The sequence below is a fragment of the Pseudomonas kairouanensis genome (assembly GCF_004682055.1).
Lineage (GTDB): Bacteria > Pseudomonadota > Gammaproteobacteria > Pseudomonadales > Pseudomonadaceae > Aquipseudomonas > Aquipseudomonas kairouanensis.
Map to the genome: position 1 here is coordinate 1 of NZ_QUZU01000010.1, position 57,488 is coordinate 57,488.

Sequence of the window (57,488 nt, forward strand, 5' to 3'; positions counted from 1 at the left end):
TAGGCGTGGCGCTTGTCGGCGATACCAACCTTGGCCAGCAGGGCTTCGGCCACTTCGATGGCTTCGGCCTTGCTCTGGCCGAGCACGCGGCGCGGGGCCTCGATGATGTTGTCGAGGATGCTCATGTGCGGCCACAGGTTAAAGTTTTGAAACACAAAACCGATTTCGCTGCGCAAGCGGTTGATCTGCTTGCCGTCGGCGGCCATCAGCTCACCGTTCTTGGCGGCCTTGAGCTTGAGTTCTTCGCCGGCTACCAGGATCTGGCCCTGGTGCGGGTTTTCCAGCAGGTTGATGCAGCGCAGGAACGTGGACTTGCCGGAACCGGAGGAACCCAGGATCGAGATCACATCGCCGTCGCGAGCGGTCAGCGAGATACCTTTGAGTACCTCCAGATCACCATAGCGTTTATGCAAGTTGCGGATTTCAAGCGCGGGCGCGGCCTCGGCCATGGGGGGTCCTCGTTGTGTTCGTTGCGTTCGTCGCTGTTGGGCCGCCTTCCTGGCGAGGCGCCAAGCTAGCATAGCGTTTATATGGCAGCCAACAGCGCGGCGGGCGGTAAGCGGGCGGTGTGCGGCAGGGTGTCGCATCGGCACAGCAGCGTGTCGCGCCATCAACAACCGAACAACCGTTTAAACCCGAAAAACCGCAGGCTTCGCGTAAAAAAGGGCGCGATGGTGCCAGCTTTGGCCGGGGGTTGGAAGGGTCAATCGGGCAAACGGTGCGTATCAGCCCTTTTATGGAGCGTCACGTACTTTTTGTGTGTGTTTTTGGTGCGCTTTTTGGTTTGCAAGTGAGTCGCACGGTAACGCTATAGCGGAATTTCAGTGTTCTCAATGAGTTGCGAGGGGTGTTGAATTGTCCTACAGCCCGCGTCAATTACGGGCTTGTAACAATTTGGCGCAAATATTGCGTAAAAAATAAAGAACGCCCTGTTGGTTTCTTTTCACGAGAGAGAACGCAGACCGGGCGAACCGTTTTCGCAATTCCTCGCAAAGGTGTGTCAATGAGTAGTACGCAAAGCTCCAATGACCTCGAACAGGGGCTCAAACCGCGTCACGTCACCATGCTCTCGATTGCCGGCGTTATTGGTGCCGGTTTATTTGTTGGCTCCGGCCACGCGATTGCTGCCGCCGGGCCGGCCGTACTGCTGGCCTACGCCGCTGCGGGCACGCTGGTGGTACTGGTGATGCGCATGTTGGCCGAAATGGCCGTGGCGTCGCCGGATACCGGTTCATTTTCCACCTACGCCGACCGTGCGATCGGTCACTGGGCGGGTTTCACCATCGGGTGGTTGTACTGGTGGTTCTGGGTCTTGGTAATCCCTTTGGAGGCCAACGCCGCGGCGACCATCCTGCACGCCTGGTTCCCTGACATTGCGATCTGGGCGTTTACCCTGGTGATCACGCTGTTGCTGACCGCGACCAACCTGTTCAGCGTGAAGAACTACGGCGAGTTCGAGTTCTGGTTTGCGTTGATCAAGGTTGTGGCGATCGTAGGCTTCGTGATCCTCGGCCTGGCCGCGATTTTCGGCTTCCTGCCCACCAGCCAGGTCAGCGGTGTGTCCCACCTGTTCGACACTCAAGGCTTTATGCCCAACGGCATGGGCGCGGTGCTGGCGGCGATCCTGACCACCATGTTCTCGTTCATGGGCACCGAGATCGTCACCATCGCTGCCGCTGAATCGAAGAACCCAGGCCAGCAAATCACCAAGGCCACCAACTCGGTGATCTGGCGGATTGGCTTGTTCTACCTGCTGTCGATCTTCATCGTGGTGTCGCTGGTGCCATGGAACGATCCAACCCTGGCCGCGGTAGGTTCCTACCAGACCGTGCTGGAACGCATGGGCATCCCGAATGCCAAGCTGATCGTCGACCTGGTGGTATTGGTTGCCGTGACCAGCTGCCTGAACTCGGCGCTGTACACCGCCTCGCGTATGCTGTTTTCCCTGGGCCGTCGCGGTGATGCACCGGCCGTGGCCAAGCGCACCAACAAGAGCGGCACGCCTTACTGGGCGGTGATGCTGTCTACCGGCGCGGCGTTCCTGGCGGTATTCGCCAACTATGTGGCTCCGGCCGCAGTGTTTGAATTCCTGTTGGCCAGCTCTGGCGCCATTGCGTTGCTGGTGTACCTGGTGATCGCGGTGTCGCAACTGCGCATGCGCCAGAAACGCACGGCGGCAGGCGAGAAGATCGTCTTCAAGATGTGGCTGTTCCCAGGCCTGACCTACGCGGTGATGGTGTTTATCGTCGGTACGCTGACCATCATGCTGTTCCAGGAAGCGCACCGCGTGGAGATCATCGCGACGGGCGTGCTGAGCTTGCTGGTGGTGGCGGCGGGGCTGCTTGTATCGAGCCGCCGCAAGGCGCAAAAAATGGGCGCCGTAGTAACTAGCTGACGGAATGCGTTCAAAAATGTGGGAGGGGGCTTGCCCCCGATGGCGGTGTATCAGGACCAGATGGGCTGGCTGGCATACTGCAATCGGGGGCAAGCCCCCTCCCACATTTGGTCTGGTGGTCAGTCTGGGGAATTGGCCAGTGCTTGGGACGCTGCAACGTAATCAGCCTGAAACTGCGGCGATTCGATCCACGCCAGCGCCTCGGCTTCATCGTCGGTATCGGTGGCCCACTGGTGGTACTCGATCAACACCGCAAAGATAAAGTTGGTGGCCTCCTCTTCACCTTCCTGCTCCAGTACCAACGCCAACAGCGGGTGTGCCAGGAACACGGCGCATAGCGCCTGCTGACTGGTCTCGCCGGCAGTGCGCATCTCGATAAACAGGTCGATCAAATCCACCGACTCAAGGTCGATACGGCTGTCATCGCCGGCAAATGCATCCGGCTTGGTAGCAACGGCGCGTTGGGTACGGTTCTGCTTGGCCTTGGTCTTTGCCCGTTGGGCGCGTTTTTGCTGCTTGTTTGGCGAGGCCATGGGTGTGACGTCCTAGGGTTCAGAGTGGGCTATTGAAGCGCAGGTTGGGGGAAATCCCAAGGGTGTCTGGCATTAATTGGCCGGAGGGTGCGCTCACGGTGGTCAACATAGCTCAGTAACTTGCTGTAACCCTCGACCTTGCGACAGTAGATGCATACGCTTGCTGCTTTACGACCAGCGAGAGCGTTTCGATGACCCGCGACACCCTCGAACACAACCAGATCCCCCTCTACTTCGTCGCCGTCCTCCTGGCCGCTACCTTCGGTTTGTTCGCACCTTCTTTGGCGCACGGCCTCAATGTCCTGATCACCCCCGCCATCGCCGTGCTGATGTATGCGATGTTCCTGCAAATCCCGTTTCTTGAGTTGCGCAGTAGCCTGGCTAACAGGCGCTTCTTGTCAGCACTGTTGTTGGCCAACTTCATTCTGGTGCCCGTGCTGGTGTGGGCGTTGACTCGTGGCCTGGTAGAGCGCCCGGCGTTGCTGGTGGGGGCGTTGTTGGTGTTGCTGACGCCGTGTATCGATTACGTGGTGGTGTTTACCCATATCGGTAAAGGCGACTCGCGGTCGATGCTGGCGGCGACGCCGGTGCTGTTGCTGTTGCAGTTGGCGCTGCTGCCGGTGTACCTGGGGTTGATGTTGGGCGCGCAGTCTGAGGTGGTGGTGCAGGCGGGGCCGTTTGTCGAGGCGTTCTTGCTGTTGATCGTGGTGCCGATGGTGCTGGCGGTCCTGACCACTGCACTGGCGAAGCGCTCAAATGTGGTCAGTGCCTGGAATGCTGCCTGGGCCTGGCTTCCGGTACCGGCCATGGCGCTGGTGTTGTGGGTGGTGATCGCTTCGCAGATCACGTCGGTGGTGCGCGATATCGACCTGCTGTTGCCGGTGATCCCGGTGTATGTGGGCTTCCTGCTGCTGGCGCCGCTGTTGGGGATGCTGGCCTCGCGGTTGTTCTCGCTGCCGGCGATGGCGGCGCGGGCGGTGACGTTCAGTGCATCGACGCGTAACTCGTTGGTTGTGTTGCCCTTGGCGCTGGCCCTGCCCGAGGATGTGCGCGGGTTGGCGGCGACGGTGGTGATCCTGCAAACCTTGATCGAGTTGGTGGGTGAATTGGTCTACATCCGCCTGATCCCAGCGTTGGTGTGGCCCGCGCGTCGGTAAGTGTGTGTCTGTTCAGGCGCTATTCAGCAGGGGGGTCGGCACCATAGGTCGGCGCCCTTCACCTGACAGGTCAACCGATGGATCACCGCAACCGTTTTCGCCTTGAGTCCCTAGGGATTTTCCTGTTCGCCTTGCTGTTGTTCACCCTGGGTATCTGGGATCAGCAGCCACAAGGCTTTGACGGACGCTGGGCGTTGTTCCTGCAGGAAATGTTTCGCCATGGCGCGAGTCTTTTCCCGACAACTTACGGCCAGCCTTACGCGGACTACCCTGGCACCGCCACTTTCTTAAGTTACGTATTCGCCCGGCTGTTTGGCGCGCCCAATCATTTGGCCAATGTGCTGCCCACCGCCTTGGCGTCCGCCGGGGTGGTTGCGCTGATCTATCGCTTGCTGGTGCCGTCCAGTCGCCAGTGGGCGTTACTCACGGTGTTGTTGACCCTGCTCACCACCCAGTTGCTCGAAAAGTCTCGCTCGGTATGCCTGGATCAGATGGTGGCGTTGCTTTGCGTAGGCAGCTTCTACCTGCTGCACAGTGGTGGGCGCTGGAGGCGGTTGGCGGTGTTCCCAGTGTTCATCCTGGGTTTTGCGATACGCGGGCCGCTGGGGTTGATCGAGGTCTGCGGCGTGGTGTGCGTGTATTGGGCGCTCGGTAAGCCCGGTGAGCGGGTCAAGCAGGTGTTGCTCCACGGTATCGTCGGTTTGATATTGCTGGCGGCCTGCTGGTGGCTGCTGGTGAAGCTGGCGCGCATCAGCGGTGGTGACGCGTTCGCTGACGAAGTGTTCAAGATGCAAGTCGGTGGGCGCCTGGATGAAACGGGCGAGCCGTTCTATTTCTACTTTCAATTAAGCCTGTACCGCTATTTTCCGGTGGTGCCGTTGGCATTGGCGGCGATGATCGCCCTGCGTCATCGGTGGTCTGAGCGGTATGCGGGTGATATGCAAACGGTGGCGCGGCTGGGCGCTTGCGGCCTGATGATTCTGCTCGGGTTGTCGATACCGCATTTCAAGCGCGCTTATTACATTCTGCCGATGGTGCCGATGTTTGCTGCTGTGGCCGCCTATGGGCTGCTCCAGGCGCAAGGCTGGCTCGCTGGTGTGCGTCGATGCTACGAAGGGCTTGTCGTGGCGCTGCCGGCGTTGTGCGTGGTTGTAGTGCTTGTGTGCCGGCAGGGGTGGCAAAAGCACGGTGACTGGCCGGATGTTTCGCTGCCACTTTTGATTGGCGTGTTGCTGGTGCTGCAAATGGCGGCTTTGATTGCCTGGCGACGTGCGGGGCGGTTGGTGTGGCTCAGCCTGATCGCATTGATCGTGCAGTGGTTGTTGCTGGTAACGGTGGTGGAACCAGCCAAGGACCTGCAATTCGATACTCGAACCTTTGTCGCTCAGGTCGAGGCGCTGCGTGCCACGCAGCCTGGGCCATTGGTGTTCATCGATCTGGGGCGAGACACCTGGGCGGTGCGCTACATGATGAACCTGGATCACGACGAGCAGCCGGTATTTGTTGGCAGTGACCAGCTTGGGCGATTGAGTACGCTGCCGCGTCCGGCATGGGTGATTGTGGCGCGCAAGGAGGCGGCACTGTTGCGCGCAACACCGCTGGAGAGTCAGGTACCGGATTTTGAGGGGCGGTTGAATGACAATCCGTTGATGGTGTTTTTGCTCAGATGAAAAACTGCAGTCTAGGGTTGATCCAGTTGCTCTGGGATGAAGCCCTCGTCGCGCAGAGATTTGATTACGCCTCTGATCAAGTAGTTGTTTGAGAAGCCAATGGTGTACTGCCGTGCGCCTGGGTTGATAGGGAGCAGCATGCCTTGATCCACCAGTTTTTTTATCTGGTAGGTTCTTTGTGGGGCGGACAGCATTGGAAGGGCGTCGGCGATATCGCCAGCTTTGACGACTTTCAGTTGAATGGCCGTGATAAGGATTTTTTCCTCCAGCGGCGTGATCCATTCGCGATCTTTTGCCAGTGCAACCGTTGGGGCAAGGATGTGTTTGGTCAGATACCCGAAATCGGTCAGTCTGCTGACCTTCTCCAGTTCATCCCTGATGCCTGCGAGGACATAGGTGCACCAGGCTTCAAGGCCTTCTTTGGTGCCCGTGTCTGCGGTGGACAGCATCTCGTAATATTTTTCTCGATCAATACAGAACACAGCGGTGGGGTTGAGTACTCGGCCGCCTGTGCTGACATTGAAGCCGTATTTCATCAATAGTGCATACGTAAGAAGGCGTACGACACGGCCGTTGCCGTTGCCAAAGGGGTGAATCCAGCCAAATCGGTGATGAGCCAGGGCAACCTTCATCAAATCGTATTTGGGGGCATCCGGCTTATTGACGAAGGTGACCAGTTCTTGCATGTATCCCGGCACCATCACGGGATCCGGGGGGAGGTGGTCTGACTGGGCTATGCGTACACCTGCTTCTCGGTAGGCGCCGGGCGTCCGATCACCTTCGCGCTGAAGCCCTTGAACGGTTATTGCGTGAATTTCGCGAATGGCAAATTCGGTAAGGTCTGAGCCTGGCTGGATAATGCCTTCAACGTAGTCCATGGCCTTTTCGATGTTCGCGATCTCTCGTAGCTGATCGGAACCCTCGGCTGTCCCGTCAACTTTGCTTTCGATGTAATCGGCCAGCGTGGTGTGATTGCCCTCAATGCGGGCGGAGCCTAGGCTTTCCAGTGTGTGGAACAGGTCTTTGAGTTGGAAAAACACGGCGGGCGGTGTGTCGCCACCCAATTGCAGGCGCCTCAGATGTTCCAGTTCGCCCAGTACGTCAACCAGGCCTGAGTCGAACGAGGGGTTCAAAAGCTCCAGATCGTGGTGAAGAAACTCGGCCATATTGGGGAATATCTCAAGATTGGTTTTTGATTATCTCAAAAAATTGCGCTCAAGCGCCCGTAAAATGGGCGTTGAGGACCTGATTGGGCCCAACACTATCTCAAAATTGAATGTCAGATAAGTGAAAAGCATCTGAAATTTAACTGCATCCGGTCTTAATGCCCTTCCTGACCTTGAGGCGGGTGTAGTGGTTGCCATCAGCGTGATGTTCATGGGCTGGTGCCTTATAGGCCAAGCGGTAGCTTTAGTTGCTCCCTAAGGTGGATGACTTGTTGGTGCATGCCTGGTTTGTCATAGCGCCAGTGGGCGAGGCGACGACCGCTGTTGCTGGCCTCCCTCTTGCGAGCTTCCAATGATTGGCACGTGTGGTCATACCGCGCTTTGCGGAATGCCATGATCAGATCGTACTTAAGCTCTACTACTCGATCAGTATTGCGAAACAGCGCCAGCAGAAAAAACGCCTGGTCCTCGTTCAGTAGGGCGAAGCGCACACTGCCGCGTTCATATCGACCGGCGGGCCTTGCCTCTGTTTCAAATGCGAGCAAGCCGAACTCTTTGAATTTTTCGGAGTGGCGTTCAATCAGTGTCAGTGAGCTCTTGTGTTGATTGCCCAGCAGGTTGACCAGTTGCCGGCTGTCAACCCGCAACTCGCTACCAATCTGGGTCAGCATAATTATGTTCATGCTGCCACCTCTGCCAGCGGGTTTCCGCTTAGGTAGCAGAGCGCAATGCCTTGGTGAGTTCGCCCATGAGATTGTTCATCTGCGGGACCGGTCTGCTCTGGTATGCGAGTGGTGTGGGCTTGAATTGCCATCGTCTGTGCCTCATGTGGCGTTGTTGGTAGTCGACGATGGCAATGCTAGAAGGGGCTTTATCCACAGAAAATTAGGTGGCTATTTTTAAACTAGTTATAAGTTTTGTGGCGAGATTAATTTTTAGAGTTTGGAGGACGACCGGGACGACTCGCCCCATCGGGGATTCCGGTCATTTGCTTCAGCCACTTCACAACAGTAGAAGTTAGCTCGGGCATTGCACCTGCATGCTCGGGCTCATTGGCAATCATGTGAATTTTTATAAAGTCAGCCATATCGCCGATACGGTAATCCTTGAAGTCTGGCGATGCCCATAGCTGTGCTGCCATTTCATGCACCGCCAGAATCGCGCGCTCTTTAGCTGGTTGACGGCGTGGCCCCTCGGTTTTTTCGCTAGAAACCTCTAACCTTTCTTGTAACTTTTGGATTTCTAATCTTTGGGACTGGATGGTTCGCTCTTTCGCGGAAAGCTCCATCATGCTCAGCCTATCTCTAGATTCTAGGACGGTTACTTCGGCATTTTTGGCGAGTGCGATAGTCTCAGCTTTTTCAGCTCGAGCTAATGCTACTTGCAGCTCAATGGTGAGCTTGCTGGCTGACTCATTCGCCTTTCTCTGATCATTCTGATGCGTGAGCCATTTTCGAAGCCTTTTGTAGCCATCTGCGCTCATCGGTGCAGGTTGATCAATCCAGCTAGCGGCTCGATCCGAATTGACCGCCTGGACGACTGAGAGTATTTGGTTTGCTGCTGGCTCTGTTAGGGCAGAGCTGATGGCAACTGACTCCAGTACGACTGAGAGCTGGCGAGATATCCAGCGCCTCTCGACAAGAACTCGGCTGGATTCGACTGCGCCGTTTGCGGTATGAAGTAGCGCTGGGACGTGCTTGCCCGTTGCTGCCATTAGGTATTCGCCAATGTCCTGATATGTGAGGGCAATATCAGGGTTTGGTTTACCGTTCTTGATCACGCAAATAGTGGCCTGGTTGAACTGAGATCCGGTATCTACTGCCCCTAGCAGTAAGTGAGCAAGCCCCTCTAGCAGTGCTGGGCGGTCTGCTTTGATTGAAGTGCAGACGGCTTCAAGCGATATATATTCCTTAGAAGAAAGCATTTCGTGCCTCTGCCATCCCGCATCACTAGTGGATAAAATCCCAGTCCTTGGATGTTAGCAGCAAACTACAATCAGTCCCAAGTCCACCCAGCCATTTGATTACTCACTAAGCTTTGAGCTTTATGCTCAGTACCTTGGCCCTATTGTGCTGGATGTCATTTGAGTCGGTCAGGGTCATTTCCAGGCATAAGTCGTTGGCGTTGGTCGGTCGATATAGCTTTCCTTCGATTGGTCTCTGAGAGTGGCGCGCAGAGTCCTTAAAGGGTGTGCCGGGCGGGCGTATTGCCGACCTGGGGTGAGCAGACTTCTAGGCTGAGCTGGGTCTGCTCAGGAATCTATTCGTATGCAAGGAGTCGGTGGGAAACCACAGAAAGCAAAAAACCCGCACTAGGCGGGTTTCTTGTGTGTTTCAGATGGTGCTGGCACCACCTAAAACTAATGAGTGGTGCCCAGAGACGGAATCGAACCGCCGACACGGGGATTTTCAATCCCCTGCTCTACCGACTGAGCTATCTGGGCAACGGGGCGCATTAAACGGGTTTTTCAGGGGGTCGTCAAGCAAGTTTTCAAAAAATATTTAATTATTACCGTCGCTTACGAGCAGACCCCGGTTTTTGATCAATTATTGAGCAGGTGGCACGTAGCCGTCGGCCTTGGCGTAATCCTCGCCGGAAAAGAACTTGTCCATCTCGCCCGCCAGGTATTTACGATCTTCGGCGTTCATCATGTTCAGACGTTTTTCATTGATCAGCAGGGTTTGGTGTTTCAGCCAGTCGGCCCAGGCTTTGGCAGAGACGTGGTCGTAGATGTCCTGGCCCTTGGCACCTGGGTAGGGAGGGCGCTCCAGGGCTGGCAATTCTTCTTTGTACTTGCGGCACATTACGGTGCGGGTCATGACGACACTCCTGCGTTCAATACATCGGCCGCGCGCTTCAGCAGTTTCTTGACCGGGGCGGCAAGGCCCAGGCGCGGCGGGGTGGCGAGGTTATACCAGAGCCAGTCGGCCTCGGCCACGTGATGGGCCGATTCCTCGACCTGGACCAGCCAGGGTTCGATGGCCAGTTGGAAATGGCTGAAGGTGTGGACCAGCCCTGGCAGTTCCTGTTGCTTGCCCAGTTCCAGTGAGTGCTGGTGGGCGAGGTGTTCCAGGTCTTGCAGGTCGTCCAGTTCCGGCAAGCTCCACAGGCCGCCCCACAAGCCCGTGGAGGGGCGACGGTAAAGCAGGATCGCGCCCTCGGCATTGGCGAGCATCGGCATCAGTGTGCGTTTCTGGGGGATGGTCTTGCGCGGCTTGGGGATCGGATAGCGCGTTTCCAGGCCGAGCATGTGGGCTTCGCAGCCTTTTTCCAGCGGGCACAGCAAGCAACTGGGCTTGCTGCGGGTGCAGAGGGTGGCGCCCATGTCCATCATTGCCTGGGTGTAGGCGTTGACGCGATCGTGGGGCGTGAAGCGCTCTGCGGTGGCCCACAGCTGTTTGGCCACCTTCGGCTCGCCTGGGTAGCCCTCCTGGGCGGTAAAGCGCGCCAGCACGCGCTTGACGTTGCCATCAAGGATCGGTGCGCGCAGGCCCATGCTCAGGCTGGCGATGGCGCCGGCGGTGGACAGGCCGATGCCAGGCAGGTCCGTGAGTTTCTCCACATCCTTGGGAAACTCGCCGCCGTATTCAGCCACGACAATCTTTGCGGTCTTCTGCAGGTTGCGCGCCCGAGTGTAATAACCCAGGCCGGTCCACAAGTGCAGCACTTCATCTTCAGGCGCCGCGGCCAGGGCTTCGACCGTCGGCAGCGAGGCCATGAACCGGTCGAAGTAATTGAGCACGGTGCTCACCTGGGTCTGTTGCAGCATGATCTCCGAAACCCACACCCGATAAGGCGTGATGCCCTGTTGCCAAGGCAAGTCATGGCGGCCGTGGCGGTCGTACCAGTCCAGCACCGCCGTTGAAAACTGCTCGTTTCTCATCGTTTGAACAGGCCTTTCAAAGCGTCTTTGAGCTGTGGGTTGACCTTGTCGAGCTTCTCTTCCAGCTTCTCGCTGAGCTTGTTGCCAGCGGCCTTGATGGCCACCTGGCTCAAACCGTCCTTGTCCAGGCGGCAAGCCTTGGCGCCCAGTTCCAGCGGGCCACGGCAGCGCAACGGCACTTCGATGTTCTGGAAGTTGGAGCCCACCTGGCAGGCCGGGTCCGGTACGTCGCGCTGGTCGCCTTCGACAATGATGCCCACGCGGTAGTCCATGCCCAGTACGCGCAGGTCGACGTCACCGTTGCCATTGACCGTCAGGCCGGGGATGCGCACTTTCAGGTCGGGGTTGCTGGCGACGCCATTGCGGAACGTCAGGTTGCCCTTCAGTTCCTGGAACGGCGTGTCCTTGCCCTGCGGCGTAGTGCTCAGGGTCTTGCGGTTGAGCAAGGCGATACCGGTGCACAGCTGTTGCTCAAGGTTGGCGTTGAGCAGCACGCCGTTGTTGATCACAAAGCTGGCGGTGCCGTTGAGGCTGTCGATCAGGGCCTTCTGGCTGTTGCCTCGGCCGCTGAGGTTGCTGTCGAGGGTGACCTGGCCTTTGATCGGCGGCGTTTGCCCCTGGGCTTGCAGGATGCGTTCGACCGGCACTTGCTTGATCTGGCTTTGCAGCGCGAGCACTGGAATGTCCTGGCGTACATCAAGGCTGCCGTTGGCCTGGAAGGTGCCGTTGTAGAGGCCGCCGCTGAGGGTGTCGAGCTTGAGCTGCCCATCGACGCCCGAGGCTTTCAGCGCGGCGTTCTGGATTGGCAGTTTGCTCAAGGTCAGTTGGCCGAAGGACAGGTCGGCGTTGACGTCCAGCGTGCGCAGGCGCGCCACTGGGAGCAGCTTGTCGGTGCTCCAGGCGCCCTTGGTGGGCGCATCCGGCAGTGGGGTGGTGCCCCCGGCGGCCATGGCCCCGGCTTCGCTGCTTTGCACTTCGGCCTGGCGTGCGGCCGCTGCGCCCTTGGCGGATTCGGACTTGGCCGGCAGGTAGTTGTCGGCGTTGAAGGTGTCGCCCTTGAGCTGGACGCGCAGGGACTGCTTGGCGAAATCATCCACGGCCAGGCGACCGGTGAAGGTGCTGCCGTCAAGTTTCAGGTTCAGGTCTTCCAGAGCCAGGCTGGTGGGTGTGCCGGTCAGGCGGCTGACCAGTTCGACCTTGCTCAGGCTGCCCTCGGCCATCGGTGGCAGTGGGTGGCCGACGCTGTCGAGGAACTTGGCCAGGTCAAACTGGGCGATGGACAGGGCGCCGCTCAATTGCGGGGTCTTGTCCAGGTTGTTGAGCTTCAGTTCGCCCAGGGCGCGCAGTTGGTTGGCCGAGAGCTTCAGGTTGGTCCATTCGGCGATGTTCGCCGCCTGGTCCAGCAGCAACTGGCCTTGGGTTGAGAACGTAACGGTCTTGCCTTGCAGCGGCTCGCCCGTGGCCTCGCCGGAGATCTTCATGTCTTCGAACTGGTAGCGCTTGAGCGCGCGCTGGATGCGCAGGTTGCCGTTGAGCTCGGTCTTGATGCGCATCACCGGCTGGTTGCTGCCGAAGAAAGCAGTGAGTTTCACCGGAATGCTGGCGCCTTCGTGCACGGCGCCCGCGCTCAGCTGGATGCTCTCGGCGCTGAACTGTTTGCCGGTCTGCTCGTCGTTGTATTCAACACGGGCGTTGTTGACGGTCAGGCTGTCGATATCCAGGCGGATGGGCTTGGACGGTTTTTCAGGCTCCTCGGCGGGCGTCTCAACCGGTGCGGGCGTGCCAGCCGTGGTCTGGCTGACGTTCTTGCCGATGTCTTCCCAGTTGCCGTGGCCTTGCTTGTCGCGGTTCAGGCGCAGGTTCAGGCCTTCGACGCGTACGTCGCTCATTTGCACTTCACGACGCAGCAGCGGCAGCACGCGTACCGACAAGCCGAGCATCTGCAGGTCGGCGAACGGTTGGGTCGGGTTGGTCAGGGTCGCCACGCTGGCTTCGTGCAGTTCAAGGCCCAGCCAGGGGAACAGGCTCCAGCCGATATCGCCATTGAGCGTCAGCTCGATGTGGGCCTTGTCGCGGGCAATCTGGCGAATCTCGTCTTTATAGTCGTTGGGATCGAAGAGATGGGTCAGGGCAAAGCCCAGAGCCACAATGATCAGCAACAGCCCGAGAAGTACCAGACCCAGGATTTTGCCGAACGCTTTCATGGGCGAGTCCTTGTATGTCGATTTAAAAATGGGGTCGCAGAGTATAACGCCCGTCACCGTACGTCAGTTCGCAGATCGTTACATTGTATCCCGGCCCCGCAAAACGGGAATTTGGCGTCAGAAAAAGCAGATATCCGCAAAAAGGTGATATCAGTTTGATTTTTCTGTCATCCACAGGTGCTAATCTGCGCGGGTTCGTCTGCCTTCTGCGACATAGCGTCGCGCTTAAATGGAGCTTTACTCAAGACAACGGCCAACGCTCTGCGTGCAAGGCCGAGGGAGAGAGCGCCTGACGGACACATACTAACAACTGGGGGAAACACCAATGAGCACTAGCACTGCGGCAGCTTCAACTGCCGCACAGCCTGCGTTCCTGTCCAAGGAGCGCATCATCGCCAAGCCCGGCTTCAACCGCTGGCTGGTTCCACCGGCCGCCCTGGCCATCCACCTGTGCATCGGCATGGCCTACGGTTTCTCGGTGTTCTGGCTGCCGCTGTCCAAGGCACTGGGGATCACCAAGCCGGTGGCCTGTGCGCCGGATATGAGCTTTATCGCGCAAGTCTTCTCGTCCCAATGCGACTGGCCCATCTCCATGCTGGGCTGGATCTACACCCTGTTCTTCATTTTCCTGGGCTGTTCGGCAGCGATCTGGGGCGGCTGGCTGGAACATGCCGGGCCACGCAAGGCTGGCGTTGTTTCGGCGCTGTGCTGGTGTGGCGGCCTGTTGATCTCGGCGCTGGGTATCTATACCCACCAGATCTGGCTGATGTGGATCGGCTCCGGGGTCATTGGCGGTATCGGCCTGGGCCTGGGCTATATCTCGCCGGTGTCCACGCTGATCAAGTGGTTCCCGGACAAGCGCGGCATGGCCACGGGCATGGCGATCATGGGCTTTGGCGGCGGCGCGATGGTGGGTGCTCCGTTGGCAGCTGCCTTGATGGGCCACTTCGCAACGCCTGACAGCGTTGGTGTATGGCAGAGCTTCCTGGTAATGGCTGCGATCTACTTCGTGTTCATGATCGGCGGCGCACTGTCCTACCGCGTCCCGCCAACCGGCTGGAAGCCTGAGGGCTGGACCGCGCCGGCAAAAAAAGCCAGCAATTCGATGATCACCCACCGTCACGTGCATGTGAACGTGGCGTGGAAAACCCCGCAATTTCGCCTGGTGTGGCTGGTGCTGTGCCTGAACGTATCCGCCGGTATCGGCATCCTCGGCATGGCTTCGCCCCTGCTGCAGGAAGTGTTCGGCGGCAAGCTGCTGGGCGTGGATGTGCCGTTTGGTCAGCTGGATGCGGGTCAACTGGCCTCTATCGCGGCGATCGCGGCGGGCTTCACTGGTTTGTTGAGCCTGTTCAACATCGGCGGCCGGTTCTTCTGGGCGTCGTTCTCTGACTACCTGGGCCGTAAAAACACCTACTTCGTGTTTTTCGCCTTGGGCTTTGCCCTGTATGCGCTGATCCCGAATCTGGGTCACCTGGGTAACGTGGCGCTGTTCGTGGCGGCGTTCTGCATCATCCTGTCGATGTACGGCGGTGGTTTTGCCACCGTGCCTGCTTACCTGGCCGACCTGTTCGGTACGCAGATGGTCGGTGCGATCCATGGTCGCCTGCTGACTGCCTGGGCGGCGGCGGGTGTGCTGGGTCCGGTGCTGGTGAACTACCTGCGTGAGTATCAGCTGAGCATCGGCGTGGAACGCGCTGCGGCTTACGACATCACGTTGTATATCCTCGCGGGCCTCTTGGTGCTGGGCTTTATCTGCAACATGCTGGTCCGCCCGGTGGCCGACAAGTACTTCATGACCGACGCCGAACTGGCTGCCGAACAGGCGCTGGGTCATGACAAGGGCGCAGACGCCACCACTTCCCTGGAGTGGAAAGCGGCTAGCGGTACTGTGCCATTGGCCATTGCGGCCTGGTTGGTGGTGGGTATTCCGTTGGCGTGGGGTGTGTGGGTGACCCTGCAGAAGACGGCGGTACTGTTCCACTAAGTTGAATGCAGGCAGGTGCACCATCCTGGAGCACCTGCTTGTATGCACATGTCTATCCCCGACACTCCATCAGTCTTATCCCCTCCGATGTTTCTGTTTGGCGCCCGCGCCCCTATAATGGCTGCCTTTTTCGCCCAATGATTTTGCGGAGCTGGTGATGGCCGAACGTAAGGCGTCCGTCGAGCGCGACACTCTGGAAACCCAGATCAAAGCCTCGATCAACCTGGATGGCACCGGAAAGGCCCGATTTGATATCGGTGTACCTTTTCTTGAGCACATGCTGGACCAGATCGCCCGTCACGGGCTGATCGACCTGGATATCGTCAGCAAAGGCGACCTGCATATCGACGACCACCATACGGTGGAAGACGTCGGTATCACCCTCGGCCAGGCCTTTGCCAAGGCCATCGGCGACAAAAAAGGCATCCGCCGTTACGGCCACGCCTATGTCCCGCTGGACGAAGCGTTGTCGCGTGTGGTCATCGACTTCTCCGGCCGCCCAGGCCTGCAGATGCATGTGCCCTACACCCGTGCCACCGTGGGCGGCTTCGACGTTGACCTGTTCCAGGAATTCTTCCAGGGTTTCGTCAACCACGCACTGGTCAGCCTGCACATCGACAACCTGCGCGGCACCAACACCCACCACCAGATCGAAACCGTGTTCAAGGCTTTCGGCCGCGCCCTGCGCATGGCCGTGGAGCTCGATGACCGCATGGCCGGGCAAATGCCCTCGACCAAGGGCGTTCTGTAATGCAGACGGTCGCGGTTATCGATTACGGCATGGGTAACCTGCACTCGGTGGCCAAGGCCCTCGAACACGTAGGTGCCGGCAAGGTGCTGATCACCAGCGATGCCAAGGTGATTCGCGAAGCTGACCGAGTGGTATTCCCCGGTGTTGGCGCGATTCGCGATTGCATGGCCGAAATCCGTCGCCTGGGCTTTGACAGCCTGGTGCGCGAAGTCAGCCAGGACCGTCCGTTCCTCGGCATCTGCGTGGGCATGCAAGCCTTGCTCGATCGCAGTGAAGAGAACGACGGCGTCGACTGCATCGGCCTGTTCCCAGGCCAGGTGAAGTTCTTCGGCAAGGACCTGCATGAAGACGGCGCCCACCTGAAAGTGCCGCACATGGGTTGGAACCAAGTCAGCCAGACGGTGGATCACCCGCTGTGGCACGACATTCCAGACCTGGCGCGTTTCTACTTTGTGCACAGCTACTACATCGCCGCCGGTAACCCGCGCCAGGTGGTGGGTGGCGGGCACTATGGCGTCGATTTCGCCGCCGCGCTGGCCGAAGGTTCGCGCTTTGCCGTGCAGTTCCACCCGGAGAAGAGCCATACCCATGGCCTGCAATTGCTGCAGAACTTCGCCGCCTGGGATGGGCGCTGGTAAATGGCCAAGAAGCCGAAGTTGCCGCTCTTGAACCTCACTCCCGAGCAGGAGAGTGAGGCGACCCTCAAGATCAAGCGGTTCATGGAAGATCGCTTCGAGCTCAAGCTGGGTTCGTTCGAGGTCGCCGAGATCCTCGAACTGTTCACTACCGAAGTGGCTCCGCACTATTACAACAAGGCGATTTTCGATACGCAGACGCTCCTTAAAGAAAGGTTCGAAAGCATCGAAAGCGACTTGTGGTCGCTTGAGAAACCCTGATTTCCCAAGCATTGCTGAATATCGAATAAGGTTTGCCAGATGCTGATTATCCCCGCTATCGATCTCAAGGACGGCGCCTGCGTACGTCTGCGCCAAGGCCGCATGGAAGACTCCACCGTATTCTCCGATGACCCGGTGAGCATGGCTGCCAAATGGGTAGAAGGAGGCTGCCGTCGCCTGCATCTGGTGGACTTGAACGGCGCCTTCGAAGGCCAGCCGGTCAACGGCGAAGTGGTCACTGCCATCGCCAAGCGCTACCCGAACCTGCCGATCCAGATCGGTGGCGGCATCCGTTCCCTGGAAACCATCGAGCACTACGTCAAGGCTGGCGTGAGCTACGTGATCATCGGCACCAAGGCCGTGAAAGATCCGGCGTTCGTTGCCGAGGCCTGCCGCGCGTTCCCTGGCAAAGTCATTGTTGGCCTGGATGCCAAGGACGGTTTTGTCGCCACCGACGGCTGGGCTGAAATCAGCACCGTTCAGGTGATCGACCTGGCCAAGCAGTTCGAAGCTGACGGCGTGTCTGCCATCGTTTATACCGACATCGCCAAAGACGGCATGATGCAGGGCTGCAACGTGCCGTTCACTGCTGCGCTGGCCGCCGCGACCAAGATCCCGGTGATCGCTTCGGGCGGTATCCACAACCTGGGCGACATCAAGTCGCTGCTGGACGCCCGTGCCCCTGGCATCATCGGCGCCATCACCGGCCGTGCGATCTACGAAGGTACCCTGGACGTCGCCGAAGCCCAGGCTTACTGCGACGCCTACAACGGCTGAGGACTGACCATGGCGCTGGCCAAACGCATCATCCCTTGCCTGGACGTCGACAACGGTCGCGTGGTCAAGGGCGTCAAGTTCGAGAACATCCGCGACGCCGGCGACCCGGTGGAAATCGCCCGTCGCTACGATGAGCAAGGTGCCGACGAGATTACCTTTCTCGACATCACCGCCAGCGTCGATGGCCGCGATACCACCTTGCATACCGTCGAGCGCATGGCCAGCCAGGTGTTTATCCCGCTGACCGTGGGCGGTGGGGTGCGCACCGTGCAAGACATCCGCAACCTGCTCAATGCCGGTGCGGACAAGGTCTCGATCAATACCGCGGCGGTGTTCAACCCGGAGTTCGTTGGCGAGGCGGCGCAGCACTTTGGCTCGCAATGCATCGTCGTGGCCATCGACGCCAAGAAGGTTTCCGGCCCGGGTGAAACCCCGCGCTGGGAGATCTTCACCCACGGCGGTCGCAAGCCTACCGGCCTGGATGCGGTGGAGTGGGCGATGAAGATGGAAGGCCTGGGCGCCGGTGAGATCCTGCTCACCAGCATGGACCAGGACGGCATGAAAAACGGCTTCGACCTGGGCGTGACCCGTGCCATCAGCGATGCCCTGGGTATCCCGGTGATCGCTTCCGGCGGCGTCGGCAACCTGCAGCACCTGGCCGACGGTGTGACCGAAGGCCACGCCAGTGCGGTGCTGGCGGCGAGTATTTTCCACTTTGGCGAATACACCGTTCCCGAGGCCAAGGCCTACATGGCGGCGCGCGGTATCGTCGTTCGCTAAACGCTGCTGGACACCATGGCAAGTGCGCGGCACTCTCTGCGCTTGCCATGGATTCCGGTAGCCCTTCATGTTCAAAGATCTTCTGCTCGCCCTCGCCAGCACGTCCATCCTTCTGGCGGGTTCGGCCCACGCCGAGGAACCGACAGACACCGCCCTGGTGTTGCTGACGGAAAACTTCCCGCCGTACAACATGGCGAAAAACGGCAAGAACTTCGCCAAGGAAGAGAACATCGAAGGCATCGCCGTGGACATCGTGCGCGAGACCTTCAAGCGTGCCGGCATTTCCTACAACCTGACCCTGCGTTTCCCTTGGGAGCGGATCTACAAACTCGCCCTGGAAAAACCCGGCTATGGCGTGTTCGTGATGGCCCGCCTGCCGGACCGCGAAGCCTTGTTCAAATGGGTCGGCCCCATCGGCCCGGACGATTGGGTGCTGCTGGCCAAGGCTGACAGCAAGATCCAACTCGCCGACCTTGAGCACGCACGGCGCTACAAGATCGGCGCCTACAAGGGGGATGCCATCGCCGAGACCCTGGAAAAAAAGGGCCTCAACCCGGTGGTGGTACTTCGTGACCAGGACAACGCGCAAAAGCTGCTGGATGGCCAGATCGACCTGTGGGCCACCGGCGATCCAGCCGGGCGCTACTTGGCGCGCCAAGTGGGCGTGACGGGCCTGAAGACCGTACTGCGCTTCAACAGTGCCCAGTTGTACCTGGCGCTCAACAAGCAGGTGCCGGATGAAGTGGTTGCCAAACTGCAGGCGGCACTCGATCAGTTACGGGGCGAGGGGGTCGTCGACCGAATCATGGCTGGGTACCTCTAGCGCCGGTTCTTGCACCGGTTCCAGCGTCGGTTCTACTGCCGGCTCTTCGTTGGCCTGCGGCTCGGCGCCGGGATATTCACTCATATAAATATGGTCGCCATTGGTGTAGCTGATGGTGGTCGAGACCTGGCTGCCGTCCTGGCGTAGCAAGCGGTACTCACTGTGGATCAAGTACGCCGCGACGGCCTTCCCGGCTGGGACATAGGTGATGATTTCCAGCGGTGAGGCATGCATCCAGCCCTTGGCTGAACGTTGGGTGTGGGTGAAAGCTTGTTCCAGTTGTGCGGAAAAATTCAGCTCGAAGCCCCGTCTTCTGGGTGACCATTCGTTGCACAAATCCACGTTGGAAATGGTGGCCAAGGCCCAGGAATGTTCCCCTGCTTCGCCCTTGGTAGCGGTCCACATGAAAGGCTGGCTGGTGACGTCGGTGTTGTGGCCGAAGCCGGCGAACAAATGGCGGTCGCTGCGTTCGAGGCGGTAGATCGGTGAACGCTCCAACTGCTCGATGGCACTCAACTCAGGATCTTTCACACTGAACCAGGGCAAATGGCACACATGCGGTGTCGCGGCGGATATTGCCTCGTCTGGGCGCCCGTAGCCGGTCAGGGCTGGTGGGGGCAGGGGCTCTTGCAGTTGCGCTGACAGCGCCAGGCGCAGGGCATAAGTTGGCGAGGTGGGCCGTGTGTAGCGGGCCTCGCCAATGAACGTGCCGGGTGCCAGGTGGATTTCGCCAGCGGCGGCGCCGAACGGGGTGACTGACCATGCGCTGAAATCCTGCGTTGAACCGCTGCCCTTGTCGCTCCAGATCAGCTCGCCGGGCTGGGCGCTGGTTGTCACCAGGTCGGCGCGCACGCAGCGCACGGCGTTGCGCGAAGGTTTCTCATGGCCCACGCCGCACACCAGTCCCATCGCCACGTAGCCTTCAGGCGCCAGTGGTCGCCAGACGGAGAAGTCGGTGTGCGCCCCCGAATCGGCATCGTTCCAGACCAGTTCATAGTCATCCGGTGAGCGCAATGCGGTGCCGTCCGTCTTGTTGGCATCACTGACAACCGCCACGATTTTGCGCCGGTTGATATTGCGGTAGCTGTCGGTGGCGGTGTCGCCCAATGGGAAGAACTGGCCCAGTGCGTCGGAAGAGGTGCTGGGCCGCCATATGCTGACAGCTTGATGAGCGCCAGATCCCTTGTCGTTCCACAGCGGCAGGAACTCGCAAGTGAAGCTGATGAGCAGGTCTTTGAATTGCAGGGGTTTCATCAATGAACTCTCCGATAGGTTGGAAAGCCCACTATCGATCAATCCTGGCGGGGCCGAGCGGTAGCTATTTAAGGTGGATTCAATGGGGTTTGAGCAGGTCGACCCGCAGGGTCGAAGGCTGGTCGGCCTGGTCGTATGCGTAGGTGCAAATCTTGATCGGCGAGGTTCGTGCGCTGATCAGTTGATCAAACTTCTCCAGCGGCATGCCAGGAAAATCGTTGAGTGGGTGCACCAGTTCGATGGGTTCGTCGTCATCGTCCTCAGGCACAGGCTCGGGTGGGATCGGCAGGAAGCCAGCAGGGCGCAGGCAATCTGTGGTCGCAGCGGGGCCATATTTGTAGATGTAGCGCTGCATGAAGGGCGGGGCCAGGTTCCAGATCACGGTATAGGCCCCAAGCCCTTGTTTATCGAGGCTGATGACAAGGTTGGGGGTGCGGGCGGGGCCGGGTTCGGCGAGTTCGACCGCGAGGGTCAGGGCGTTTCTCATCATGCCATTGGTCACTGGTTGATCGGGAGAGGACACGCCGACGATGCATAACATGTGCATACCGGTTTGTGGGCCGATAGCGTCGTTGATGTAGGCGTTTTCGGCCTTGATGGGGGCGCTGTAGTTCACCGGGCTCTCGCAATCGATGGCGCGTCGTGTGGTCTTGTAGCGGTAGAAAGGGGTGTTGGTGGTGAAGGTCAGGTTCCAGCGCGGCACGATACTTTTGGTTTTGCCGCCGGGCGTTTTCACGAAGTATTGCTGGATAGGTTCTGGGTTATTGAAGCTTATGGCGGTGATCGGGTAGAGATCGCAGTGTTCACTGTCGGGCTGTAGAACCCCGGCTTTAAAGCATTCGTTGAGAAAGGTCACCGGGCTGCCATAGTTGGTCTCGGGATGCCAGATGGGCTGCCCGCTGTTGACCTCGCAGGGCGAGTCCCGCTGGCATTTGCGCTCTTCGGTCTGCCCGGTGGTACTGGTGCTGAGAATGCCGAATACCGTATTGGTCGCCCGGTCGAGCAACGGTCCGCCAAAGGCGCCGCGCGTGATGCCTGTGCATTGGTTTTTCATGGTGATTCGCCAGACGAAAGGCTGCTCCACCAGCTCTCGGGAGCTCTGCTGGGTACAGGCCGCGAGGTGCAAGGTGTCCCATTCGGGTGCGATCAGCGCCAGGATGTCGTTACCGTCGGCAGGTACTTCTTCGGCGAGCCTGAGTGGAGTAATGCCGTCTTTGAGCAGGGCGGCCAACGAGGCCTGCAATTCGATAATCGCCAGGTCCATGCCCTGGCTGCTGCTCCATTTCAAGGTTTTTAGCGGGTAGTTCTTGAGTGATTCCAGGGTGTCGTCGAAATAGTTGAAGCTGACGGTACCCTTGATCGGCAAGTCTTTTTGCACCGCGCTATTGAGGCGATGCAGGCAGTGGCTGCTGGTGAGCACATAGGCCGGGCCGGATTTGCCGTCCGCGTCGCGGGTGTCGAGCAAGGTGGCGGTGCACAGGGTCTGGGATTCGTTCCTGATACGGCCTACGCCGTTCCAGTGGACGTGTTCGTGTCGGGCATTGGTGAGCAGGCGCGCGGCGCTGGCATTCACCATACCTTCGCCGAAGTCCCTTGGGGCGGCAATCAGCGCGCCCGGCAAGTTGGCAAGCAGCAGGCCGCAAAGCGCAATGGGGGTGATATTCATGAAGTGTCCTGTAAGAGTGAGCTGAAGGGCTCACTATTCAGGAGGCAGGTGGGAGGCCAGCGGTACTTATCTAGAGGCGGGGCGGTAGGTACCGTCCTTGCCATGCCCGGCCATGGCCTGGTTGCTGCGCACGCTGATCATCAGCTTGATGTCGATCCACTCCACACCCTGGGCCTTGAGCTTGGGTAATTCGCGCTCCAGCACTGCCAGGGTCTGCGGATAAGGGTGGCCAATCATTACCGCCGAGCCCTGTTTGTGGGCCAGCTTGATTGCCGTCTGCAACTGCGTGGTAATGGCCGCTTCGGTGCGTTCGTCATCCAGGAACACATCCCGCGAGACGCTGGCCAGGCCAATCTTCTGCGCTTGGGCGGCGGCGACGGTTTGCGCGCTGGTTCGGCTGTCGACAAAGAACTTGTTGCGCCGTTGCAGTTCGCCCATCAACCAGGCCATCGCCTCAGGCTGCGCGGTCATGCGGCTGCCCATATGGTTGTTGATACCCGCCGTGTAGGGCACGGCCTTGAAGGCGGCGTCCAGGCGCTTGCCGAGTTCTTCTATGGGCAACTCGGGGTGCCAGGCGAACGGGCCGGTGGCCGGGTCCATGGGCATGTGCAGGATCACGATCTTGCCGGCCTTGTGCGCCTCACGAGCGAATTCGGCGGCGTGGGGCGTGTCGGGCATGATCGCCGTGGTCACCGGCCCAGGCAGGGCCAGCACGCGACGATCCCTGGGCAGGTTTTGCCCAAGGTCATCGATGATAAGCGTCAGGTAGGCTTTGTGGGGCTCGCTGGCCGGGGTCGCGTGGGCGGCTCCGGCCAGGCTGAACAGCACAGCGATGATCAAGGCAACGCGCATATCAACGGCTGCGGGTGATGCTCAGGCCTTTGAGCAGGCTGAGTGCCTGGGCCAACTGGTAGTCGTCGTCCTGCGGCATCGGCTTGGCTTTGGTGCCGCTGCCGGTTGGCTGGTCGGCGCCGCCGTTGCCATTGCCCAGGTGACCTTGCAGGTCGGCCTCTTTGTAGTACTCGCCGTCGGCTTCGCTGGTGATCTTGGCCTTGCGCACTTCGATGTCTGGCACGATGCCCTGGGCCTGGATCGAGCGCCCGTTTGGCGTGTAGTACAGCGCCGTGGTGATCTTCAGGGCGCGCTCGTTGTTGAGCGGCAATACGGTCTGTACCGAGCCCTTGCCGAAGCTGGTGGTGCCCATCAGCACACCGCGCTTCTGGTCTTGCAGGGCGCCGGCGACGATTTCCGAGGCCGAGGCGCTGCCGCCGTTGATCAGCACGGCCAGTGGCACGCCTTCGCTCAGGTCGTTACCGGTGGCCGAGAAGCGCAGCTCGGAGTTGGCGATACGGCCCTTGGTGTACACGATCAGGCCTTTGGTGATGAAGTGGTCGACCACTTCCACCGCCGCCTGCAACACGCCGCCTGGGTTGTTACGCAGGTCGAGCACGATGCCGTTGAGCTTCTTGCCGTTGTCTTTGCGCAGCTTGGCCAGGGCCTTGGCCACTTCGTCGCCGGTCTTGACCTGGAATTGGGTGATGCGGATATAGCCGTAGCCCGACTCCAGCAGTTGGCTCTTCACGCTGCGCACCGTAATGGTCGCGCGGGTCAGTGTCACGTCAAACGGCGTGCCGCCATCGCGTACCAGGGTCAGGGTGATCTTCTGGCCGATCTTGCCGCGCATCTTGTCGACGGCTTCGGTCATGGTCTGGCCACGGGTGGGCTGGCCGTTGATCTTGACGATGAAGTCCCCAGCCTGGATGCCAGCCTTGGACGCCGGGGTGTCATCGATAGGCGACACGACCTTGACGTTGCCATCTTCGGAGCCGACTTCAATGCCCAGGCCGCCGAACTCACCGCTGGTGCTTTCCTGCAGCTCGGCGAAATCTTCCGGGCCCAGGTAGGCAGAGTGCGGGTCCAGGTTGCTGAGCATGCCCTTGATGGCATTTTCCAGCAGGGTCTTGTCGTCTACGGGTTCGACATAGGCAGCCTTGATGCGGTCCATGACCTCGGCAAAGGTGCGCAACTCGTCCAGCGGCAGCGGCGCCTTGGTGGTCGCGGCCGTGGCGGCGGGTGCAGCCGGGGCGGCCTGGTCGGCGAACGCCAGGGGCGCGCCGATCACCAGGGCGATGGTCAGAGCCAGCGAAGTGAGGCGGGACAAATGCAGCATGTCGAACGAACTCCTAATGTAGATGCGCCCCTATCCTTGGGAACGGCACCATTGTGCAGGATCGCTCGGGCGACCCTGCTGACGAATAGCGAAGTACAGCGCCGGGGTGTCCTGGCCACCACTGTTACCCACAGTGGAGATGGATTCACCGGCTTTTACAACATCACCTGCCGACTTGAGTAACGTCTGATTGTGGCCGTAAAGGCTCAAATAGCCATTACCGTGGTCAAGAATCACCAACAAACCGGCGCCTCGCAGCCAATCGGCAAACACCACGCGCCCACCATGAACGGCATGCACCTGGCTGCCGGCGGAGGCGCTGATCATCACGCCGTCCCACTTGGCGCGGGTGTCATCGCCACGGGTTTCCCCAAAGCGTGCCAGTAATCGACCATCAACTGGCCATGGAAGTTTGCCGCGGGCTGAAGCAAAAGGGCCGCCGAAGTTCTCGCCAGCACTGGAAACCAGTGGGCCAGGAGCAGCACGCGCCGGTTTACGCGGCGCCGGGGCGTCCGTGGTGGCGGCCAGTTCGGCCTCACGCTGGCGCTTTTTTTCGGCTTCCTGCTGGGCGATCAGCGCTTTTTGCCGCGCTTCTTCAGCCTCACGCGCCTGGCGGGCCAGGGTTTCTTCGATGGTCTTGAGCACTTTGGCCAGGTCGGCCTGGTCCTGCTCGCGAGCTTGCAGCTTGGCGTCGCGGGCCTTTACGTCGTCATTGAGCTTGGCCAGGGCCAGTTGGCGCTCCTTGCGCACCTTCTCCAGCTCGTCGCGCTGGGCGGTGAGGGCGTTTTGCTGGTCTTCGAGCTGGGACTGCTGGTTGGCGATTTCCTGCTCGACGTTGACCAACTGGCGCAGGGTCTCGTTGAAGCTTTTCAATTGCTCCAGGCGGGCCTTGCTCAGGTAGTCGTAGTAAGTGAGGGTGCGCGCGAATTTCTCGGGATTCTGCTGGTTGAGCAGTAGCTTTAGGTATTCCTGGCGGCCGTTTTGATAAGCGGCGCGGGCCTGGATCGCGATCAGGCGTTGCTGTTCAACGCGTGCGCTCTGGAGTTTTTTTTTCTCAGCGTCGAGTCGCTCCAGTTCCGACTCGCTCTTCTTTAGTTCTTTTTGCAGCTCCTGGACCTGCTTCTCCAGCTTGCCCATCTCGGTTTCCGTGCCGCGCAGGTCTTTTTGCACCCCGGATTTCTCTTCCTGGAGCTTGCCGAGCAGTTTTTTCAGCTCGGTAATGTCCTGACGCGTAGCGTCCAACTGTTGTTGGGTTTGTGCGCGCTCATCGGCAAACGCCGGTTGGAGCAGGCATACAAGAGCGAGGGTAATCAAGGCGCGAAGCATAGAGGCGGGCGACACCAGGGAAATGGACGGCCTAGTATGCCCGCCAAGCGCTGCAAAAAAAACGCCCAATTCGGAGTGGGGAGTAAGTTAGGCGCCGAGTGGCGGGGTATGGCACAACGATATCTATCAAGCACCTAAGATCTAATGTGGGAGGGGGCTTGCTCCCGATAGCAGTGTGTCAGCCAAGCATGTGTTAGCTGACCCACTGCAATCGGGGGCAAGCCCCCTCCCACACTGTTTTGCGGTGATGCCAGGAATCAGACCAGGATCGAAGTCCCGGTCATCTCAACCGGCTTCTCCAACCCCATCAGCTTCAGCATGGTCGGCGCCACATCCGCCAGCACGCCGCCTTCGCGCACTTTCAAATCACGCTTGCCTACATAAATGAACGGCACCGGCTCGGTCGTGTGCGCAGTGTGGGCCTGGCCAGTGGATTCGTCGGACATCTGCTCGCAGTTACCGTGGTCGGCGGTGATCAGCGCTTCGCCGCCGACTTTTTCCAGGGCATCGACGATGCGGCCGACACATTGGTCCAGGCATTCCACGGCCTTGGTCGCTGCTGCCAGGTTGCCACTGTGGCCCACCATGTCACCGTTGGCGTAGTTGACCACGATCACGTCATAACGCTGGTGTTCGATGGCGTCGACGATTTTGTCGGTAACTTCGGGCGCGCTCATTTCCGGCTGCAGGTCGTAGGTGGCGACTTTTGGCGATGGAATGAGGATGCGCTCTTCGCCTGGGAACGGCTCTTCGCGGCCGCCGGAGAAGAAGAAGGTCACGTGGGCGTATTTTTCGGTTTCAGCGATACGCAGTTGGGTCTTGCCGTTTTTGGCCAGGTAATCGCCCAGCACGTTTTCCAGGCTGCCGGGTGCAAACGCGGCCGGGGCCGGGATGCTGGCGGCGTATTGGGTCAGGCCGACGTACTGCACCTTCGGCTGACGCGCACGTTCGAACTCTTTGAAACCGTCTTCGACAAACACGCGGCTCAATTCGCGGGCGCGGTCGGCGCGGAAGTTCATGAACACCACGGCGTCGCCGTCTTCGACCTTGACCGGCTCGCCGATGGTGGTGGCCTTGACGAACTCATCGCTCTCGCCACGGGCGTAGGCGGCTTCCAGGCCTTCCTGGGCGGTGGCGGCGTTGAATTCGGCCTGACCGTCGACGATCAGGTTGTAGGCCTGGGAGACGCGGTCCCAGCGGTTGTCGCGGTCCATGGCGAAGTAACGGCCCACCAGGCTGGCGATGCGACCCTTGCCCAGGGCGGCGAACGTGGCGTCCAGCAGTTCGATGGACGATTGCGCGCTTTTCGGCGGGGTATCGCGGCCGTCGAGGAAGGCGTGCAGGTAGATCTTGTCGGCGCCGCGCTTGAACGCCAGCTCGGCCATGGCGACCAGGTGGTCCTGGTGGCTGTGAACGCCGCCGTCCGACAGCAGGCCCATGAAGTGCACGGCCTTGCCGGCGGCTACGGCTTTATCGACGGCGGCGCAGATGGTCGGGTTCTCGAAGAACTCGCCATCGCGGATCGCTTTGGTCACACGGGTGAAGTCTTGATAGACCACTCGTCCGGCGCCCAGATTCATATGGCCGACCTCCGAGTTGCCCATCTGGCCATCCGGCAGGCCCACATCCATGCCGGAGCCGGAGATCAGGCCGTTGGGGACAGTGGCAGTCAGGCGATCGAGGACCGGCTTCTTGGCCGCCCACACCGCGTTGTCGTGGTGGCTTTCACTGTGTCCGAAGCCATCGAGAATTATCAGGACCAAAGGTTTAGGCGTAGTAGTCATAGATCCTCTCGTGGCAGTAATAAAGGAAGGCGATTGAAAAGGGAGTGGCAGTTTAAAGCGAAGTTCCGACCACGTCACCGCTTTACGGGGGTTGGCCCCCCCTGACGGCTGTGTATACTTACCGCCATTTTAACGCCCTGGAACCTCCTTGATGGTTGATCACCTGATTGCATTTGCCACTGCCCACTACCTGCTCGTGGGTGCCTTCGTCATCCTGCTGGCGCTGCTGATCGCTCACGAGTTGAGCCGCGGCGGCCGCAGCCTGAGCACGGCGGAGCTGACCGCGCTGGTCAACAAGGATGAAGCCGTGGTTGTTGATATCCGCCCGGCCAAGGAATTTGCCGCCGGCCATATCGTAGGCGCCCTGAACATTCCGCAGGACAAGCTGATCGCGCGCCTGCCCGAGCTGGAAAAACACAAGGCCAAGACCATCATCCTGGTCGACGCCCAAGGCCAGCACGCCGGCACCCACGCCCGCGAAATGCTCAAGACCGGTTTCACCGCCGCCAAGCTGTCCGGCGGTATCGGCAGCTGGAAGGCCGATAACCTGCCACTGGTGAAGTGATATGAGCCAGGTTGTCGTGTATTCCAGCGATTGGTGCCCTTACTGCATGCGGGCCAAGGCCTTGCTGGAGAAGAAGGGCGTTGCCTTCGAAGAGATCAAGGTCGATGGCAAACCCCAGGTGCGCGCCGAAATGGCCCAGAAGGCGGGGCGCACGTCCGTGCCGCAGATCTGGATCGGCGCCAAGCACATCGGTGGTTGCGACGACCTGTTTGCCCTGGAGCGCGCCGGTAAGCTCGATGCGCTGCTCGCCTAACCCCTAAAAGACCCCAAGATCACAAGGATCTGCGATGACTGACCAACAGAACACCGAAGCTGCGCAAGACCAAGGCCCACAGTTCTCGCTGCAGCGCATCTACGTGCGTGACCTGTCGTTCGAAGCGCCGAAAAGCCCGGCCATCTTCCGCCAGGAGTGGACCCCAAGCGTTGCACTGGACCTGAACACCCGCCAAAAAGCCCTGGAAGGCGACTTCCACGAAGTCGTGCTGACCCTGTCGGTCACCGTCAAGAACGGCGAAGAAGTAGCCTTCATCGCTGAAGTGCAACAGGCCGGTATCTTCCTGATCCAGGGCCTGGACGAAGCGTCCATGAGCCACACCCTGGGCGCGTTCTGCCCGAACATCCTGTTCCCGTATGCCCGTGAGACCCTGGACAGCCTGGTCACCCGTGGCTCGTTCCCAGCGTTGATGCTGGCGCCGGTGAACTTCGATGCCCTGTACGCCCAAGAGCTGCAGCGCATGCAACAGGAAGGCGCGCCGACCGTTCAATAATCTTGAACGTGATGCAGAACCCAATGTGGGAGGGGGCTTGCTCCCGATAGCGGTGGATCAGTCACCTCAGTGTTGACTGACACTCCGTCATCGGGGGCAAGCCCCCTCCCACATTTGTTTGCGGTGTTACTTGAAGCCGAGTTGGCGCCAGCCTTCGTAGACGGCGACTGCTACGGTGTTGGACAGGTTCAGGCTGCGGCACCCTTCGCGCATCGGCAAGCGCAGGCGATGGCCATCCGGCAAGGCATCCAGCACCTCGGCCGGCAAGCCACGGCTCTCGGGGCCAAACAAGAAGGCGTCACCCTCTGCAAAACTGGCATCATGAAACGGCCGCGAACCCTTGGTGGTGAACGCGAACAACCGAGGGTGCCCCAGGCTTTCCAGGCAGCTGGCCAGGTCGGCATGACGCTTGAGCGTGGCGTACTCGTGGTAGTCCAGCCCGGCACGGCGCAGGCGTTTATCGTCCATGTCGAAGCCTAGGGGCTCGATCAAATGCAGGTGGCAGCCACTGTTGGCGCACAGCCTGATAACGTTGCCGGTATTCGGCGGAATTTCTGGTTGAAAAAGGATGACGTGAAACATGCACGGCTCCGAAGGTAAAGATGCGCTGCATTCTACCCCCGAAGAGGACCCAAGGCCGAAGCTAATGCCGAGGGTCATGGGCTCTTTGGCGATTGTGGGCATGATGGTGGGGCTGATGATCGGTCGCCTGACCACCCCGGACCCGGTTGAGCTGCAGCAGGTTGAGACGGCGGCGGACGGCGTGGTGGTGTGGTTCAACAGCGAGCCCAAGCTGCACGGCGAGCATATCGACGGCACCGTGGCGCTGTTGTTCGATGCACAGGGAGCACCTGCAGGCGGCAAGCTCAAGGTCAACGACAAGGATGTGAACTGGCGCATCCGCAAGACCGACAGCGGCCTGCTGCTGAACCTGGTAGCGGCTCGGCCGCTGCGCGCAGAGTGGAAGGGCGCAGCGGCCGAAGGCCGCTGGCGGCTGGAGATCCATCTCCAAGAGCAATAAAAGAGGGAGTTCCCGGCCTGCCTGTACCAGGGCTCCCAAAACGGGGTGAAGCCAGAGGCTTCGGTGTTAAAGAGGGAATCCCCGGCCTGCCTGTACCGAGGTTCCCCAAAGCGGTGTGGAGCGCGACGCGATTCGCATCAAGCACCCCGGGTGTAAAGAGGGGATTCTCGGCCTGCCTGTACCAAGGTCCCCGAAACTGGGTTGTACGAGGGTTATTGCAGGGCGCGTGCCAGAGTGGCCAGGTTGTGCAAAAAATTTTTTCCAGAAAGCGCAAAGCCCCGGAATACGGGGCTTTGGTGTTTCTGGGCTTCGAAGAGTTTTCAATCAGGCCGATATTCCAGGTCTTGAGTCGGTGCCCGATGCCGGTTCATGGTGCCTTCAAGCGGTGCACAATCGCGAAACTAATGGAGATACAAATGTGGGAGGGGGCTTGCTCCCGATGGCGGTGTATCAGCCACATAGGCTGTGACTGACCGGGCGCCATCGGGAGCAAGCCCCCTCCCACATTGGATTTTCAGTGGATCTGAGAATCAGGCGTCATCACCCTCGTCATCATCCCCACCATCGACCTTCATCCCCAGTTCCTTGATCTTGCGGGTCAGGGTGTTACGCCCCCAACCCAGCAACACGGCGGCATCGCGGCGGCGCCCGGCGGTGTGCTTCAGGGCAGTCTCGATCATGATCCGCTCAAACGCCGGCACCGCGCTGTCCAGCAGGTTCGACTGGCCGCGCGCCAGCGCCTGGTCAGCCCACTGACGCAGCGCCTGTTCCCAGTTGGTCACTGGGGCGGAGTCTTGCGGCAGGCTCAGCAGCTCCGGCGGCAAGTCGCTGATGTGCACTTCGCGACCGGACGCCATTACCGTGATCCAGCGGCAGGTGTTCTCCAGTTGGCGCACGTTGCCGGGCCACGGCAGGTTCTTCAGGTATTCCTCGGTCTCGCTTTTGAGCAGCTTGGGCTCGACGGCCAGCTCCTGGGCGGCGCGGCTGAGGAAGTGGCGGGCCAGGGTCGGGATGTCTTCGCGACGGTCCGACATGCGCGGAATGTGGATGCGGATCACGTTGAGGCGGTGGAACAAGTCCTCACGGAACTTGCCCGCGTGCACCAGGGTTTCGAGGTTCTGGTGGGTCGCCGCGATGATGCGCACATCAACCTTGACCGGCGTGTGCCCGCCAACGCGATAGAACTCGCCGTCCGCCAGTACGCGCAGCAAGCGCGTCTGGGTATCGGCCGGCATGTCGCCGATCTCATCGAGGAACAAGGTGCCGCCGTCGGCCTGTTCAAAGCGCCCGCGACGCAAGTTGGCTGCGCCGGTGAACGCGCCTTTTTCATGGCCGAACAACTCGGACTCCATCAAGTCCTTCGGAATCGCCGCCATGTTCAGCGCGATGAACGGCGAGGCCGCCCGTGGGCTGTGACGGTGCAGTGCATGCGCCACCAGCTCTTTACCGGTACCCGACTCGCCGTTGATCAGCACGGTGATATTGGAGTGGCTCAAGCGCCCGATGGCGCGAAACACTTCCTGCATCGCCGGCGCTTCGCCGATGATTTCCGGGGTGCGGGTCAGGGCTGGCGGGGCCTCCTGGTTTTGCTGTTCCTGGGCGTGCTGGTTGGCGCGCTTGACCAGCGCCACTGCCTCGTCCACATCGAACGGCTTGGGCAGGTATTCAAAGGCGCCGCCCTGGTAGGACGCGACAGCGCTGTCCAGGTCCGAGTGCGCAGTCATGATGATCACCGGCAGGCGCGGGTGCTGCTCGCGGATGCGCGCCAACAGGTCCAGGCCACTGGCGCCGGGCATGCGGATGTCGGAGATGATCACGTCCGGTTGCTGGCGAGCCAGGCGGCTCATCACGCCGTCGGCGCTGTCGAAGCTCTGGGTGGTCATGCCTTCCTGTTGCAAGGCTTTCTCGAGGACCCAGCGGATAGAACGGTCGTCATCGACGATCCAGACAGTTTCACTACGGCTCATGTCGATGGGGCTCCTTGTTCCAGAGGCAGAAAGATCGAGAACGTGGTGTGGCCAGGATGGCTCTCACATTCGATCAGTCCCTGGTGCTGGCTGATGATGTTCTGGGTAATGGCCAGGCCCAGCCCGGTACCGTCCGGGCGGCCGCTGACCATGGGAAAGAAAATGGTTTCCTGCAGTTCCGCAGGAATGCCTGGGCCGTTGTCGATGATCTCGACCTTGGTAACCAGGCGATGGCGCACATGGCCGATGGTGAACTGGCGCAAGGCGCGGGTGCGCAGGCTGATGCGACCCAGGCGCAGTTCGTTCTGGCTGCTGATAGCCTGCATCGCGTTGCGCACGATATTGAGCACCGCTTGGATCATCTGCTCGCGGTCGATCAACACATCGGGAATGCTTGGGTCGTAGTCACGCACCAAGGTGATGCAGCCCTGGCTCTCGGCCTCGACCAGCTGGCACACGCGCTCCAGCACTTCGTGCACGTTGGTCATGGCCAGCGACGGCAGCTTGTTGGAGCCCAGCATGCGGTCCACCAGGTTACGCAGGCGGTCGGCCTCTTCGATGATGACGTTGGTGTAGTCCTTGAGGTGTTCTTCGGGCAGCTCGCGGGCCAGCAGTTGCGCGGCGCCACGGATGCCACCCAGCGGGTTCTTGATCTCATGAGCCAGGCCGCGCACCAGCATCTTGCTGGTTTCCTGTTTGGACAGCTGGGCTTCTTCCTTGGTGATGCGCAGCAGGCGGTCGCGTGGGTGCACTTCGAGCAACAGCAGGGTGGCACCGTTGCTCAGGATGGGGGTGACGGCGTAGTCGACGGTCAGCGTCTGGCCGGTGAGGGCAGTGAGCATCGCTTCGCGCTTGGTGAACGGGTGTGCCTGCTCCACCGCCTGGCGCAAGGAGCTCAGGGCTTCGGCCGACTCGGTGAACAATTCGCTGATGAACTGCCCATGGCTGCGCTGGCCGCTGATGGCCAGGAGCATCTCCGCCGCCGGGTTCATGTACTCAAGACGCAAATCGTCATTGAGCAGGATGGTCGCGGTGGTCAGGTTGTCGAGTAACAAACGGTGCAGTGCATCGCTGATGGTCATCAGGACCTCTTTTGGAGCAAGGCGCGGGCTTGAGGCACACGCTGATACAAGGAAAATGCAAAAACCAAACCAAGGCTCCGAAAAGAAGCGCGAAAGCCCTGAAATGGGGGTTTAAGGCGCGAAACTGTGGCGTTCTGCCAGCTTGCTCGGGAAGTTTCGAACCAAAATGGGTTGGTTAGGTGGGTAGGGTGCAAGCTGTCGCACCAATATAGTGCGGTTTCGTGAAAGTTGTTCAGGAAGCGCTGAATGCACACAAATCAACTGTGGGAGCGGGCTTGCTCGCGAATGCGGTGTATCAGGCACAGATGCTCTATCTGACCCACCGCATTCGCGAGCAAGCCCGCTCCCACATGTTTAATTGGATTCACAGATTGGATGCGGCGTAAGCCCAAAATATCCGGGCAAAAAAAAACCTCCCGAAGGAGGTCTTTTTTGTCACGCCACGTTAAGCAGCGCTACCGGATCAGCAGCTGTAGTACAGCTCGTATTCCAGTGGGTGTACGAAGGTGCGAACCTTGATTTCTTCTTCGCTTTTCAGGGCGATGTAGGCATCGATAAAGTCGTCGCTGAACACGCCGCCTTTGGTCAGGAACGCACGGCCCTTGTCCAGCTCTTCCAGGGCTTCTTTGAGGCTACCGCACACTTGTGGGATCTCTTTGGCCTCTTCAGGCGGCAGGTCGTACAAGTTTTTGTCGGCGGCGTCGCCAGGGTGGATCTTGTTCTGGATACCGTCCAGGCCAGCCATCAGCAGGGCTGCGAAAGCCAGGTACGGGTTGGCAGCCGGGTCCGGGAAGCGTGCTTCGATACGACGGCCACGTGGGCTGTTGACGTAAGGAATACGGATCGAGGCGGAACGGTTGCGTGCCGAGTAGGCCAGCATGACCGGAGCTTCGAAGCCTGGTACCAGACGCTTGTAGGAGTTGGTCGCAGGGTTGGTGAAGCCGTTCAGGGCCTTACCGTGCTTGATGATACCGCCGATGAAGAACAGGGCAGTTTCCGACAGGCCGGCATAACCTTCGCCTGCGAAAGTGTTCTTGCCATCTTTAGCGATGGACATGTGAACGTGCATGCCCGAACCGTTATCGCCGTACAGAGGCTTAGGCATAAAGGTCGCGGTGCGGCCGTAAGCGTCAGCCACGTTGTGAACAACGTATTTCAGGGTTTGAACTTCGTCGGCCTTCTTCACCAGGGTGTTGAACTTGACGCCGATTTCGTTCTGGCCAGCAGTTGCCACTTCGTGGTGGTGAACTTCAACGACCTGGCCCATTTCTTCCAGCGCGTTGCACATGGAGGTACGGATTTCGTGGTCGTGGTCGAACGGAGGCACTGGGAAGTAGCCGCCTTTGACGCCTGGACGGTGGCCTTTGTTGCCGCCTTCGATGTCTTGGTCGGACATCCACGAGCCTTGCTCGGAGAAGATTTTGAACATGGAGCCGGAGATGTCGGACTTGAACTTCACTTCGTCGAAGATGAAGAACTCTGGCTCAGGGCCACAGAATACGGTGTCACCGATACCGGTAGTCTTCAGGTATTCCTCGGCACGGTGGGCGATGGCGCGTGGGTCGCGGTCATAGCCCTGCATGGTCGAAGGTTCGATGATGTCGCAGACCAGGATCAGGGTCGGCTCTTCGGTGAATGGGTCCAGTACGGCACTGTCGTCGTCCGGCAGCAGGATCATGTCGGAGGCTTCGATGCCTTTCCAGCCAGCGATGGAGGAACCGTCGAACATCTTGCCGACTTCAAAGAAGTCGTCTTCCAGCGCGTCGCGAGCCGGCATGGTCACGTGGTGCTGAGTGCCTTTGGTGTCCGTGAAGCGCAGATCAATCCATTTAACGTCATGATCTTTGATGAGTTGAACCGACTTCGACATAGTGTCCTCCGGGTGGCTTCGGGCTGGGTAGTGGAGTTAGCCCTTAGAATGTGGGTGATGCCGGCGCGGATACTCCGCCATGGCAACCTGCCTCACAAGAGAGCAAATTGCATGCCAGTGCGCCAACATGGGTTTTTTGGTCCAAAAACGCCCCTATAAAGGTGCAATGCGACAAAAGCCCGAAAATAGCGCACCGCAATGTGGCGCATCAGGCTGCAAATGCACTCATATAGTGCGTGGCGACTGTGATGCATATTAACTGGTTAAACCTTGAGCGATTTCCGCTATAATCCGCGCCCCCCTTTTTCAGCAGGCCCGGCGCGCGCTGTTTCCATGAAATTAATCGTTAAAGTCTTCCCCGAGATCACCATCAAAAGCCGACCGGTACGGACGCGTTTCATCCGTCAGTTGGCCAAGAACATCCGTGCCGTGCTCCGAGACCTGGACCCGGCTGTGGTGGTGAACGGCGTGTGGGACAACCTCGAACTGGAAACCCGCATTACCGACGCCAAAGCCTTGAAGGACATGACCGAGCGCCTGAGCTGCATGCCGGGCATCGCGCATTTCCTGCAGGTAGATGAATACCCGCTGGGCGACTTCGACGACATCACCGACAAGTGCAAACTGCACTACGGCAGCGAGCTCGAAGGCAAGATTTTTTCGGTGCGCTGCAAGCGCGCCGGCAAGCACACGTTCAGCTCCATGGATGTAGAGAAATACGTCGGCAGCAAGCTGCGTCGCGAGTGCGGCGCCGCCGGAATTTCCCTAAAAGCGCCGCAAATTGAAGTGCGCATGGAAATTCGCGACCAACGGTTGTTTGTGATCCACAGCCAGCACAACAGCATCGGCGGCTACCCGCTGGGCGCCCTGGAACAGACCCTGGTGCTCATGTCTGGCGGTTTCGATTCCACGGTGGCGGCCTACCAGATCATGCGTCGCGGCCTGATGAGCCATTTCTGCTTCTTCAACCTGGGCGGGCGTGCACACGAATTGGGCGTGATGGAAGTCGCGCACTTTATCTGGAAGAAGTACGGCAGCTCCCAGCGCGTGCTATTTGTAAGCGTGCCGTTCGAGGAAGTGCTGGGAGAAATTCTCGGTAAAGTCGATAACGGTCATATGGGCGTGGTATTGAAGCGTATGATGTTGCGCGCCGCGTCGCAGATTGCCGACCGCTTGCAAATCGATGCGCTGGTGACCGGTGAGGCGATCTCCCAGGTGTCCAGCCAGACGCTGCCCAACCTGTCGATCATCGACTGCGTCACCGAGAAGCTGGTATTGCGCCCGCTGATCGCCAGCCACAAGCAGGACATCATCGACCTGGCAGAAGAAATCGGCACCGCCGACTTTGCCAAGCACATGCCTGAATACTGCGGGGTCATTTCGGTGAACCCCAAGACCCACGCCAAGCGTCACCGCGTGGAGCATGAAGAGAAAGAATTCGACATGGCGATTCTGGAGCGTGCGCTCGAGAACGCCAAACTGGTGCCGATCGATCGCGTGATCGACGAATTGGGCCAGGACGTGAAGATCGAAGAAGTCAGCGAAGCCCTGGCCGGCCAGATCGTCATCGACATCCGTCACCCGGATGCTGCTGAAGACGAGCCGCTGGAAATTGCTGGCATCGACGTGCAAACGCTGCCGTTCTACGCACTGAACGCGCGTTTCAAGGAACTGGATAACAGCCGTCAGTACCTGCTGTATTGCGACAAAGGCGTGATGAGTCGCCTGCATGCCCACCATTTGCTCAGTGAGGGGCATGCCAATGTGCGCGTTTATCGACCGAGCTAAGAGCCCGGGGCTGTTTGCCTGTGGCCTGCGTCACCGGCCCCCCGACTCTGCCGTCAAGCTGTAACGGCAAGGCCTGACTCTACTGTTAATCGCTGCCACGACCTGTCAGCACACCGAATCCTCTGATCGAGATACACAAGTGATCGAAAATCTACGTAACATCGCCATCATTGCTCACGTTGACCACGGTAAAACCACCCTGGTAGACAAACTCCTGCGTCAATCCGGCACCCTGGAGCGCAACGAGCTCAACGACGAGCGCGTGATGGACTCCAACGACCAGGAAAAAGAGCGCGGTATTACCATCCTGGCGAAAAACACCGCCATCAACTGGAACGGCTACCACATCAACATCGTGGACACCCCGGGCCACGCCGACTTCGGCGGCGAAGTAGAACGCGTAATGTCGATGGTTGACTCCGTTCTGCTGCTGGTTGATGCCCAGGACGGCCCTATGCCGCAAACCCGTTTCGTGACCAAGAAGGCTTTCGAAGCCGGCCTGCGTCCGATCGTGTGCATCAACAAGGTTGACCGTCCAGGCGCGCGTCCGGACTGGGTTCTGGACCAGATCTTCGACCTGTTCGACAACCTGGGTGCCACCGAAGAACAGCTGGACTTCAAAGTCGTCTACGCCTCGGCCCTGAACGGTATTGCCGGTCTGGACCACAACGACATGGCTGAAGACATGACCCCGCTGTACCAGTCGATCGTCGACAACGTACCAGCACCGGCTGTTGACCGTGACGGCGCGTTCCAGATGCAAATCTCCGCACTGGACTACAACAGCTTCCTGGGTGTTATCGGCGTTGGCCGTATCGCTCGTGGTCGCGTCAAGCCCAACACCCCGGTTGTGGCTATCGGCGCCGACGGCAAGAAGCGTAACGGTCGTATCCTGAAGCTGATGGGTCACCACGGTCTGCACCGTGTAGACGTTGAAGAAGCGGCTGCTGGCGACATCGTGTGCATCAGCGGTATGGACTCGCTGTTCATCTCCGACACCCTGTGCCACCCGGACACCGTCGAGGCGATGAAGCCTCTGACCGTTGACGAGCCAACCGTTTCCATGACCTTCCAGGTAAACGACTCGCCTTTCTGCGGTAAAGAAGGCAAGTTCGTGACCTCCCGTAACATCAAGGAGCGTCTGGACAAAGAGCTGCTGTACAACGTTGCTCTGCGCGTTGAAGAAGGCGACTCGGCTGACAAGTTCAAGGTTTCCGGCCGTGGTGAGCTGCACCTCTCGGTACTGATCGAAACCATGCGTCGCGAAGGCTTCGAAATGGGCGTTGGTCGTCCAGAGGTGATCATCCGTCAGGTTGACGGCGTGAAGCAGGAACCGTTTGAAAACGTCACCATCGACACCCCGGAAGAATCCCAGGGCAAGGTGATGGAAGAGATGGGTCTGCGTAAAGGCGACCTGACCAACATGGTGCCGGATGGCAAAGGCCGTGTACGTCTGGAATACAACATCCCTGCTCGTGGTCTGATCGGTTTCCGTAACCAGTTCCTGACCCTGACCAACGGTGCTGGCATCCTGACCTCGATCTTCGATCGCTACGACACCATGAAGTCCGGCGACATGTCCGGCCGTCAGAACGGTGTTCTGGTATCGGTAGAAACCGGCAAGGCACTGACCTACTCCCTGGAAACCCTCCAGGCGCGTGGCAAGCTGTTCGTTGAACACGGTCAAGAGATCTACAACGGTCAGATCGTTGGTCTGAACAGCCGTGACAACGACATGGGCGTCAACCCAACCAAAGGCAAGAAGCTCGACAACATGCGTGCTTCGGGCAAAGACGAAACCATCGCTCTGGTACCACCTGTTCGCTTCACCCTGGAACAGGCCCTGGAATTCATCCAGGACGACGAGCTGTGCGAAGTCACGCCTAAGTCGATCCGCCTGCGTAAGAAGATCCTGGACGAAGGCGAGCGTACCCGCGCTGCCAAGAAAGCCAAGAACTGAGTTAACTCAGGCTGAATGAAAAACGCCCCCGGTCGAAAGGCCGGGGGCGTTTTTTTGTGCCTGCAAAATAGGTGGTGACTGTGCCGGCCCCTTCGCGAGCAAGCCCGCTCCCACATTTGACCGAGTTCCAACTTTGGAATGCATTCAAATGTGGGAGCGGGCTTGCTCGCGAAAGCGGTAGTCCAGGCAATAAAAAACTTGGATCAGAACTTGTCGAGCGTCTTGAACTTGGTCTCGCGCACCACTTCTTTTGGCTTGTACGCGCAATACCCTGGCCGCGGCCCGATCTTCGGGTGGTTGCGGCAAGTATCCGGGCGCTTGTCATAAATAGTGCAGAAGCGCGTCTTACGATCCAGGAACAGGCAATCGTTATTGCTCATGCGCTGCAGGGTAAAAATTTCGGACTTGGAGTTGAAGCGCTCAACGATGCCCTCTTTCTGCAACCGCTTGGCGATGTTTTTCGCCGGTTCGCCCAGCTCGAACTCATCGACCAGGCCGATGCGGATCAGGTCCTTGACCTTCACTTCCACCGGCAGCGTGCAGCAGCTGGACACGCAGCCGCCGCACATGTGGGCAGAATATTTCTGCCAGGTCTCTAGACGGTCGAGTTCCGCGGCGGCGATCAATTGAGGCTTCATCAGGGTTCCAAAAGGTGGGGCTGTATCCGGGCGCGCGATCATACCGGGATTGGTGATTTTTTGAACAATATTTTCTGGGTTTCGGCCAGAAGGTGCGCTTGCTGCAAAAGCAGGCACGGCCAATGCATCAAAACCCTGCAAAGGTAAATGCGTTAAAAAAGTGCCGAACCAGAGCGGTCACCGTCTGTCAGACCGTCTAGGCTCTAGCAACTCCTTCTATCTCGCCCGAGGTCGCATTTGATGTCTCAGGAACCACTTGCACGAGAAGCAGAGGTAGCCGCATTTCGCGATGCCGTCTTGACCAAGCTCACCTATGCGGTGGGCAAGGACCCGGATCACGCCTTCGACCATGACTGGTTCGAAGCCATTGCCCTGGCCGCGCGCGACCAGATGGTCGATCACTGGATGGACCACACCCGGCGCATTTACCGCAAAGGCCAGAAGCGGGTGTATTACCTGTCCCTGGAGTTCCTGATCGGCCGCTTGCTCTACGACAGCCTGAGCAACCTCGGCGTGTTGGAGATCGCCCGTGAGGCCCTGGCGGAGCTGGGGGTCGACCTTGAACGCATCCGCCTGCTGGAGCCCGACGCGGCGCTGGGCAACGGTGGCCTGGGCCGCCTGGCCGCGTGCTTTATGGAAAGCATGTCGACCCTGGGCGTTGCCGGCCACGGCTACGGCATCCGTTATGAACACGGCTTGTTCCGCCAGGCGATTGTCGATGGCTGGCAGCAGGAGCAAACCGAGCACTGGCTGGATTTCGGCAACCCCTGGGAATTCGAACGGCCAGAGGTGGTGTACCCCATCGGCTTTGGCGGCAGCGTCGAAACCAAGCCCGACGATTCCGGCAAGCTGATCCAGGTATGGACGCCCAACGAAACCGTGCGCGCCATTGCCTACGACACCCCGGTGGTCGGTTGGCGCGGGGCCAGCGTCAACACCCTGCGCCTGTGGCGTGCCCGTGCGGTGGAAGACCTGCACCTGGAGCGCTTCAACGCCGGTGACCACTTGGGCGCCGTCGCCGAAGTGGCCCGTGCTGAAAGCATCTCCCGGGTGCTTTACCCCGCCGACAGCACCGAAGCGGGGCAAGAGCTGCGCCTGCGCCAGGAATACTTCTTCGTCGCCGCCTCCCTGCAAGACCTGATACGCCGCCACAAAAACATGCATGGCTCGGTGCTAAGCCTGGGCGAACACGCCGCGATCCAACTCAACGACACCCACCCGTCCATCGCCGTGGCCGAGTTGATGCGCCAGTTGGTGGACCTGCATGACATTCCGTGGGAAGCCGCGTGGGATGTGACGGTTGAAACCCTGTCCTACACCAACCACACCCTGTTGCCCGAGGCATTGGAAACCTGGCCTGTAGGCCTTATGGAACGCATGCTGCCCCGGCACATGCAGATCATTTACCTGATCAACGCCCAGCATATCGACTCGCTGCGGGCCAAAGGCATCCACGATTTTGACGTACTGCGTGCCGTGTCGCTGATCGAAGAAGACAACGGCCGCCGCGTGCGCATGGGCAACCTCGCGTTCCTGGGTTCCCACAGCGTCAACGGCGTGTCTGGTTTGCACACCCAATTGATGCGCAGCACGGTGTTCTCCGAACTGCACAAGCTCTACCCGGAACGCATCAACAACAAAACCAACGGCATCACCTTCCGCCGTTGGCTGTACCAGGCCAACCCCAAACTGACCGACATGCTGGTGGAAGCGTTGGGCCCGGACATTCTCGACAAGCCCGAACAGCGCCTGGTGGAGCTTGAACCCTTCGCCGAAAAGCAGGCATTTCGCAAAGCGTTCTCCGAGCAGCGGCTGCACAGTAAGCGTGCACTGGCAGACATCATCCACGAGCGCCTGGGCATTTCGGTGAACCCGGCGGCGATGTTTGATGTGCAGGTCAAGCGCATCCACGAGTACAAACGCCAGTTGCTCAACCTGCTGCACACCGTGGCGTTGTACCAGGCGATCCGTGCCGAGCCGGGCACCGACTGGGTGCCGCGTGTGAAGATCTTCTCGGGCAAGGCGGCGGCCAGCTATCACCAGGCCAAGCTGATCATCAAGCTGACCAACGACATCGCCCGCACCGTCAACAACGACCCCACCGTGCGCGGTTTGCTCAAGGTGGTGTTCCTGCCCAACTACAACGTCAGCCTGGCCGAAAGCATCATTCCGGCGGCGGATTTGTCGGAGCAGATCTCCACCGCAGGCTTCGAGGCCTCGGGCACCAGTAACATGAAGTTCGGCCTTAACGGCGCACTGACCATCGGCACCATGGACGGCGCCAACGTGGAAATGCACGAGCGCGTGGGCGCCGAGCACATGTTTATCTTCGGCCTCAGCGCCCAGCAGGTGGAGGCCCGCAAGCACGCCGGAGAATTCAACGCTGGCCAGGATATTGCGGCCTCCCATCGCCTTAACGATGTGTTGCAGGCGATCCGTGGCGGAGTGTTCTCGCCGGATGATCCGGGCCGTTATGTGGGGCTCATCGACGGGTTGATCGACTACGACCGCTTCCTGGTGTGCGCCGACTTCGATTCCTATTGGGATGCCCAGGCGCGGGTTGAAGCGCATTGGCATGATTCCAAGGCGTGGTGGCGTTCGGCGGTGCTCAATACTTCGAGGATGGGGTGGTTCAGTTCTGACCGGACCATTCGCGAGTACGCTACCGAGATTTGGAAAGCCCTGGAGTAGATCCCCTGTAGGAGCGAGCTTGCTCGCGAAAGGCGTCAACGATACCGCGTGCTTTCTGATGTAACGCGGTATCTTTGCGTTCTTCGCGAGCAAGCTCGCTTCTACAGCCCGGTTTGCTTAGGGATATCAACCATGCAATGGATTTTCATGCTGATTGGCCTCGCGCTCGGCTGGACGCTCGATGAGTCGTTCAGCGATGCCGGCATCGGTGCGCTGTTGGGCTTGGGACTTGGCCAAGCCATTCGCCTGTCGCAACTGTCGGCTCAGGCGGACAAACAGGCCCGTCAGTTGGAAACCACGCAGAAAGCGTTGATTGCCCTGGGTGATCGCTTGCAGCAGCTGGAAGTGCCTGCGCCCATCAGCAGCGTCATTGTCGAATCCCCCATTGCCGAACCAACCCCGGTCGCCAAGGCCCCCGACCTCGTCTGGGAGCTGCCTGCCGATTTGGCGCCCATTGCGATGGTCGCCGAGCCGAGCCAGCCACCGCCCAAAGCGCCTGCGCCCCCCCGTGGCCCCAACCTGATCGAGCGCGCCGTCAACGCTGCGCGCAACTGGCTGCTGGGCGGCAATACCGTACTGCGTGTGGGCGTGGTGCTGTTGTTCCTCGGCCTGGCGTTCTTGCTGCGCTACGCCACTGAAGGCATGGTGGTACCGATTGAAGTGCGCTATGCCGGGGTGGCGGCAGCCGCCATTGGCCTGCTGGGCCTGGGCTGGTGGTTGCGCAGGCGCAACGCCAGCTACGGCTTGATACTGCAAGGCGCAGGCATTGCGGTGTTGTACCTCACGGTGTTTGCGGCGATGCGTCTGCACCCGCTGATTGATCCGGGCGCTGCCATGGGCTTGCTGGTGGCCGTCACGGTTTTTTCAGCGATCCTGGCAATTACCCAGGACTCATTGGGGTTGGCCTGTGCAGCGGCGCTTGGCGGTTTTGCGGCGCCCATCCTGGTGTCTACCGGCGGCGGTAGCCATGTGGCGCTGTTCAGCTACTTTGCGTTGCTCAACGCCGGCATTCTCGCGATTGCCTGGTTCAAGGCCTGGCGCACGCTCAACGTCATCGGTTTTGTCGGCACGTTTGGCATTGGTTTCGCCTGGGGTACGCGCTCTTACACGCCGGAACTGCTGTGGAGCACCGAACCTTTCCTGATCCTGTTCTTCGTGATGTACCTGGCCATCGGCCTGTTGTACGCCCGCCGCAAACTGCTGGAGGCGGGTGAGGGCGACAGCCTGGGGGCGCAATTGCGCAAGGGCGATTACGTGGATGGCACCCTGCTGTTCGGCCCGCCGCTGGTGGGCTTTGGCTTGCAGTTTGCGCTGGTGCAGCACCTGGCATTCGGCGCTGCGTTCAGCGCGCTGGGCCTGGGCATTGTCTACATGGTCCTGGCGCGTCTGCTCAGTGGCGGGCGCGCTGCGCTGCTGGGTGAGACTTGCCTGGCCCTGGGTGTGATTTTCGCCAGTTTGGCGATTCCCCTGGGCCTCGATGCTCGCTGGACCGCAGCGGCCTGGGCTGTCGAAGGTGCGGGGATTTTCTGGCTGGGCATGCGCCAGCAGCGCACCGTCGCGCGAGCGTTTGCCTTGTTGCTGCAATTGGGTTCACTGCTCGCCTTCCTCAGCGAACTTCACAATAGCCAGGTCACTTTGCTAGCAGGTCCGCCATTGGGCGCCTTGTTGCTCGGCGCAGCGCTGCTGTTCAGCTTTTACCAAATTCACAACGCTGCGCCGGAACACACCCGTCATTGGGAGCGCCTCGGTGCTCCATGGCTTGCCACCCTGGGCTTGGGTTGCGCCTACCTGCTGGCGCCGTTGTTGTTTTCGACCCAAGGCAGTGTCATCAGCTGGGCAATTGCTGGCCTCGCGACGCTGTGGGCCGGCCAGCGCATCGGTTCGTCAGCCGTGGTGCGTTGTGGCATTGCCGTGCAAGCGCTGGCGGGCGCGTTGTTTGCGCTCGACCCGGTAAACAACGCATGGACGCCGCTGATCATTGCCTTGGCGGCGATGATCGGTGCTTGGCGCTTGCCCCGTGGCCGCCTGTCCGAGGGCCTGTTGGCCTGGGGCGTGGCCTGGTGGGCGCTGGCGGTGATCATTGAAGTGTGGCGTTCCGCGCCTGTGACCTTCCATGCTCCGTTGCTGCTGCTGGCGGCAGCGCTGAGTGCGATGATCTGGACGGCGCTGGCGTTGCGTTTGCGCTGGGCAGCGTTGGGCGTTGCCAGCACTTTGCTGATGCCCGCAGCGGGTCTGGTGCTGTTGGGCGCATGGACCGAGTACTACCACCCGGCCGCGCAGTTCGGCTGGCTGGCTTGGCTGGCGGTTTTCAGTGTGCATTTCATCTCGTTGCGACGGTTGGCGCCGTGGGTGCCGCAAGCCGTGTTGAGCGCTGCCCATGTGCTGGGCTGCTGGATGTTGATTGGCGTGCTGGCGCTGGAACTGCGCTACGGCCTGCTATCACTTTCGGATCAATACAACGCCTGGCGCTGGCTGGGTTGGGCGATCCTGCCAAGCCTGTATCTGGTGCTGGCTGGCGCGCAGCGCAGTTGGCCGTGGCCCGTGTCGGCGTATGCTCGGGAGTACCGCGTACTCGCCGCCTTGCCATTGGCGGTGCTGATGCTCGGCTGGTTCTGGCTCGCCAATACCTTCAGTGATGGCACCGCCGAGCCGCTGCCCTATGTACCGCTGCTCAATCCGCTGGACTTGGGATTATTGTTCGCGCTGCTGGGCGTGTACCTGTGGTCACGCAGCGTCGCGCCACAGCGCGAACAGATCGCCCAAGGTGTGGCAGGCCTCTCGCTGTTTGCGTTCTTCACGGCCTTGGTGATGCGCACCGCCCACCATTGGGGCGGCGTGCCCTTCCATCTGGAAGCGTTACTCGACTCGATGCTGGTGCAGGCCAGCCTGTCGATCGTATGGACCTTGATCGCCCTGGGCCTGATGATCGGCGGCCACCTGCGCCATCGTCGCGAAGTGTGGCTGATCGGCGCCGCGCTGATTGCGGTGGTAGTGGCCAAGCTGTTTTTTGTCGAGTTGAGCAACCGTGGCGGGCTGGCGCGGATCGTGTCGTTTATCGGTGTGGGCGGGTTGTTGCTGGTGGTGGGCTACTTCGCGCCGCTGCCGCCCAAGCGCGTTGAAACTGGCGTTGAAACTGAGGGAGCGTCGTCGTGATGGGCAAGCTGAGTCTGGCGGGGTTGGCGTTAGGCATGCTGTGTTCGGCAGTGTGTGCACAGGAAGCGCCGGCGGACTTTACGACCCAGGTTCCCCTGGTGGTCAGTGGCAACGGACCCTGGTATCGACTGCAGGTGCCTCTGGCGGTGCAATTGAATGCCCGTCAGGCCGACCTCGGTGATGTGCGCGTGTTCAATGCAGCGGGTGAACCCTTGGCCTATGCGCTGTCGCGCCAAGCGTCGCAACGCAGCGAAAACCGCAGCGTCACGGACGTGAAGTGGTTCCCGCTGTATGCCGCCGACACCCATGAAACCGTGCCCGGCGTGGTGATGAAGTCCACCACCGAAGGCACATTGCTGGAAATTCGCCCGTCTTCGACAAAGGGTCAGCAAGTGCTGCGCGGCTGGGTGCTGGATGCCAGCGCGATCAAGGCGCCGCTGCAGCAACTGACCCTCGACTGGAGCCATGAGCAGGACGGCTTCCAGCGTTTCAGCATTGAGGCCAGCGATGACCTGCAGCACTGGGAAGCCTGGGGCGATGGGCAAGTGGCGCGCCTGTCCTTTGCCGACGAGCGGGTGGAGCAGCATGACGTGAGCCTGCCTGGCCATCGCGCGCGTTACCTGCGCCTGGTGTGGCAAGGCCAGGCGGCGCCGTTGCTGACGTCGGCCAAGTTGCAGAGTGCGACCAACAGCCTTGCGATGCCGTTGGTGTGGTCGCAGCCCTTGGCGGGGGCGCGCCTCAAGGCCGGGGAATACCGCTGGCGGTTGCCCGCAGGCTTGAGTGTCGAGCGCCTGCGCATTGAGTTGAAGCAGCCCAACACCTTGGCGCCGGTGACATTGTCCGGTCGCCGGGACAGCCAGCAGGCTTGGCAGCCGCTGAGCAATGGCTTGCTATACCGCCTGACCCAGAACGGCCAGGACGTCGTGCAGGATCAATTGCAGCTCCCAGGCCAGACCGTCACCGAGCTCAGGTTGCAAGTGGATGAGCGCGGCGGTGGCCTGGGCGTCGACGCACCAGCCTTGCGGTTTGCCGTGCGCGCCTCGCAACTGGTGTTCCTGGCGCGGGGCGAGCCGCCGTTCACCCTGGCAGTGGGCAATGTGTCGGCCAAGGCGGCGAGCCTGCCGCTGTCGACCCTGATTCCTGGCTACAGTCCCGAGCGTCTAAAGGCATTGGGGCAGGCCAGGGTGGACGGTGACGTCGTGGTCACTACACCTGCGGCCACTGCGCAGGCCGGGACGAACTGGAAAAAGCTCGGGCTCTGGGCCGTGTTACTGCTTGGCGTGGCGGCCCTCGGCACCATGGCCTACAGTTTGCTGCGCAAGCCGCCGGTGGCACGTTAAATAAAGTCCATGAACTCTATTGGGTTTAAATCCTCTGATAGGAGGAAATACGCCCCGACTCGCGCTAAACTGCGCGGGTTTTCAAGCCCCCCATTCTCCGGAGCCTTACATGTCCCGCGTTACCTTGAGTCGCTATTTGATCGAGCAGACCCGCAGCAACAACACGCCTGCCGATCTGCGCTTCCTTATCGAAGTGGTGGCGCGTGCTTGCAAGGAAATCAGCCACGCCGTGTCCAAAGGCGCATTGGGTGGTGTCCTGGGCAGCATGGGCACCGAAAACGTGCAGGGTGAAGTGCAAAAGAAACTCGACGTGATTTCCAACGAGATCCTGCTCGAAGCCAACGAATGGGGCGGTCACCTGGCCGGCATGGCGTCCGAAGAAATGGACAATGCCTACCAGATCCCCGGCAAATACCCCAAAGGCGCCTACCTGCTGGTGTTCGACCCACTGGACGGCTCGTCCAACATCGACATCAACGCTCCAGTCGGCACCATCTTCTCGGTACTGCGTTGCCCGAACGAATACCTGAGCCAGAACGAAGCCCTGAACGAAAAAGCCTTCCTGCAGCCAGGTACCGAGCAGGTCGCTGCAGGCTACGCGATCTACGGCCCACAGACCATGCTGGTACTGACCCTGGGCGACGGCGTCAAAGGCTTCACCCTGGACCGCGAAATGGGCAGCTTCGTGTTGACTCACGAAGACATCACCATTCCTGCGTCCACCCAGGAATTTGCGATCAACATGTCCAACCAGCGTCACTGGGAAGAGCCGGTGACCCGTTACGTGGGCGAGCTGATGGCTGGCGAAGAAGGCCCGTTGAAGAAGAACTTCAACATGCGTTGGGTCGCCGCGATGGTGGCTGACGTGCACCGTATCCTGACCCGTGGTGGCCTGTTCATGTACCCACGCGACAGCCGTGAGCCGTCAAAGCCGGGCAAGCTGCGCTTGATGTACGAAGCCAACCCGATGTCCTTCCTGGTTGAACAAGCCGGCGGCGCGTCCACCGATGGTCACCAGCGCATCCTCGACATCCAGCCTGAGGGCCTGCACCAGCGTGTGGCGGTGTTCTTGGGTTCGAAGGAAGAAGTTGAGCGTGTGACCGCCTATCACAAGAAATAACGTGCGGCGATAGGTCATCCGCATTGTTGTGAGGCGGATCACCTTAAAAGAAGCCCCGAAACGTTTCAGCGTTTTCGGGGCTTTTTTGTTTTTGCTCGTCGGGAACCAGACACCTCTTTTCCCTTCTAAGCTTCTGGCAGATACCCACGCTGCTTTGTCCCTCCAGGAGTTTTCCATGTCGTTACGCCGTCTCGCTTTGCTGGCTTTTTGCGTGCTGTTGGCCGCTTGCAGCAAGGTCAACCAAGAAAATTACGCGAAATTGTCGGCCGGCATGGCCAAGGCCGAAGTGGAATCGCTGCTGGGTAAGCCGACCGATTGTTCCGGCGCACTGGGCATGTCCAGCTGCACCTGGGGCGATAAAACCAGCTTTATCAGCGTGCAATATGCCGGTGACAAGGTTCTGATGTTTTCCGGGCAAGGCCTGAAGTAAACCGGGGCGTCAGCCTGCGGGAGAAGAAGAATGATGCGTTTTGTTTTATACCTCTGCGCCAGCCTGTTTTTGGCAGGCTGCGCCAGCCATTCTGGCGATGATCTGCAACCCAAGACCGCCGGCAGCGTCAACCTCAAGCGTTACCAGGGCACCTGGTATGAGCTGGCTCGATTGCCGATGTACTTCCAGCGCAACTGCGCCCAGTCCGAAGCCCGGTACACCCTGTTGCCCGATGGCGACATGTCGGTGTTCAACCGCTGCCTGACGACTGAATGGAAGTGGGAAGAAGCCAAGGGTACCGCCACGCCGCAGGTGCCGGGCAAGACCGACAAGCTCTGGGTGGAATTCAACAACTGGTTCACCGCGCTGCTGCCGGGCGTCGCCAAGGGCGATTACTGGGTGCTGTATGTCAGTGATGACTACAAGACCGCGCTGGTGGGCAGCCCGAGCCGGCGCTACATGTGGATCCTGTCGCGCACGCCGACAGTCAGTGCCGACACCCGCGAAGACCTGCTGAGCAGGGCGCGGCAGCAGGGGTATGACACCACGCGGTTGATCTGGCGTACGTCGGACAAAGAGATGGCCAAGACTTCGCAATAATCCTGATTCAACGCAGACCAAAATGTGGGAGCGGCGGTGCGACGATTCGACTTGCTCGCATCGCCGCTCCCACAGTTTTTAACCGAGTAAGTCCTTTAAAACCTTTGTGAACGCCCGGCGGCTTTCTTCTTCATCGGCATGATGCCCATCCCGTACCACCCATTTCCCATTCACCAACACATCCCGCACCTGCCGATCCCCGCCCGCGAACAACCAGCGATTGAGAATCCCGTCTTCAGTCGCCGTCGCCAGGTACGGATCATTGCCGTCCAGCACCAGCCAATCCGCACGTTTACCCACTTCCAGGCGACCAATCGGCTGCCCCAACGCCTGGGCGCCGCCATCCAACGCCGCATCAAACAGCGTACGCCCGACCATCGGCTGATCACTGCGATACAGGCGATTGCGCCGTTGATCCCGCAGGCGCTGGCCGTACTCCAGCCAACGCAGTTCTTCCACCACGCTCAATGACACATGGCTGTCGGAGCCGATACCCATGCGTCCACCCTGGGCCAGGAAGTCCACGGCCGGGAAAATCCCGTCACCCAGGTTCGCCTCCGTGGTCAGGCACAAACCGGCAATCGCGCGGCTCTTGGCCATGCGCGCCACTTCATCCGCATCGGCGTGGGTGGCATGTACCAGGCACCAGCGCTCATCCACTTCAATGTTGTCATACAGCCATTGCAGCGGGCGTTTGCCGCTCCAGGCCAGGCAGTCTTCGACTTCTTTTTGCTGCTCGGCAATGTGGATATGCACCGGGCACGCCTTGTCGCTGGCGGCCAGGACGGCGTTGATCTGTTCGGGTGTGACGGCGCGCAGGGAGTGGAAGCACAGGCCCAATTGCTGCGCAGGCTGCGCGGCGAGGATGGGTTTCAACTGTGTTTGCAGGTCCAGGTAGTGGTCCGTGCTGTTGATAAACCGCCGCTGGCCGTCATTCGGCGCCTGCCCGCCAAACCCGGAGTGGGTATAGAGCACCGGCAGCAACGTCAGGCCGATCCCGCTGCTGGTCGCCGCCTGGCTGATCTGGCGCGACAACTCGGTGCGGTCCCCATATGGCTGGCCGCTGACGTCGTGATGCACGTAGTGAAACTCGGCCACCGAGGTGTAGCCTGCCTTGAGCATCTCGATATACAGCTGACGAGCGATGACCTGGAGTTGCTGCGGATTGATCTTGCCAACCATGCGGTACATCAGGTCGCGCCAGGTCCAGAAACTGTCATTGGGGTTGCCCGCAACCTCCGCCAAACCGGCCATGGCGCGTTGGAAGGCGTGGGAGTGCAGATTCGGCATGCCCGCCAAAATCGGGCCTCTGAGCCGTTCGGCACCCTCTGCGCTGGCATTGGCCGCAACCTGTGTCAGCAGGCCTTCGGCACTGACTTCAAGACGTACATCATTGGCCCATCCATTAGGCAGCAGTGCGCGTTCGGCAAAGAAAGCGGACATGATCAAGGCACCCCGGTCGTGTGTTTATTTGTATATACATATACAGACGTTTGCCTGCTCGGTAAACTCCGGCAATCTATGCATCTTTTCCCTCTGCAAGGATTCCCTGTGCCGACTCCGCCCGCCAACTCATCGCTGGCTGCCCACATGGACGAAAGTCCGGCGCCCTTGTATGCCCGCGTCAAACAAATGATCAGCCAGCAGATCCTCAACGGCAACTGGCCGCCCCATTACCGCGTCCCCTCCGAGAGCGAGCTGGTCAGCGAGTTGGGCTTTAGCCGCATGACCATCAACCGCGCCCTGCGTGAACTCACCGCCGAAGGCTTGCTGGTGCGTATGCAAGGCGTGGGTACTTTTGTTGCCGAGCCCAAGAGCCAGTCGGCGCTGTTTGAAGTGCACAACATTGCCGATGAGATCGCCTCTCGCGGTCATCGGCATACCTGCCAGGTTATCCACCTGGGCGAAGAGGCTGCCGGTTCCGAGCGTGCCGTGGCCCTGGAAATGCGCGAAGGCGGCAGGGTGTTCCACTCGTTGATCGTGCACTTCGAAAACGACATCCCTGTGCAAATCGAAGACCGCTTCGTCAACGCCCTGGTCGCACCGGAATACCTGCAACAGGATTTCACCCAGCAAACCCCCTATGCCTACCTGAACCAGGTTGCGCCGCTGACCGAAGGCGAGCATGTGGTCGAAGCGATTCTTGCCGACGCGTCCGAGTGCGCGCTGTTGCAGATCGAGCCTACCGAGCCGTGCCTGTTGATTCGTCGCCGTACGTGGTCGGGCCGCCAGCCGGTGACGGCCGCGCGTTTGATCCACCCCGGTTCACGCCACAGCCTGGAAGGACGTTTCAGTAAATGAGTGCAGTGAAAGTCTGGCGCGCCACCGATTACGTGCGCATGCCGTGGAAAAACGGCGGCGGCAGCACCGAAGAAATCACCCGTGACGCAGGCGCCGGGCTCGATGGTTTTGGCTGGCGTCTGTCGATTGCCGATATCGCCGAATCCGGCGGCTTTTCCACCTTCGCCGGCTACCAGCGGGTGATCACCGTGATCCAGGGCGCGGGCATGGTGTTGACCGTGGATGGCCAGGAGCAGCGCGGTCTGTTGCCGCTGCAGGCGTTCGCGTTCAAGGGCGACAGCCAGGTTTCATGCCGCTTGATCACTGGGCCGATCCGCGATTTCAACTTGATCTACTCGCCACAGCGCTATCACGCGCGGTTGCAGTGGATTGATGGCGAGCAGCGGTTTTTCACCACGGCGCAAACGGTGTTGGTGTTCAGCGTGGCGGATGAAGTGAAAGTGTTGGGCGAGAAGCTGGGGCATCACGATTGCCTGCAAGTCGACGGTAACACTGGCCTGTTGGATATCTCTGTAGCTGGCCGCAGCTGCATCATCGAACTGACCCAGCGCGATTAAAAAATGTGGGCGCGGGCTTGCTCGCGAATGCGGTGTATCAGTACCAGATGAGCTGGCTGACCCACCGCATTCGCGAGCAAGCCCGCTCCCACATTTGTTTCTCATCGTTCATACACTCTGTTTCCAACCTCTGCACCAATTTGTTACCAAACGCCCCAGCGTGGCGCAAAACCATGCTGACGCAACAAATATCCCCCGCGACAAATCCCTCCCGTAAGAAATTTCATCAACCCTCGAAGCCTTAATTTCCAAGGCTCCCACACCTATTCCCAAAAAATCTCGCCATCCCCCTCAGTAAGTTGGCCGCTCGATTGCATATGCTTGTATGTACAAGTAAAGATGTGTGCGTAAGAGTCCCTTCGCACCAATCAAGCATGCGCATCGATCGCTGAGGAGTTCTTGCTGTGACCAAGCCTACTAAATACCGTGATGTCGAAATCCGCGCCGCCCACGGTAACAAGCTCACTGCCAAAAGCTGGCTGACTGAAGCGCCGCTGCGCATGCTGATGAACAACCTCGACCCACAAGTGGCCGAGAACCCCAAGGAACTGGTGGTATACGGCGGTATCGGCCGTGCGGCGCGCAATTGGGAGTGCTACGACCAGATCGTCGAAAGCCTCACTAACCTCAATGACGACGAGACCCTGCTGGTGCAATCGGGCAAGCCGGTCGGCGTGTTCAAGACCCACAGCAACGCCCCCCGCGTATTGATCGCCAACTCCAACCTGGTGCCGCACTGGGCCAGTTGGGAGCACTTCAACGAGCTGGATGCCAAGGGCCTGGCCATGTACGGCCAGATGACCGCCGGCAGCTGGATCTACATCGGCAGCCAGGGCATCGTCCAGGGTACCTACGAAACCTTCGTCGAAGCCGGTCGCCAGCATTACGACAGCAACCTCAAGGGGCGCTGGGTGCTCACCGCCGGTTTGGGCGGCATGGGCGGCGCGCAACCGTTGGCGGCAACCTTGGCCGGTGCCTGCTCGTTGAACATCGAGTGCCAGCAGGTCAGCATCGATTTCCGCCTCAACAGCCGCTATGTCGACGAGCAAGCCACCGACCTCGACGACGCCCTGGCCCGCATCGACAAGTACACAAAGGAAGGCAAGGCCATCTCCATCGCCCTGCTGGGCAACGCCGCCGAGATCCTGCCCGAACTGGTCAAGCGCGGCGTACGCCCCGACATGGTCACCGACCAGACCAGCGCCCACGACCCCCTCAACGGCTACCTGCCTGCCGGCTGGACCTGGGACGAATACCGCGCCCGCGCCAAGACCGAACCGGCCGCCGTGATCAAGGCCGCCAAGCAGTCGATGGCCGTGCACGTCAAAGCCATGCTGAACTTCCAGAAGCAAGGCATCCCCACCTTCGACTACGGCAACAATATCCGCCAGATGGCCCAGGAAGAGGGTGTGGAAAACGCCTTCGACTTCCCAGGGTTCGTCCCGGCCTACATTCGCCCGCTGTTCTGCCGTGGCATCGGCCCGTTCCGCTGGGCGGCGCTGTCTGGCGACCCGCAGGACATCTATAAGACCGACGCCAAAGTCAAAGAGCTGATCCCCGATGATGCCCACCTGCACAACTGGCTGGATATGGCCCGCGAGCGCATCAGCTTCCAAGGCCTGCCGGCCCGTATCTGCTGGGTGGGCCTGGGCCAGCGCGCCAAGCTGGGCCTGGCATTCAACGAAATGGTGCGCAGCGGCGAGCTGTCGGCACCGGTCGTCATTGGTCGTGACCACCTCGACTCCGGCTCGGTCGCAAGCCCAAACCGTGAAACCGAAGCCATGCAGGACGGTTCCGACGCTGTGTCCGACTGGCCGTTGCTCAATGCTCTACTCAACACCGCCAGCGGCGCCACCTGGGTTTCGCTACACCACGGCGGCGGCGTGGGCATGGGCTTCTCCCAGCACTCGGGCATGGTGATCGTCTGCGACGGTACCGACGAAGCGGCCGAGCGGATCGCGCGGGTGCTGCATAACGACCCGGCGACTGGGGTGATGCGTCATGCCGATGCCGGTTACCAGATCGCCATCGATTGCGCCAAAGAGCAGGGCCTCAATCTCCCGATGATCACAGGCTGATACCTCCACTGTAGGAGCGAGCTTGCTCGCGAAAAAGGTACATCCGACGCAGCTGTGCGCCTGAAATACCTTCGCGAGCAAGCTCGCTCCTACAGAAAAGCTAAACCCGAACAATCCACCAGAGGTTGAACCGACATGGCCGCAAACCACACCACCCCGTTGATCGAAAGGCGTTCGATCGACTACATCCCGGAAGCGGAAAGACACGGTCGTCTGTTCAGCCAGTTCACCCTGTGGATGGGCGCCAACCTGCAGATCACCGCGATTGTCACTGGGGCATTGGCCGTGGTGTTGGGCGGTGATGTGTTCTGGTCGTTGATGGGGCTGTTGATCGGCCAATTGATCGGCGGCGGCGTGATGGCGTTGCATGCGGCGCAAGGCCCCAAGCTGGGCCTGCCGCAGATGATCTCCAGCCGGGTGCAGTTCGGCGTGTATGGCGCGGCGATTCCGATCGTGCTGGTGTGCCTGATGTACCTGGGGTTCACCGCCACTGGCACCGTGCTGTCCGGCCAGGCCTTGGGGCAGTTGTTTGGCGTCAGCGACAGCGTCGGCATTCTGATTTTCGCCAGTGTCATCGTGCTGGTCACGGTGCTGGGCTACCGGGTGATCCACTTCATCGGGCGTGTTGCCAGCGTCATTGGCGTGATCGCCTTTGTCTACCTGTTCAGCCGCTTGATGAGCCAGACCGATGTGGGCGCACTCTTGCAGATCCGCCACTTCAGCTGGAGCAGCTTTCTGCTGGCGGTGTCGCTTGCGGCCTCCTGGCAGATCGCCTTCGGCCCTTATGTGGCGGACTACTCACGTTACCTGCCGAGCAGCACCTCGTCGGTGAAAACCTTTTTCGCCGCAGGCCTGGGCTCGGTGATTGGGGCCCAGGTGGCGATGATCCTCGGTGTATTTGCCGCAGCCATGTCCAACGGGCAATTCGCCGGTCACGAAGTGGCCTACATCGTCGGCTTGAGCGGCACGGGGGCCACGGCGGCGCTGCTGTATTTCAGCATCGCGTTCGGAAAAGTCACCATTTCCACGCTCAATTCCTATGGCAGCTTCATGTGCATCGCCACCATCATCAGCGGCTTTCGTGGCCGCCTGGAGGTCACGCGTTTGCAGCGCCTGGTGTTTGTACTGGTGATTGTCGGCACGGCGACGCTGATCGCGCTGCTCGGCCAGCACTCGTTCCTCGGTGCATTCAAGTCCTTCATCCTGTTCCTGCTGGCGTTCTTCACGCCCTGGAGCGCGATCAACCTGGTGGACTACTACTGCATCACCCGCGAGCGCTACGACGTACCGGCGCTGGCCGATCCAAACGGTCGCTACGGCCGCTGGAACCTGCTGGGTATCAGCGTGTACGTCTTCGGCGTGCTGGTGCAGTTGCCGTTCATCTCCACCAAGTTCTACACCGGCCCGCTGGTGGCTGCGCTGGGTGATGTGGATATCTCCTGGATCATCGGCCTGGTACTGCCCGCCGCCCTGTATTACCTGTGTGCAAAAAAATGGCACGGCACGGTGCCCGATCAACTGATCCTGCCCAAAGAGCAGGGCGCAATACCGACAACAAACGGGCTGGCTGCACAAGCCTGATGGAACGTGGACAGGGCTGGATGCCTACTGACTGCCGTAATCCATTTCAAGATTGGGAGCGTCACAACAATGAAAATGCATAAGACCCTGTTGGCCACTTTGCTCTCTGCGGGCGTGCTGGCCTCGGCTGGCGCCCAGGCGGCCGGCTGGTGCGAGTCCGGCAAGCCGGTGAAGTTCGCCGGCCTGAACTGGGAGAGCGGCATGCTGCTCACCGACATCCTGCAAACCGTGCTGGAAAAAGGCTACGACTGCAAAACCGACAGCCTGCCGGGTAACTCCATCACCATGGAGAACGCCCTGAGCAGCAATGACATCCAGGTGTTTGCCGAGGAATGGGTCGGCCGCAGCGAAGTCTGGAACAAGGCCGAGAAGGCCGGAAAAGTCGTCGGCGTTGGCGCTCCGGTTGTCGGTGCCATCGAAGGCTGGTACGTGCCGCGTTATGTGATCGAAGGCGACGCCAAGCGCAAGCTGGAAGCCAAGGCGCCAGACCTGAAAACCATCGCGGACCTGGCCAAGTACGCCTCGGTGTTCAAGGACCAGGAAGAACCGTCCAAGGGCCGCTTCTACAACTGCCCGGCCGGCTGGACCTGCGAGCTGGACAACAGCGAAATGCTCAAAAGCTACGGCCTTGAAAATTCCTACACCAACTTCCGCCCAGGCACTGGCCCGGCGCTGGATGCGGCGGTGTTGTCGAGCTACAAGCGCGGCGAGCCGATCCTGTTCTACTACTGGTCGCCCACCCCGCTGATGGGTCAGGTCGACCTGGTGAAACTGGAAGAAAAACCCGGTGTGGATAAAAGCGTGAGCATCAAGGTCGGCCTGTCCAAGACCTTCCACGAGCAGGCCCCGGAACTGGTGGCCGTGCTGGAAAAGGTCAACCTGCCCATCGACCTGCTGAACCAGAACCTGGGCCGCATGGCCAAGGAGCGCATCGAGTCGCCGAAACTGGCGAAAATATTCCTCAAGGAACATCCTGAGGTCTGGCACGCCTGGGTCAGCGACGAGGCCGCCAAGAAAATCGACGCGGCCTTGTAGGCCAAGCGCGCCCGGCTACCCTGAGGGGGCAGCCGGGCACCTGGCCACAACCCATTGGATCGAGAGCACGCTATGTTTCCTGAGAGTTTTACGTTTTCCATCGCCGACTGGGTCAACGGTTGGGTGGACTCACTGGTCACCAACTACGGGGATGTGTTCCGGCACATCTCCGACACCCTGCTGTGGGCCATCGTCAACCTGGAAGGGCTGCTGCGCGCGGCGCCCTGGTGGTTGATGCTGGTCATCGTCGGCGGCGTTGCCTGGCACGCCACACGCAAGGTGGTGACCACGGCGGTGATCGTCGGGTTGCTGTTCCTGGTGGGGGCGGTTGGCTTGTGGGACAAGCTGATGCAGACCCTGGCCTTGATGATGGTCGCTACGGTGATCTCGGTATTGATCGGCGTGCCGCTGGGCATCCTCTCGGCGCGCAGCAATCGCCTGCGTTCGGTGCTGATGCCGCTGCTGGACATCATGCAGACCATGCCCAGCTTCGTGTACCTGATCCCGGTGTTGATGCTGTTCGGCCTGGGCAAGGTGCCGGCGATTTTCGCCACGGTGATCTACGCAGCGCCGCCGCTGATTCGCCTCACCGACCTGGGGATTCGCCAGGTTGATGGCGAAGTCATGGAAGCCATCAACGCCTTCGGTGCCAACCGCTGGCAGCAACTGTTCGGCGTGCAACTGCCGCTGGCGCTGCCGAGCATCATGGCCGGCATCAACCAGACCACCATGATGGCCCTGTCGATGGTGGTAATCGCCTCGATGATCGGCGCCCGTGGCCTGGGTGAAGACGTGCTGGTCGGCATCCAGACCCTCAACGTCGGGCGCGGCCTTGAAGCTGGCCTGGCAATCGTGATTCTCGCCGTGGTCATCGATCGCATTACCCAGGCCTATGGCCGTCCACGGCATGAGGCGAGCAAATGACCACTGTCAGCAAAATCGAAGTTAAAAACGTCTTCAAGATTTTTGGCGCCCGTTCCAAGGACGCGCTGTCGCTGATCGGCCAAGGCAAGAGCAAAGACCAGGTGCTGGCCGAGACTGGCTGCGTGGTCGGTGTGAACGACTTGTCGCTGAGCATTGGCACTGGCGAGATCTTCGTGATCATGGGGCTGTCGGGTTCCGGCAAGTCCACGCTGGTGCGCCACTTCAACCGCCTGATCGACCCCACCAGCGGCGCGATCCTGGTGGACGGCGAAGACATCCTGCAACTGGACATGGAAGCCCTGCGCCAATTTCGTCGGCACAAGATCAGCATGGTGTTCCAGAGCTTCGGCCTGCTGCCCCACAAGAGCGTGCTCGACAACGTTGCCTACGGCCTGAAAGTGCGTGGCGAGAGCAAGCAAGTGTGTGCCGAGCGCGCCCTGCACTGGATCGAAACCGTGGGCCTGAAGGGCTACGAAAACAAATACCCGCACCAGCTCTCCGGCGGCATGCGCCAACGTGTTGGCCTGGCCCGTGCGTTGGCGGCCGACACTGACATCATCCTGATGGACGAAGCCTTCAGCGCCCTCGACCCGCTGATCCGCGCCGAGATGCAGGACCAGTTGCTGGAGCTGCAAAAGACCTTGCACAAGACCATCGTGTTCATTACCCACGACCTCGACGAGGCCGTGCGTATCGGCAACCGCATTGCGATCCTCAAGGACGGCAAGTTGATCCAGGTCGGCACGCCCCGCGAGATCCTGCATTCGCCGGCGGATGAGTATGTGGACCGGTTTGTTC

The 57,488-nt window shown here is 60.2% G+C and carries 49 protein-coding genes and 1 tRNA gene (1 of these 50 running past the window's edge); 29 read left to right on the forward strand and 21 right to left on the reverse strand.

The annotated features are described in order from the left end of the window. The coding region (locus DYL59_RS10375; RefSeq protein ID WP_135289107.1) for an ATP-binding cassette domain-containing protein at positions 1-449 on the reverse strand (449 nt) is incomplete at its 3' end. Positions 450-1,003: 554 nt separating this feature from the next. Here DYL59_RS10375 and gabP point away from each other — a divergent pair. After that, on the forward strand, positions 1,004-2,395 hold the full coding sequence (gene gabP, locus DYL59_RS10380; protein ID WP_135289108.1) for a GABA permease: 1,392 nt from the start codon (positions 1,004-1,006) through the stop codon (positions 2,393-2,395). A gap of 119 nt (positions 2,396-2,514) precedes the next feature. On the opposite strand, the gene DYL59_RS10385 is transcribed toward gabP, so the two are convergent. Next, the gene (locus tag DYL59_RS10385; protein WP_135289109.1) at positions 2,515-2,928 is read right to left on the reverse strand and encodes a hypothetical protein; all 414 of its coding nucleotides are present in this window, start codon (positions 2,926-2,928) and stop codon (positions 2,515-2,517) included. 191 nt (positions 2,929-3,119) lie between these two features. On the opposite strand from DYL59_RS10385, the gene DYL59_RS10390 reads away from it, so the two are divergent. Both DYL59_RS10390 and DYL59_RS10395 read left to right on the forward strand, forming a co-directional pair. Beyond that, on the forward strand, positions 3,120-4,085 hold the full coding sequence (locus tag DYL59_RS10390; protein WP_135289110.1) for an arsenic resistance protein: 966 nt from the start codon (positions 3,120-3,122) through the stop codon (positions 4,083-4,085). Between the two features lie 77 nt (positions 4,086-4,162). Beyond that, a complete protein-coding gene (locus DYL59_RS10395; RefSeq protein ID WP_135289111.1) occupies positions 4,163-5,755 on the forward strand; it encodes an ArnT family glycosyltransferase in 1,593 nt (530 codons plus the stop codon). 11 nt (positions 5,756-5,766) lie between these two features. Here DYL59_RS10395 and DYL59_RS10400 read toward each other — a convergent pair whose 3' ends face one another. The 7 genes from DYL59_RS10400 to DYL59_RS10430 all read right to left on the reverse strand — a co-directional run bounded on the left by DYL59_RS10400 (position 5,767) and on the right by DYL59_RS10430 (position 13,008). Then, positions 5,767-6,921: a Fic family protein gene (locus DYL59_RS10400; protein ID WP_135289112.1), complete on the reverse strand. Its 1,155-nt coding sequence runs from the start codon at positions 6,919-6,921 to the stop codon at positions 5,767-5,769. 224 nt (positions 6,922-7,145) lie between these two features. After that, positions 7,146-7,592, reverse strand: coding sequence for a Rha family transcriptional regulator (locus DYL59_RS10405; RefSeq protein WP_238340658.1), 447 nt, complete (start codon positions 7,590-7,592; stop codon positions 7,146-7,148). Positions 7,593-7,849: 257 nt separating this feature from the next. Further along, positions 7,850-8,845: a hypothetical protein gene (locus DYL59_RS10410; protein WP_135289114.1), complete on the reverse strand. Its 996-nt coding sequence runs from the start codon at positions 8,843-8,845 to the stop codon at positions 7,850-7,852. A gap of 443 nt (positions 8,846-9,288) precedes the next feature. Next, positions 9,289-9,364, reverse strand: a tRNA-Phe gene (locus DYL59_RS10415). Positions 9,365-9,467: 103 nt separating this feature from the next. After that, positions 9,468-9,740, reverse strand: coding sequence for an oxidative damage protection protein (locus DYL59_RS10420; RefSeq protein ID WP_135289115.1), 273 nt, complete (start codon positions 9,738-9,740; stop codon positions 9,468-9,470). Further along, positions 9,737-10,804 (reverse strand): A/G-specific adenine glycosylase, encoded by a 1,068-nt coding sequence (mutY, locus tag DYL59_RS10425; RefSeq protein WP_135289116.1) that lies wholly within the window; start codon positions 10,802-10,804, stop codon positions 9,737-9,739. Before mutY ends, DYL59_RS10420 begins: the two co-directional genes overlap by 4 nt. Further along, positions 10,801-13,008 carry an AsmA family protein gene (locus DYL59_RS10430; protein ID WP_135289117.1) on the reverse strand — a complete coding sequence of 736 codons (2,208 nt, stop codon included), beginning with the start codon at positions 13,006-13,008 and terminating at the stop codon, positions 10,801-10,803. Before DYL59_RS10430 ends, mutY begins: the two co-directional genes overlap by 4 nt. Before the next feature lie 325 nt (positions 13,009-13,333). On the opposite strand from DYL59_RS10430, the gene DYL59_RS10435 reads away from it, so the two are divergent. From DYL59_RS10435 to DYL59_RS10465, 7 genes are all read left to right on the forward strand, one after another. Continuing rightward, complete coding sequence (locus DYL59_RS10435; RefSeq protein ID WP_135289119.1) at positions 13,334-14,995, forward strand: OFA family MFS transporter; 1,662 nt, start codon at positions 13,334-13,336, stop codon at positions 14,993-14,995. A 157-nt stretch (positions 14,996-15,152) separates the two neighbouring features. Then, on the forward strand, positions 15,153-15,746 hold the full coding sequence (hisB, locus tag DYL59_RS10440; protein ID WP_003218037.1) for an imidazoleglycerol-phosphate dehydratase HisB: 594 nt from the start codon (positions 15,153-15,155) through the stop codon (positions 15,744-15,746). Continuing rightward, positions 15,746-16,384, forward strand: a complete 639-nt coding sequence (gene hisH / locus DYL59_RS10445) for an imidazole glycerol phosphate synthase subunit HisH (RefSeq protein WP_135289120.1) — start codon at positions 15,746-15,748, stop codon at positions 16,382-16,384. Before hisB ends, hisH begins: the two co-directional genes overlap by 1 nt. Further along, on the forward strand, positions 16,385-16,642 hold the full coding sequence (locus tag DYL59_RS10450) for a DUF2164 domain-containing protein (protein WP_135289121.1): 258 nt from the start codon (positions 16,385-16,387) through the stop codon (positions 16,640-16,642). Between the two features lie 39 nt (positions 16,643-16,681). Beyond that, on the forward strand, positions 16,682-17,419 hold the full coding sequence (gene hisA, locus DYL59_RS10455; protein ID WP_057008570.1) for a 1-(5-phosphoribosyl)-5-[(5-phosphoribosylamino)methylideneamino]imidazole-4-carboxamide isomerase: 738 nt from the start codon (positions 16,682-16,684) through the stop codon (positions 17,417-17,419). Positions 17,420-17,428: 9 nt separating this feature from the next. Beyond that, positions 17,429-18,199, forward strand: a complete 771-nt coding sequence (hisF, locus tag DYL59_RS10460; protein WP_016972251.1) for an imidazole glycerol phosphate synthase subunit HisF — start codon at positions 17,429-17,431, stop codon at positions 18,197-18,199. A 67-nt stretch (positions 18,200-18,266) separates the two neighbouring features. After that, positions 18,267-19,022 (forward strand): substrate-binding periplasmic protein, encoded by a 756-nt coding sequence (locus DYL59_RS10465; RefSeq protein ID WP_135289122.1) that lies wholly within the window; start codon positions 18,267-18,269, stop codon positions 19,020-19,022. Here DYL59_RS10465 and DYL59_RS10470 read toward each other — a convergent pair. From DYL59_RS10470 to gpmI, 6 genes are all read right to left on the reverse strand, one after another. Continuing rightward, positions 18,975-20,276 carry a Vps62-related protein gene (locus DYL59_RS10470; protein WP_135289123.1) on the reverse strand — a complete coding sequence of 434 codons (1,302 nt, stop codon included), beginning with the start codon at positions 20,274-20,276 and terminating at the stop codon, positions 18,975-18,977. The two genes, DYL59_RS10465 and DYL59_RS10470, sit on opposite strands and share 48 nt — an antisense overlap. 79 nt (positions 20,277-20,355) lie before the next feature. Beyond that, positions 20,356-21,942, reverse strand: a complete 1,587-nt coding sequence (locus tag DYL59_RS10475; protein WP_135289124.1) for a trypsin-like serine protease — start codon at positions 21,940-21,942, stop codon at positions 20,356-20,358. A 66-nt stretch (positions 21,943-22,008) separates the two neighbouring features. Continuing rightward, the gene (locus DYL59_RS10480; protein WP_135289125.1) at positions 22,009-22,794 is read right to left on the reverse strand and encodes a divergent polysaccharide deacetylase family protein; all 786 of its coding nucleotides are present in this window, start codon (positions 22,792-22,794) and stop codon (positions 22,009-22,011) included. 1 nt (position 22,795) lies between these two features. Next, positions 22,796-24,112 carry a S41 family peptidase gene (locus tag DYL59_RS10485; protein ID WP_135289126.1) on the reverse strand — a complete coding sequence of 439 codons (1,317 nt, stop codon included), beginning with the start codon at positions 24,110-24,112 and terminating at the stop codon, positions 22,796-22,798. Between the two features lie 30 nt (positions 24,113-24,142). After that, positions 24,143-25,438 (reverse strand): murein hydrolase activator EnvC family protein, encoded by a 1,296-nt coding sequence (locus tag DYL59_RS10490; protein ID WP_135289127.1) that lies wholly within the window; start codon positions 25,436-25,438, stop codon positions 24,143-24,145. Positions 25,439-25,695: 257 nt separating this feature from the next. Further along, on the reverse strand, positions 25,696-27,222 hold the full coding sequence (gene gpmI, locus DYL59_RS10495) for a 2,3-bisphosphoglycerate-independent phosphoglycerate mutase (RefSeq protein WP_135289128.1): 1,527 nt from the start codon (positions 27,220-27,222) through the stop codon (positions 25,696-25,698). A gap of 151 nt (positions 27,223-27,373) precedes the next feature. Here gpmI and DYL59_RS10500 point away from each other — a divergent pair, with 151 nt between their 5' ends. Genes DYL59_RS10500 through secB form a run of 3 tightly spaced genes read left to right on the forward strand, consistent with a single transcriptional unit; the run spans position 27,374 to position 28,554 of the window. Then, entirely contained in the window at positions 27,374-27,787 is a 414-nt protein-coding gene (locus tag DYL59_RS10500; protein ID WP_135289129.1) for a rhodanese-like domain-containing protein, read from the forward strand. A 1-nt stretch (position 27,788) separates the two neighbouring features. After that, positions 27,789-28,040: a glutaredoxin 3 gene (grxC, locus tag DYL59_RS10505; protein ID WP_017734847.1), complete on the forward strand. Its 252-nt coding sequence runs from the start codon at positions 27,789-27,791 to the stop codon at positions 28,038-28,040. 34 nt (positions 28,041-28,074) lie between these two features. Further along, positions 28,075-28,554: a protein-export chaperone SecB gene (secB, locus tag DYL59_RS10510; RefSeq protein ID WP_005783933.1), complete on the forward strand. Its 480-nt coding sequence runs from the start codon at positions 28,075-28,077 to the stop codon at positions 28,552-28,554. Positions 28,555-28,680: 126 nt separating this feature from the next. Here secB and DYL59_RS10515 read toward each other — a convergent pair whose 3' ends face one another. Further along, positions 28,681-29,136, reverse strand: a complete 456-nt coding sequence (locus DYL59_RS10515; RefSeq protein ID WP_003171120.1) for a tRNA (cytidine(34)-2'-O)-methyltransferase — start codon at positions 29,134-29,136, stop codon at positions 28,681-28,683. Here DYL59_RS10515 and DYL59_RS10520 point away from each other — a divergent pair. Beyond that, complete coding sequence (locus DYL59_RS10520) at positions 29,135-29,575, forward strand: hypothetical protein (RefSeq protein ID WP_135289130.1); 441 nt, start codon at positions 29,135-29,137, stop codon at positions 29,573-29,575. The two genes, DYL59_RS10515 and DYL59_RS10520, sit on opposite strands and share 2 nt — an antisense overlap. A 530-nt stretch (positions 29,576-30,105) precedes the next feature. Here the strand turns inward: DYL59_RS10520 and ntrC are convergent. The 3 genes from ntrC to glnA form a co-directional block, all read right to left on the reverse strand. Then, the gene (gene ntrC / locus DYL59_RS10530) at positions 30,106-31,542 is read right to left on the reverse strand and encodes a nitrogen regulation protein NR(I) (protein WP_048723367.1); all 1,437 of its coding nucleotides are present in this window, start codon (positions 31,540-31,542) and stop codon (positions 30,106-30,108) included. Next, entirely contained in the window at positions 31,539-32,624 is a 1,086-nt protein-coding gene (glnL, locus tag DYL59_RS10535) for a nitrogen regulation protein NR(II) (protein ID WP_056860661.1), read from the reverse strand. The genes ntrC and glnL overlap by 4 nt, the downstream gene beginning before the upstream one ends. A gap of 463 nt (positions 32,625-33,087) precedes the next feature. Beyond that, positions 33,088-34,494: a glutamate--ammonia ligase gene (glnA, locus tag DYL59_RS10540; protein WP_017734852.1), complete on the reverse strand. Its 1,407-nt coding sequence runs from the start codon at positions 34,492-34,494 to the stop codon at positions 33,088-33,090. A 333-nt stretch (positions 34,495-34,827) separates the two neighbouring features. Between glnA and thiI the strand changes: the two genes are divergently transcribed. Continuing rightward, on the forward strand, positions 34,828-36,282 hold the full coding sequence (gene thiI, locus DYL59_RS10550; protein ID WP_135289132.1) for a tRNA uracil 4-sulfurtransferase ThiI: 1,455 nt from the start codon (positions 34,828-34,830) through the stop codon (positions 36,280-36,282). A gap of 139 nt (positions 36,283-36,421) precedes the next feature. After that, positions 36,422-38,242 carry a translational GTPase TypA gene (typA, locus tag DYL59_RS10555; protein WP_135289133.1) on the forward strand — a complete coding sequence of 607 codons (1,821 nt, stop codon included), beginning with the start codon at positions 36,422-36,424 and terminating at the stop codon, positions 38,240-38,242. A gap of 203 nt (positions 38,243-38,445) precedes the next feature. On the opposite strand, the gene DYL59_RS10565 is transcribed toward typA, so the two are convergent. Beyond that, on the reverse strand, positions 38,446-38,880 hold the full coding sequence (locus DYL59_RS10565; protein WP_135289237.1) for a YkgJ family cysteine cluster protein: 435 nt from the start codon (positions 38,878-38,880) through the stop codon (positions 38,446-38,448). Between the two features lie 240 nt (positions 38,881-39,120). Between DYL59_RS10565 and DYL59_RS10570 the strand changes: the two genes are divergently transcribed. The 6 genes from DYL59_RS10570 (at position 39,121) to DYL59_RS10595 (ending at position 48,214) form a co-directional block, all read left to right on the forward strand. After that, entirely contained in the window at positions 39,121-41,571 is a 2,451-nt protein-coding gene (locus DYL59_RS10570; RefSeq protein WP_135289135.1) for a glycogen/starch/alpha-glucan phosphorylase, read from the forward strand. 132 nt (positions 41,572-41,703) lie between these two features. Then, on the forward strand, positions 41,704-44,724 hold the full coding sequence (locus DYL59_RS10575) for a DUF2339 domain-containing protein (RefSeq protein WP_135289136.1): 3,021 nt from the start codon (positions 41,704-41,706) through the stop codon (positions 44,722-44,724). After that, positions 44,724-46,064, forward strand: coding sequence for a DUF3999 domain-containing protein (locus DYL59_RS10580; protein ID WP_135289137.1), 1,341 nt, complete (start codon positions 44,724-44,726; stop codon positions 46,062-46,064). The genes DYL59_RS10575 and DYL59_RS10580 overlap by 1 nt, the downstream gene beginning before the upstream one ends. Before the next feature lie 109 nt (positions 46,065-46,173). Continuing rightward, complete coding sequence (locus DYL59_RS10585; RefSeq protein ID WP_003237460.1) at positions 46,174-47,184, forward strand: class 1 fructose-bisphosphatase; 1,011 nt, start codon at positions 46,174-46,176, stop codon at positions 47,182-47,184. Between the two features lie 175 nt (positions 47,185-47,359). After that, positions 47,360-47,614, forward strand: a complete 255-nt coding sequence (locus DYL59_RS10590) for a hypothetical protein (protein ID WP_122305425.1) — start codon at positions 47,360-47,362, stop codon at positions 47,612-47,614. Positions 47,615-47,644: 30 nt separating this feature from the next. Then, positions 47,645-48,214 carry a lipocalin family protein gene (locus DYL59_RS10595; RefSeq protein ID WP_135289138.1) on the forward strand — a complete coding sequence of 190 codons (570 nt, stop codon included), beginning with the start codon at positions 47,645-47,647 and terminating at the stop codon, positions 48,212-48,214. Between the two features lie 78 nt (positions 48,215-48,292). Here DYL59_RS10595 and DYL59_RS10600 read toward each other — a convergent pair whose 3' ends face one another. After that, entirely contained in the window at positions 48,293-49,657 is a 1,365-nt protein-coding gene (locus tag DYL59_RS10600) for a formimidoylglutamate deiminase (RefSeq protein WP_135289139.1), read from the reverse strand. A gap of 147 nt (positions 49,658-49,804) precedes the next feature. On the opposite strand from DYL59_RS10600, the gene hutC reads away from it, so the two are divergent. The 7 genes from hutC to DYL59_RS10635 form a co-directional block, all read left to right on the forward strand. Continuing rightward, entirely contained in the window at positions 49,805-50,515 is a 711-nt protein-coding gene (hutC, locus tag DYL59_RS10605; protein WP_374956525.1) for a histidine utilization repressor, read from the forward strand. Beyond that, positions 50,512-51,072: a HutD/Ves family protein gene (locus DYL59_RS10610; protein ID WP_135289140.1), complete on the forward strand. Its 561-nt coding sequence runs from the start codon at positions 50,512-50,514 to the stop codon at positions 51,070-51,072. Before hutC ends, DYL59_RS10610 begins: the two co-directional genes overlap by 4 nt. Before the next feature lie 404 nt (positions 51,073-51,476). Continuing rightward, positions 51,477-53,150, forward strand: coding sequence for a urocanate hydratase (gene hutU, locus DYL59_RS10615; RefSeq protein WP_135289141.1), 1,674 nt, complete (start codon positions 51,477-51,479; stop codon positions 53,148-53,150). Positions 53,151-53,285: 135 nt separating this feature from the next. Beyond that, positions 53,286-54,731 (forward strand): purine-cytosine permease family protein, encoded by a 1,446-nt coding sequence (locus tag DYL59_RS10620; RefSeq protein ID WP_135289142.1) that lies wholly within the window; start codon positions 53,286-53,288, stop codon positions 54,729-54,731. Between the two features lie 69 nt (positions 54,732-54,800). Further along, positions 54,801-55,766: an ABC transporter substrate-binding protein gene (locus DYL59_RS10625; RefSeq protein WP_135289143.1), complete on the forward strand. Its 966-nt coding sequence runs from the start codon at positions 54,801-54,803 to the stop codon at positions 55,764-55,766. Between the two features lie 72 nt (positions 55,767-55,838). Further along, positions 55,839-56,690, forward strand: a complete 852-nt coding sequence (locus DYL59_RS10630) for an ABC transporter permease (protein WP_135289144.1) — start codon at positions 55,839-55,841, stop codon at positions 56,688-56,690. Further along, positions 56,687-57,488: the 5' portion of a quaternary amine ABC transporter ATP-binding protein gene (locus tag DYL59_RS10635; protein ID WP_135289145.1), read on the forward strand. Its footprint extends 23 nt past the window's final position; the window shows 802 of its 825 coding nt (coding positions 1-802); its start codon is at positions 56,687-56,689; its stop codon lies off the right edge, out of view. Before DYL59_RS10630 ends, DYL59_RS10635 begins: the two co-directional genes overlap by 4 nt.

Coding starts and splice junctions, on each gene's coding strand:
- DYL59_RS10485 (WP_135289126.1), bottom strand. CDS start 24,112: ATGCTGCATTTGTCCCGCCTCACTTCGCTGGCTCTGACCATCGCCCTG.
- DYL59_RS10515 (WP_003171120.1), bottom strand. CDS start 29,136: ATGTTTCACGTCATCCTTTTTCAACCAGAAATTCCGCCGAATACCGGC.
- DYL59_RS10405 (WP_238340658.1), bottom strand. CDS start 7,592: ATGCTGACCCAGATTGGTAGCGAGTTGCGGGTTGACAGCCGGCAACTG.
- ntrC (WP_048723367.1), bottom strand. CDS start 31,542: ATGAGCCGTAGTGAAACTGTCTGGATCGTCGATGACGACCGTTCTATC.
- DYL59_RS10470 (WP_135289123.1), bottom strand. CDS start 20,276: ATGAAACCCCTGCAATTCAAAGACCTGCTCATCAGCTTCACTTGCGAG.
- hisF (WP_016972251.1), top strand. CDS start 17,429: ATGGCGCTGGCCAAACGCATCATCCCTTGCCTGGACGTCGACAACGGT.
- DYL59_RS10450 (WP_135289121.1), top strand. CDS start 16,385: ATGGCCAAGAAGCCGAAGTTGCCGCTCTTGAACCTCACTCCCGAGCAG.
- thiI (WP_135289132.1), top strand. CDS start 34,828: ATGAAATTAATCGTTAAAGTCTTCCCCGAGATCACCATCAAAAGCCGA.
- DYL59_RS10610 (WP_135289140.1), top strand. CDS start 50,512: ATGAGTGCAGTGAAAGTCTGGCGCGCCACCGATTACGTGCGCATGCCG.
- DYL59_RS10575 (WP_135289136.1), top strand. CDS start 41,704: ATGCAATGGATTTTCATGCTGATTGGCCTCGCGCTCGGCTGGACGCTC.
- DYL59_RS10500 (WP_135289129.1), top strand. CDS start 27,374: ATGGTTGATCACCTGATTGCATTTGCCACTGCCCACTACCTGCTCGTG.
- grxC (WP_017734847.1), top strand. CDS start 27,789: ATGAGCCAGGTTGTCGTGTATTCCAGCGATTGGTGCCCTTACTGCATG.
- secB (WP_005783933.1), top strand. CDS start 28,075: ATGACTGACCAACAGAACACCGAAGCTGCGCAAGACCAAGGCCCACAG.
- DYL59_RS10490 (WP_135289127.1), bottom strand. CDS start 25,438: ATGCTTCGCGCCTTGATTACCCTCGCTCTTGTATGCCTGCTCCAACCG.
- DYL59_RS10620 (WP_135289142.1), top strand. CDS start 53,286: ATGGCCGCAAACCACACCACCCCGTTGATCGAAAGGCGTTCGATCGAC.
- glnA (WP_017734852.1), bottom strand. CDS start 34,494: ATGTCGAAGTCGGTTCAACTCATCAAAGATCATGACGTTAAATGGATT.
- DYL59_RS10590 (WP_122305425.1), top strand. CDS start 47,360: ATGTCGTTACGCCGTCTCGCTTTGCTGGCTTTTTGCGTGCTGTTGGCC.
- DYL59_RS10435 (WP_135289119.1), top strand. CDS start 13,334: ATGAGCACTAGCACTGCGGCAGCTTCAACTGCCGCACAGCCTGCGTTC.
- DYL59_RS10570 (WP_135289135.1), top strand. CDS start 39,121: ATGTCTCAGGAACCACTTGCACGAGAAGCAGAGGTAGCCGCATTTCGC.
- glnL (WP_056860661.1), bottom strand. CDS start 32,624: ATGACCATCAGCGATGCACTGCACCGTTTGTTACTCGACAACCTGACC.
- DYL59_RS10600 (WP_135289139.1), bottom strand. CDS start 49,657: ATGTCCGCTTTCTTTGCCGAACGCGCACTGCTGCCTAATGGATGGGCC.
- DYL59_RS10430 (WP_135289117.1), bottom strand. CDS start 13,008: ATGAAAGCGTTCGGCAAAATCCTGGGTCTGGTACTTCTCGGGCTGTTG.
- hisB (WP_003218037.1), top strand. CDS start 15,153: ATGGCCGAACGTAAGGCGTCCGTCGAGCGCGACACTCTGGAAACCCAG.
- DYL59_RS10385 (WP_135289109.1), bottom strand. CDS start 2,928: ATGGCCTCGCCAAACAAGCAGCAAAAACGCGCCCAACGGGCAAAGACC.
- DYL59_RS10465 (WP_135289122.1), top strand. CDS start 18,267: ATGTTCAAAGATCTTCTGCTCGCCCTCGCCAGCACGTCCATCCTTCTG.
- DYL59_RS10480 (WP_135289125.1), bottom strand. CDS start 22,794: ATGCGCGTTGCCTTGATCATCGCTGTGCTGTTCAGCCTGGCCGGAGCC.
- DYL59_RS10580 (WP_135289137.1), top strand. CDS start 44,724: ATGGGCAAGCTGAGTCTGGCGGGGTTGGCGTTAGGCATGCTGTGTTCG.
- DYL59_RS10625 (WP_135289143.1), top strand. CDS start 54,801: ATGAAAATGCATAAGACCCTGTTGGCCACTTTGCTCTCTGCGGGCGTG.
- DYL59_RS10410 (WP_135289114.1), bottom strand. CDS start 8,845: ATGCTTTCTTCTAAGGAATATATATCGCTTGAAGCCGTCTGCACTTCA.
- DYL59_RS10520 (WP_135289130.1), top strand. CDS start 29,135: ATGCACGGCTCCGAAGGTAAAGATGCGCTGCATTCTACCCCCGAAGAG.
- gpmI (WP_135289128.1), bottom strand. CDS start 27,222: ATGACTACTACGCCTAAACCTTTGGTCCTGATAATTCTCGATGGCTTC.
- DYL59_RS10565 (WP_135289237.1), bottom strand. CDS start 38,880: ATGAAGCCTCAATTGATCGCCGCCGCGGAACTCGACCGTCTAGAGACC.
- hutC (WP_374956525.1), top strand. CDS start 49,805: ATGGACGAAAGTCCGGCGCCCTTGTATGCCCGCGTCAAACAAATGATC.
- DYL59_RS10390 (WP_135289110.1), top strand. CDS start 3,120: ATGACCCGCGACACCCTCGAACACAACCAGATCCCCCTCTACTTCGTC.
- DYL59_RS10395 (WP_135289111.1), top strand. CDS start 4,163: ATGGATCACCGCAACCGTTTTCGCCTTGAGTCCCTAGGGATTTTCCTG.
- DYL59_RS10585 (WP_003237460.1), top strand. CDS start 46,174: ATGTCCCGCGTTACCTTGAGTCGCTATTTGATCGAGCAGACCCGCAGC.
- DYL59_RS10595 (WP_135289138.1), top strand. CDS start 47,645: ATGATGCGTTTTGTTTTATACCTCTGCGCCAGCCTGTTTTTGGCAGGC.
- hisA (WP_057008570.1), top strand. CDS start 16,682: ATGCTGATTATCCCCGCTATCGATCTCAAGGACGGCGCCTGCGTACGT.
- mutY (WP_135289116.1), bottom strand. CDS start 10,804: ATGAGAAACGAGCAGTTTTCAACGGCGGTGCTGGACTGGTACGACCGC.
- hisH (WP_135289120.1), top strand. CDS start 15,746: ATGCAGACGGTCGCGGTTATCGATTACGGCATGGGTAACCTGCACTCG.
- DYL59_RS10420 (WP_135289115.1), bottom strand. CDS start 9,740: ATGACCCGCACCGTAATGTGCCGCAAGTACAAAGAAGAATTGCCAGCC.
- DYL59_RS10630 (WP_135289144.1), top strand. CDS start 55,839: ATGTTTCCTGAGAGTTTTACGTTTTCCATCGCCGACTGGGTCAACGGT.
- DYL59_RS10400 (WP_135289112.1), bottom strand. CDS start 6,921: ATGGCCGAGTTTCTTCACCACGATCTGGAGCTTTTGAACCCCTCGTTC.
- gabP (WP_135289108.1), top strand. CDS start 1,004: ATGAGTAGTACGCAAAGCTCCAATGACCTCGAACAGGGGCTCAAACCG.
- DYL59_RS10475 (WP_135289124.1), bottom strand. CDS start 21,942: ATGAATATCACCCCCATTGCGCTTTGCGGCCTGCTGCTTGCCAACTTG.